The sequence below is a fragment of the Stakelama pacifica genome, assembly GCF_004361835.1.
Lineage (GTDB): Bacteria > Pseudomonadota > Alphaproteobacteria > Sphingomonadales > Sphingomonadaceae > Sphingomonas > Sphingomonas pacifica.
The window spans coordinates 57,672-104,722 of record NZ_SNWD01000014.1 but is presented as its reverse complement, the minus strand read 5'-3'; the positions used below and the strand labels follow the sequence as shown (position 1 = coordinate 104,722).

The window sequence follows — 47,051 nt, the reverse complement described above, 5'->3', positions numbered from 1 at the left end:
TCTCTCCGCCCGATTAACCCGGCAAACGCCTTGCACCATCACGCAGCACCGTCAACCAACCATAGCTGCACTGCAACAAAACGGGACGAATTGCGGGACTTAGCCTGAGGAATCGAACTTGTCGCGCTTACGCCGTCCCATCAGCAGATTGCGTTCGAACCGGGCGCGGCTCTGCGCATAATAGGATTGGAGAAAGGCGCGGTCGCGAACATTGTCCCAGCGGCCGAGCTTCCCCCGAATCGCATCCGCCACGGTCCGGATCGTTTCTTCTTCGTCGCTTCGCAGGACCGCCTCGAGCCGTTGCAGTTCATACTGGCCGTATACGCTGAGCTCCGCATCGCTGAACATCAGCAGGTCGGCGCGATCGCCGGTATGCGCGACAAGATCGATGCCGAGATCCTGTTTCGGACTTTCCACCACCCAGGTTCCGCCGATCAGATCGCCCGCCCGCAGCCGGTCGCGATTGAAGACGGGGAAGAAAAGGAACAGGCACGACCAGCCGAGGCCAAGCGCCACCGTCCATCGATCGACAAACCCTTCCGCCGCGCCGAAGCCGAGAAACATCAGCGGGAGAAACACCTCCAGTTCGCGCATCATATTGCGAGCGACCACCGCAGCGCCGGTCAGCCGGCCGCCATCGCGCGCCACGACGCGCAGGTTCGCCCGCCTTTTGCCCGGCGTGGCTGCGCGGCGTCCGCTTTCGAACCAGATGAAATAGAAATTGCGCAGCAGGAAAAAACCGAGCAGCCAGATGATCGCGATCACGCTGGGATAGCGGGTGCGGGCCACGAAAAATGCTGCGACCGCCAACAGGGTCAGAAGGGTCAGACAGGCAAGAATGATGACCATGTCGAGCGCGAACGCGCCCGCACGGGTGCCTGCGCTCGCCAGCTGCAGGTTCAGCGGCACCCCCTCAGGCGTGATGAGCCGACGTATCAGCTGCGGCTCGGTTTCGGTGCGCCGCTTCTGCTGCTTTCGCGCGCGTTTAGCCATGACGGCGCCCCGCAAGGCTGAAATAGCCGATCCAGAGCAACACCATCACTCCGGCGATGGCGAGGCGGGCATCGTCCTGGCGGATCAGCTGCCGCCCAAATCCTTCGAGCAGCCCCGCGATCAGCAGCATCAGGATGACCCCGATCATCACGACTGCCGCACGCCGTCCGGCCAACGCTGCGGCTGCCATCCGGGACTGTTCGCCCGGAAAGGCGACGGCGCGACCGATATGCAGCCCGGCGGCGGCGGCAAGGATGATCGCGCCGAATTCGGTCGTGCCATGGATCGACAGCCAGCCGAGCAGGCCGATCCCCAGCCCATGCGGCACATAGACCGCGAACAATGCGCCCGCCATCGCGCCGTTCTGCGCGACCAGTAACAGCGTCGGGATGCCGAGCGCAAAGCCAAGCGCGAATGCCAGAATCGCGATCTGCGAATTATGCGTGAACAGCGCGGTGGCGAAGATTTCGAGGCCGCCCTTTTGTGGTGCGTCATAGAGCGATTCGCGCAGCGCTTCCGTACTGGCCTGCATATCGCGGCCCGCCGCCAGTTCTTCCGAAATGATCGCGTGGAACCAGGACGGATCGTGGCTGACCAGCTGATAGCCGGCAAAAATCGATGCGATCAGCAGCAGGCTCGTCACCAGAATTTCAGGGAGCAGCGCGCGAACCGCCTGCGGCCAGCCGCTGCGAAAGAAATCCGCCATCTGGAGCGGCCAGGAATCGCGGCAGCCATAGAGGATGAAATAAGCGCGCGTCGAAAGGCTTTCGAGATACGCGATCATCGCTGCGTCGAGCGAGGTTTCGCGCGCGACCGACAGCGCCGACAAGGTCGCGCGATAGAGGCGCGGAAGCGCGATCAGCTCTTCCTCGCTCAGCTTTCTCGGCGATTTCTTCTCGACCCGGTCGAGCAGTTCCTCAAGCGTCGCCCAGTCGGTCGCGCGCTCTTCGCGGAAATGATGCGCGGTGAATAAGGGGGCGGGGGCGGTCATGCGCGCATCCTCAGCCGGAGATAGTGTTCGACCAGCGCGAGCGGCAGCGCATCGTGCCGCGCCTCGATCACGTCGATGCCGAGGCGGCGCAGCCGTTCGATCACGATCCGCCGTTCGCGCAGCAACACGCTCGCCACGTTCGATCGCACCACGTCATCGGCCTGTTCGGGCCGTGCCCGTTGCAGGTCGATCAGTTCATTATCCTCGAACAGCACAAACAGGACGCGGTGGCGCTTCAGCATCCGCCGCGCAGCGGCGACCATCAGCTCGGCGGCGGTGGGGTCAGTGAATTCGGTGAACAGGATGATCAGCGAGCGCTGATGCAGCCGCCCGTCGAGCGTGATGAGCGAGAGGGTGTAATTGCTCTCCTCCTGCGTATAGTCGATCGCGCTCGCCGCCTGTTGCAGCCGGGCAAAGCCCTTCGCGCCCGTAATCGTGCCGCTATCTGCCTGAGGCCGCGCGCCGAAAGAGAAGAGGCGCACCCGGTCGCCCGATCGCAATCCGACAAAGGCAGTAAGCAGCGCCGCCGATACCGCGCGGTCGATACGCGGCACGCCGTCCAGCGGGTCGGACATCGCGCGGCCCGCATCGACGGCGAGCACGATGCTGTTCGCCCGCTCGGTACGATATTCGCGGGCGAGCAGCGAGATATGGCGCGCTGATGCCTTCCAGTCGATCGTGCGCCGCTCCATACCCGGCTGAAAATCGGTCAGCGCCTGAAATTCGCTGCCGTCGCCGCTTTCGAGGCGCATGCGTTCGCCCATCTGGCTGCTGCGCAGATATTGGCGCATCCCCTGTTCGCGCACCGGGCCAAGGTCGGGTGCGATGATGACCGGCTGGTCGAGCCGACGGCTCTTCTGACGCCATGCCAGCCCCAGCGGCCCGTGGCGGCGAGCCCAGATCCGTCCGAGGTTCGCGCGCCCGCGCCGGGCAGCGACAAAGCCGCCATCGGGGGCGGGGGTGAGCGGGCCCTCGGCCTCGACCGCAAAGCGGGTCCGTGCCGAAGCGGGCGGCGTCGGATCGATCCGCTGTCCGATGGCGACCGTCCCCGGCACCTCCACCGCTAGCGTTTCTGTCCTGATGCCGGGTGTCAGCAGCGCGTCTGCGACGATCAGCACCACGATCAGCACGATCCACAAGAGGATCAGCGCCCATCCCGCTGGAAATATGACGCCCAGCGCCAGCGCGACCGGCGCTGCCGCCGCGACGCAATATACCGCGCGGGAAGTGGGATAGATCAACGCGGAGCCTCGATCGAATCGATCAGCCCGGCGATGATGTCGTCGGTACGCCGCCCGTCGATTTCGGCGGTGGGCGACAGGATGACGCGATGGCGCAGCAGCGGCAAAGCGAGCAGCTTCACATCGTCGGGAATGACGTAATCGCGTCCCTCCAGCGCGGCGGCGGCGCGCGCAGCGGCGGCCATCGCCGATGCGGCGCGCGGGCTGGCGCCGGTCGCCAGGTCGGGATGGTCGCGGGTCGCGCGGATCAGGTCGACGATATAGGCGATGATTTCCTCGACCAGTCTCACGTCGCTGACCGAGGCGATGGCGCGCGCGATCATATCGGCATCGGCGACCTGTTCGACGCCGCTGTCTTCGGCGCGCGGGGTGCCGCTGCGCGCGCCATATTGGGCGACGATGGCGCGCTCCGCCTCGATCGTGGGATAATCGATTGCGAGCTTGAACAGGAACCGGTCGAGCTGTGCCTCGGGGAGCGGATAGACGCCCTGCTGCTCGATCGGATTCTGCGTCGCGACCACGGTGAAGCGGTCGGACAGCGTCTCGGTGCGCCCGTCGATCGTCACGCGCCGTTCCTGCATCGCTTCGAGCAGCGCGGCCTGCGTCTTGGGCGGCGTCCGGTTGATCTCGTCAGCGAGCAGCAATTCGCAAAACACCGGTCCCTTGGTCAGCGCGAAGGTTGAGGTCTGGAAATTGAACAGGTTCGACCCGATGATATCGCCGGGCATCAGATCGGGGGTGAACTGGATTCGCCCGAAATCGAGGCCCAGCGTGCGCGCGAAACTCTGCGCCAGCAATGTCTTGGCGGTGCCCGGCGCGCCCTCGAGCAGGACATGGCCCGAGGAAAACAAAGCGACGGCGAGAAAGCGCACGATCGGCGCTTCTCCGATCACTGCCTTGGCGATTTGCGTCTGGATCGCTTCGCCCAGGTCGCGGACATGGTTCATTCGGTCATTTCCCTTCGCCAGTCATCGAGGTCGCGGGCCGCATCGAGCAGCGCCGCATCGTTGCGCGCGTCGCGGGCGCGCATTGCAAGGTCAGTGAATTTCGGGTCCGCATCGCCCGATCGCGCGTCGAGCCAGTCCGCGCGCTGATCGGCATTCAGCCCGGCGGGCGCATGCAATCGCCGCGCGGTCCAGTCGCGCACCCAATCGGCATAGGCATTGCCCGCCCGATGCGTCTTGCCTGCAAGCCGGGTGAGGGCAGCGATATTGTCGGCAAGCGCTCGCTTGCCCGGCACCACTGCACGCGCCTCACGCCGCACCGGTCCGAACCGCGCCGCACCCGCCACGATCGCCATCAGCGCGGCGGCAAGGATTGCGATCGTCACTGCAACAAAGGGCGGCAGGAACATCAGCTTGATGAGATTGCGCTCGCCGGGGCGATAATGCAGCGTAGTGTCGAATCCGACAAAGCCCGGGTCCGCCGGATTGAGCGCGCCGACCATGTCCAGCGCGGCGCGCGCGCCGTTTTCGGTCTTCAGCGCGCGATTGTTGAGGATATCCGGATCGGCGAGAATATAGACCTGTTGCTCGTCCGTCAGCCGTCCCAGGACGATCCCCTTGCCCGTCGTGGTGATGAGCGGTTCGATGCCCTCGCCATCGATCGTCTGTGTCAGACCGGGCACCGGCGCGGGGAGGTGGCGGACAAAGCCCGTGGGCGCGATCAACGCGGCAGGCGATTCGAAGCGGATCGAGAGCCCTTTCCGGCCTAGAAGCTTCTCGATCGGCATCGATCCGATCGGCCCGGTCCGCTTCACCCGATTGCGGGTAAAGGGCGTGCGGCTTACCTGCCATTTGGGCAGGACGATCAGGGTGGGGCGGGAACCGTTGGTACGCGCCGCCAGAATATGGTGAAGGTCCTGCGCGCTTCCCCCGACTTCCGGCGTCAGGATCAGCAGCGCCGTCGCGCCCTGATCCGCTGCGCTTTCCACCAGAAACGTCTCGCCGCGCGGCATCAGGTCGATCAGGCGGCGAAGCCCGTAAAACCCCTCGCCGCTGCGCGTTTCGACAGGGGGCGGGCGGTCGAAACTGTTCGACAGTTCATCGCGAAACCCGCTCATCAGCAAAAAGCCGATGCCGAGCAGCAGCCCGGCGCCGATCAGCACGAGCACCATGGCCCGCGTGAACGGGCTTTCGGAACGGGGGGACGATATCGCGCTCATACCGGTTTGAGCGCGAACTCCGCATAATCGCGCCGAGCTGCCTCCCAATCGGCGCGGGCGAGGGGACGGCGCGCGAATAGGCTGCGTTCCACCGCCGCCGCGATTCGTCCGAAGATCGCGCCTGCCTGTGCCGGAAGCGCCGAAAGCGCGGCGATGTCGCGGCTGGTAAGCGACGGTCGTAGCAATTCGCCCCGCCACCTGCCGATATCCTCGATCGATCGAAACAGGATCAGATGAACCGCTTCGTCATAGCGACCGTCTGCGGCAAGCGCGTCCGCCGCCTCGAGCAGTGAGCGCGCTGCATCCGCTTCGGGACGCCATTCGGGCTCGGCAGCGGCGGACGAACGGCGGTAGATCAGTCCGGCAATATATCGGCGCGCGGGCGGGAACAGCGCGCTGAACAGCATCGCCAGCAACACCAGTGCGATGATGACCAGCAGCGCCGTCCATAACGGCCCCAGCGCCTTTACCAGCGAACCGATCGTGTGGAGCAGGTCGAGCAGCCATTGCGGCGGCGGCGCCTGCTGTGGCGGGGGCGGAAGGTCGAACTGGATGCTTTTGTCGGTCAGCAACTGGCGATGCGCGTCGGCAACCGCGCTGTCGGTCGGAAAGCGGGCATATGCTGTATCGGCGGCCGTGCCGCTCGCCCCTGCCATAATCGTGCCCCCGTTTGCCCTTCCGCCCGGTCGCGCCGCAGATGATGCGATCCGGGGCGCGGTTGCATCGATTTGGCGCAAATCCGACCGCAGGAGCAACCATTTTCGGCACCTTTCGGCGCGCTTTTATCACGCCCGGTTTGAAATGCCTGCTATCACACGCATATTGAAATATGCGAGCGAATGAACGCTCGCGGGTAAGGAGAGGCGGTTGTCGCAGGATCGAACGATACAGGATGCGCCTCGGCGAGCGAGGGCGGGACGTCCGCCCGATCCCGCCAAGGATCTCGCCATCATGCAGGCGGCACGCGAGCTGTTCTTCGAGCGCGGTTTCGGCGGCACTACGATTGAGGAAGTCGCCGCGCAGGCCGGCGTGTCGAAAGTGACCGTTTATAAGCGCTTTTGCGACAAAGAGACGCTGTTCGAAAATTGCGTGCGAAAGGAAATCGGTCGGCTCGCCGAGGCGTTTGACGGCGGCAGCGTCCATCCGAGCGAGGGGTTGGAGTGTCGCCTGAACGATTTCGGCATGAAGCTGATGGGGTTTCTGACGCGGGCGAATTATGTCGCGCTTGACCGCGTTCTGTCACAGGAATTCGCCATGATGCCCGAACTGGGACGGCGTTTGTATCAGGCGGGACCGGCGCAATCGCGCGCGAAGCTCGCCGAGGTGCTGGCCGAAGCATGTGACGAAGGGATTTTAGCGTGCGAGGATCCTGTCCGGGCAGCGTCGGACCTGTTGTCGCTCTGGCGTGGTGCGATCGAGGTTGAATTGAAGTTCGCCATTCGCAGAAATATTGACGAGGCGACCGCTCGCGATCATGTCGAGCATGGAACGAGAACCTTTTTGCGCGCGTATCAACCGCGACAGGATTGAGGAGCGAATATGAAATCCCTTATCGCACTTGCCGCCACCGGCCTTTTGCTCACTGCTTGCAGCAGCGAACCTGCCGCGCCCGAAAATACGCAGCAGCAACAGACCATCGCTCCCGAAAACAATGTCGCGATGAAGGTCGCCGCGATGTCGGAACAGGAGCGTAATGTCGTGATGATCCGCGCCATCCGCGACGCCGGGTCCGACTGTCAGGGCGTGGTCAAATCCGAAGCCTATCCCGATGCCGGGCCGAATGTCTGGCGCGCACAGTGCCAGAGCGGCGAATGGCATATGGTCCAGATCCAGCCCGACGGCACCGCCAATGTGACGAGCCGCCGCGACTGATACCGAACTGCAATAATCCGGACTCACTACCGGAATCGTCATCGCGAGAAGCGCAGCGATGCGGCGATGTGCACGCCGCTGCGGCATTGCCGCGCCCCTGTTGGGGCTCGCAATTGTCGCTGCGCTTTTCGCAAACGCGGTTCTGGTTTGTAGGGTAGCAGACGGTATCGGCCCCGGCCTACGCCGGGGCGACGATTGTGGTGCGGTTTGGGTTAGCCTCGGGCAGACGCTTGCGGCCCCGGCCCGCTCGGGGGCGGCAATTGCGGAAATCGCTGTGCATATAAGCCGCTGACACCATGCCTCGCGCCGGCGGAGGCCGGGGCCGCAAGCGTGTGGCGCTATGGTTGCGCGGAGCGGTGGCGGCCGGTGCGGCTTGATGCGAGGCTGCGGGCAGCGTGGCGCTCTGGATTGCCTGACTTCGGTACAATCGGTCACGATCAGCGCAGATTGGTATAAGGTGCGTCGATCGGTACGCGACCGCTTGCCGGATCGCGCATCCCGGCGCTAGGGCGCTTGTATGCGCGACCCGGAATCCTCGCATGATTCGAGCCTTTCGGCACAAATCGTTGCGCGCCTTTCGGGGGCTATACGCAATCGGATGATCCCTGCAGCGCAAGATCGGACCATTGCGGTTCTTCCGCGCGGACGCCGCCAATGGGCGATCGGTTCCGCTATCGTGCTGATGATCGCCGGCATCCCGCTGACAACGGCAGTATTTGCCAATGTCGAGCGGCACGCGGCCGACCGAAACTATTCGGAGCTGACGAAGCGCGCACGCCCGCTGCTACGTTCCTTTGCGGCCGATGGAAAGGCGCGTGCGATGCTTGCGCGGGCAATGCATCGCCCCGGCCCCGCCGCGACGATCGACCGGCTGGCGGCGGTGCTTCCCGAGGAGGCGATGCTGGTGTCGGTGGTGCGTGGTGCCGATGGAGCGTTGACGCTCGTCCTTGCTACGAATGACCCTGATCGATTGCGGGGGGCATTGCGTCGCGATCCCGGTTTCGCGAAATTGCGTGATCGCGGTCAGCGACAGGGCGATGGCGTGATGCTGGTGACACTGGCGGAAACGCCGTGAAGACCGGATATCCGCTTGCTGCCGTCATGGCCGGGCTTGTTGCCGCGCTCTGTCTCGCGCCGATCGCTACCCATGCGCTTTCCCGCCGCGATCACGCGACGGCGCGACTGGCCGAGCTGCGCGACCGGGTAGCGCTTGCACAGGCGCCTCGCGCGCCGCTGGTGCGCGCGGAAAGTGCCTGGCGTGGGGCGGATGCCGGAGAGGCCGCAGCGAAGATCGAGGCGCGTATCCGCCGGTCGGCCGCCGGGCAGGGCGTGCTGGTCGAAACGAGCGAGGCGCAGCCTGCGCCAAACGGGCTTAGCCAGATCCATCTGTCGCTATCGGGGAGCGAACGCGCCGTGCTGACGCTGTCCGACGATCTTGTACGGCAAAGCCCGATGCTGCGTTTTTCCAGCTGGCGGGTGGAATCGATTGCACAGGGGCAGGTCCGGCTGGACGCGATCATGGTGGCGCCATGGCACGCCTGACCCGTTTCGAAGCCGGTGCGCTCGGCCTGTCGCTGCTGGCGGCGGTCATCTTGCCGCTCGCGATACTGTCGTTCGACTCGCCTGATCTCTCCGGCGCCGCGGCGGCAGGCGGCAAAGCGACGCCCCTGCGGCCGGATGCGGTGCCTGAACCGCTTGCGCTATATGCCCGCCCGCTCTTCGCGCCACCCCCCCTGGCCGTGGACGGCATTCCTCCCGCCGATGCTCCGGTGCTGATCGGGATTGCGGGCAGGATCGGCAGCGATGCGGTGGCGTTCGTGCGGGGCGCGAGCGGCGAGAGCCGCACCCTGCGGCCGGGCGAAGGGATGGATGGATGGCAACTGGTCTCGCTCTCCGCCGATGCCGCTTATTTCGCGCGCGGACGCGACCATGTGCGCGTCAGCGTTCCTTCGGCGCCGGGGGACGATGGGGCCGAAACCGGCTCTGATCCCGATCAGTAAATCCCGTCAATCTCGACCGTCAGGCGTGGCCCCGGCGGGTTGATCAGCAGGCTGCCTTTCTCGCCCAGCGCCTGTTCTTCCTTTCGCAACCGGGCATATTTGGCGTTGGCAAGCGCAGTCGCATCGTCACGGTCGCGCAGGATGGTGGGTTTCAGAAATACGAACAAAACCCGCTTTGTCTGCTGCTCGCTGCGCGATTTGAACAATTCGCCCACGACGGGAATATCGCCGAGCAGCGGCACGCGCTGCTCGCTATGCTGGCGATCGTCGGAAATCAGCCCGCCCAGCACGATCGTCTGGCTATTATCGGCAAGCACCGTGGTCGTGATCTGCCGCCGGTTGGTAATGATGTCCGAAGCTGTGGTGAGCTGGGTCGGCGAGATCGAGGACACTTCCTGGCTGACGTCGAGCCGCACCACTTCGCCCGCATTGATCCGCGGAATGACTTTCAGCGTGATGCCGACATCCTTGCGCTCGATCGTCGTATAGGGCGTGGCCGAGGCGCTGTTGGTCAGGATCGAGCCGGTGACGAAGGGGACGTTCTGACCCACCACGATCTGCGCCGCTTCATTGTCGAGCACCGTCACCTGCGGCGTCGAAAGCAGATTGGCGTTGGTCGAGGTGCCGAGCGCATTGACCAGCACCGAAAAATCGTCGCCGATCGCGACATTGGCGGTAAGCCCGGTGCTGAGCGCGCCTCCGGCAGTGACGCCCAGCGTTTTGAGGATATTGCCGAGCGAAAATCCGGCGGTGTCGAACGACGTCCCGCCGCCTTCGACATTGGTCAGCGCGCCCGCGGTCAGGCCGAGCTGAACGCCCAGCTTCTCCGCCTCGTCCCCGGTTATCTCAGCAATCGCCGCCTCGATATGCACCTGCGGCCGGCGGACATCGAGGTCGCGGATCAGCGGTTCGATCGAAGCGACAGCCTTGGGCGTGCCGCGCACCACCACTGCATTCAGTTCGGGCGCGGGCTGTACCGTCATATCGGGAGTCGAAAAGCCTTGCGGGGCGGGGGTATTGCCGCTCGCGCTGCTCGTTCGGGAGATGCTCGTCGAGCCTTGCGACAAGCTGCCGCTTCCCGACGAGCCGCTGGTCAGCGCCGCCATCGCGTCGGTCGTGCTGGAAAGCGAACCTGAATCGCTCATCGGGATAGCGGTGTTGAAGCGCGAACCCGACAGGCTGCGCGCGACCGGATTGGTCGCCGTTTCCTCGCCGCCCAGCACGCCGCGAAGCACTTCGGTAACCGATTCGGCATCGGCATAGTTCAGCCGGAACATGCGCGTGACCGGGGTGGCGCCGCCGGGCTTGTCCATGCTCGCCACCATGCGCCGGGCATCGGCGACGGCGGCGGGGGTGCCGCGCACGATGACGCTGTTGCTGCGTGCATCGCCCGCGACCTTCGCGCCGTTTTCATCCATTACGCCCTGAAGCGCGGTCGCGACCTGCAGCGCGTTGCCGTTTTCGAGCGGGATGACCGCGAAGCTCGACCCGCCGCCGCCGTCGAGCGAGCGGACCAGCGCTTCGATTCGACGGACATTGTCCGAATAATCGGTGACGACGATGGCATTGGGACTTTTGAGCGGCTCCACGCTGCCGAAGGTCGCGACCAGCGGGCGCGCAATCCGCGCCGCATCGTCCGAAGGCACGTTCGACAGCCGGATCATGCGGGTGACCAGTTCCTGCCCGCCCGCACCCTGACGCGGCACTCCGCCGTCGCGTACCGCCGCTGCCTGCGGGACGATCCGCCATGCGCGTCCCGACCGGACGGCGGCAAAGCCGTTGGCGCGCAGCACCGACTGGAACAATTCCCACACGCCCGAAGGTGACAGCGGTTCGGCGGAAGTGACCGTCACCATGCCCTTTACCGAGGGATCGAGGATCAGCGTGCGGCCGGTAAGGCGCGAAATCTGTTCGGCGACCTGCGCGATATCGACCCCGCGCATATTGACGACGATATCGGCGGGCGCGCTCTGCCCGATGGCTGTCGCGGGGATCATCCCGCACAAGGCGAGGGCGGCGGGAAATTGGCGGATGGATTTCAACACGATACAGCCTTTAACGGGTCGGAACGGTGACGGTAATCGTCCTGCCGTTCCGTAATATCTGGACCTGGGCATTGCCGCTTGCTGCAGCGGCGGCGAGCGCGGACTGGGCAGAGGCGGGGTCGGAAACGCTCTGCCCGTTGACGGAGGTGATGACGTCGCCGCTGTTGAGCCCCGGCGGCGCATTGTCGCCGATGCGATAGCCCTGCGAAGTCGGTTGCGCGTCGAAGCGGGACAGAAGGTCGGCGGGATCCGGCTGCGGCGCTGATGTGACCGGAGAGGCGGAGGCAGGCGCGCCGGTATCGGTCGCAGGTGCGCCGCCGGGATCGGGAAAAGCGAGATATTCCATCCGCCCGCCATTGTTCAGGATTACCCGATCGCGGCGGATCGCCGCAATCGTCGCGTTGCCCAATGTATCGCCGACCGCATAGTTTTTCGGCTCAGCATCGCCCAGCTTGATGAAGGCGGTGGACTGAGCGGTGGGGATCGTGAAGATCACGCCTTTCAGCTCGGCGGCGATGGTCGTCGGTTCGCTGGCTTCGGTAACAGTCGCTTTTCCGAAGGGAGAAAGTGCGATCGCCGGCCCCCCGTCGTTCGACGCGCGCACCGGCTTTCCGGCTGTCGGCACGGTGATCGCACCGGTTCCCGCATGTCCCGCGAGCCGCCAGGTCAGCCCTGCCAGCGCGAAGGCCACCGATATGATCATTGCCACGGCGACAAGATCGATTGCAGTTCGCGTCTGGCGCGGCGAAAGGCGGAGGGCAGCGATCATCGGGTCGCACCGATATCAAGAAAACCGTCGAGCGTCGCCAGCGGCGCCTTTCCCGCCAGCCCCACCGAAATTGCGACGCGCGCGATATCGGGGTCGGACGTCGGCACCTGCTCGGTCGAAACCTGCCATTGCCGGTTGAGCATCTCGACGCTGCTCCGCGTGGCTTCGGGGGCACCGGTCTGAAGCTCGGCAAGGCGGTTCTGCGCGATCAGCATCGCGGTGGTACGATTTTGTACCCCGAGCGTCGAATCGATATGGCTTTCGACCGCACCCATCAGGCCGACCGTGGCAATGGCGAGCACCGCCAGCGCGACGAGCGCCTCGATCAGCGAAAATCCTGCCTCCTGCCGGGTCATGCGGCGGGCACCGATGTGGTGGTCGTGGTCAGGCCGTCATAGCGCACCAGCCAGCGTTCGTCGCCAGCCAGAATCGTTGCGGAGATCGGCTCGCCCGATCCGTCGACACCCAGGATGATCGGCGGACGCTTGCTGAATTTCACCAGCATTCCGCCGGGCAGCCTGTGGAATGCCAACGCATCATCGGTGCGCGGCACCCATTTGCCGCCCTCCAGCGTGGCGAAGCCATAGCCATTGTCTCGCACGGTCAGCGCGGTCAGCCGATCGCCCAGCATCGCATCGTCGGCGGCTGCCTGAAGCCGGGTGGCAAGCGCATGCGCCTCCGCCTCTGCGCTGGGCGCGCGCGTGGCGGCGCCGATGCCCAGCGACACTGCGCCTGCCGCAATCCCGATAATCGCGAGCACGATCAGCATTTCGATCAGCGTCATGCCGCGCTCATCCCGCTGGTCGGGCCGGCTGATGATGTCCCCCCCGGACATCGTCTATTCGCGCTTGCCGTCGATGTCCGCGTCGATGCCCTCGCCGCCGGGCTTTCCGTCCTTGCCCAGCGAAACGATGGTGAACCCGCCCGGACCGCCGGTTTTATAGACGTACGGATTGCCCCAGGGGTCCTGCGGCATCTCACCCAGATAGCCGTCAGGTGCCCAGTTGCGCGGAACGGGCGGCGTCGTCGGCTTTTCCACCAGCGCCTTCAGCCCCTGCTGCTCGGTCGGGTAATCGCCATTGTCGAGCCGGTACATTTTCAGCGCCGATGAAATCGTCTTGATGTCGGTCTTCGCGACCGTCACCCGCGCCTCATCGGGGCGGCTGATCACATTGGTGACGATCAGCGCGCCGACGATCGCGATGATCGCCAGAACGACGATCATTTCGACGAGCGTCAGCCCGGTTTCGCCATGTGCAATCGGACGGCGCTTGCGACAATCGCCGCGTGCTGCCACGGTGTAACAATTCTGTTTTGAAACTATGCGCATTCCCGTCCCATGCGTCCTATCCGTGAAAGCAATGTTACAATCCCAGACCCAGCCGAGGGAAGGGTGCCGCGCGACCGCGGAATATGGGCGATTTCCGACACGGGTATCAGCATAGTCGATCCGGACGGTCCGGCAACGATTCTCGTTCCCGGCGAATCGGTGCGCTTGCTTGCCGTCGATCTGCCGCTGGCCAGCCGGGCGAAACGGCGCGAGGCATTGCCCTTCGCGATCGAGGATCGGATCGCCGATTCGCCAGACCGGGTCCATCTCGCGCTGGGCGTGGAAGTCGCCCCGAAATGCTATCTGGTGGGCGTCGTCGCGCATGACCGGATGGAAGCGTGGATAGCGATCGCCGAGGCTGCCGGGCTCGGCCATGCCGCAATGGTCCCCGACATGCTGGCGCTGCCGGTTCCGGAGAAGGAGCAATGGGCGGTTGAGGTCGCGGGCGCGCGTGCGCTGGTGCGCACCGGCGACGGTGCCGGTTTCGCACTTCCCGCAGCGATGCTCGAAGGGGCGTGGCGCCGGGCGGGTGAGCCGGCAGTGATCGGCTATGGGACGCCGCTGCCCGAAACCATGGGCGCGGCGCGAGCGCCCGGCGATATCGCGCGCGAGCTCGCCCGGCCGGCGCTGGACCTCAGGCAGGGCATCTATGCGCGACGTGGCGGCAGGTCCACGAGCGGGGCGGGGCGGCGGCTCGGCTGGATTCTCGGCATCGGCCTTGCAGCGCATGCGACGATCGCCGCCGCCGATACGATGATGCTTCGCACGATCGCTGACCGGCGCGAGGCGGAAGTGCGCACGCTGGCCGCGCAAATGGCACCGGGGGCTGCGCTGGACGGCGATCCGCGCGACAGCGTGCCCGGAATGCTCCCGGCACCCGCGGGCAATGATCGGTTTCTGCCGCTGCTCGACCGTATTTCGACCGCGCTCGGCCCGGTCGCGCCTGCGATCGCGATGCATTCGATTGCCTATCGCGCGAATGCCATGACGCTCGATATGGGAACGCTGGAACCCGATGCGGTGCCGCGAATCCGCGCCGCGCTGGCCGACGCCGCGATCGATGCGTCGGTCACCAACGCACCCGACGGGTCAATACGTGTGGAAGCGAAGCTGCCATGAGCCGCATACGAATCATCGAACGCAGCGGAATAGAAGCAGCGCTGGCGCGGCTGGACGGCTGGTGGAGCGCGCGCAGCGCGCGCGAGCGGGTGATGGTCGGGACGCTGGGCGTCCTGATGGCAGCGCTGATCCTGATTTTCGGCGTGGTAAAGCCGCTGCAATCGGCGCGCACCGAGGCGCGAAACGATATCCGCGCTTATGAAACGCTGCTCGCCCGGATGCGCGCTGCCGGAACGCTGGTCGTCAATGCACCGCAGCAGCCCGAAGGCACGCCGGACCAGATCGTCGCGCAGGCGGCGGCGGGCGCAGGGATCGCGGTGACCGTGACCGGGGCCGGCGAAGCCCCCATCGCAAAGGCAGAGGGCGTTCCTTATGACGGGCTGGTCCGCTGGCTTGCCGATGCGACGCGCGCCGGGCTGAGCGTCCGCGATGCGCGCATCGTGAAGGCGAATGCCCCGGGCCGGGTGGATGCGGTGGTGGAGTTCGCGCGATGACCGAGACGATCACCATCATCGATACGGCCGTGCCGGCGACATTGCCTTATGGCTTCGCCCGGCGAAACGGGGTGCTGCTTCGCCCCGCCGATACGCCCGGCATGAGCGAATGCCTGTTCCGCCCCGATGCGCCGCTCGATGCGCTGATCGAGGTGCAGCGGATCGCGCCCCACGCGCCGCAGCGCGAGGTCGAGCCGACCGCTTTCGACGAGGCGCTTGCCGCTGCCTATGCCGACCGGGCGGGCATGGCCGCCGATTTCGATATGGACGCAACCGATCTCGCCGCGCTCGCCGACAGCGCGGCGCAGGTCGACGATCTGCTCGACAGCCGCGACGATTCGCCGGTCATTCGCCTGATCAACGCGCTGCTGATGGAGGCGATCAAGGAGGGCGCGTCGGACGTGCATGTCGAGACGCAGGAAAAGCGGCTGATCGTGCGCTTCCGCGTCGACGGCGTGCTGCGCGACGTGCTGGAGCCGCAACGCGCGCTCGCCCCGCTGCTCGTCAGCCGGATCAAGGTGATGGCGAAGCTCGACATCGCCGAAAAGCGGATTCCGCAGGATGGCCGCGTGACGCTGCGCATCGGCGGGCACGATGTCGATGCGCGCGTTTCGACGATCCCCACGCAGCATGGCGAGCGGGTGGTGCTTCGCCTGCTCGAACGCGGCGGGATGACGCTCGATATGGCAGCGCTGGGCATGAGCGAGCGCGATCGCGAGACCTTTGCCCGGCTGCTCGACCGCCCGCATGGGATGCTGCTCGTCACCGGGCCGACGGGATCGGGCAAGACCACCACGCTCTACACCGCGCTCACCCGGCTGAACGACCGCAAGCGCAATGTCATGACGGTCGAGGACCCGATCGAATATGAACTTGCCGGGATCGCCCAGACTCAGGTCAATCCCAAGACCGATATGACGTTCGCGCGCGGGCTTCGCGCGATCCTGCGTCAGGACCCGGACGTCATCATGGTCGGCGAAATCCGCGATCAGGAAACCGCAGAGGTCGCGGTCCGCTCCTCGATGACCGGCCATTTCGTGCTTTCGACGCTGCATACCAACAGTGCGGTGGGTTCGATCACCCGCCTGATCGATATGGGCGTAGAGCGCTATCTGCTTGCCCCCATGGTGGTCGGGCTGGTCGCGCAGCGGCTGGTGCGCAAATTATGCCCCGAATGCCGCGTGGAGGATGTCGCGAGCGAAGCCGATTCGGTGCTGCTGGGACGCGCCCTTGCCGTGGGGGAACGGATCTGGCGTGCTGCCGGGTGCGATGCCTGCCACAGCGAGGGCTATCGCGGGCGTGCCGGCCTGTACGAGGTCGTCGCGGTCGATGATCGGTTACAGGGCATGATCCATGACGGCGCGTCCGAGGCCGATCTGGAGCGCGAGGCGCGGAAGGCTAATCCCAGCCTGCTCGCCGATGGCGTCGCCAAAGTGCGGGCAGGGCTGACCAGCGTCGACGAGGTTGCCCGCGTAACCCGGGACGAGGGCTGATGCGCGCGCCACCAGAGGGAACGAAAATGTGGCGCGCGCCGCTCAGACCCGGGAAATCAGCACTTCAGAAACGTCTTGGTAAAGATCACCGTACCATTGAACGATACAGTCAGTTTGACGCCGTGTGGAATGCCCCAGGTCGTGCACAGGCTGATACAGGCCTGAAGCGAGGCGCCGTCGGGAATCCACGACGGGACCGGCAGACAATATTTGCCGACCAGCGGGATATCGAGGCAAATCTGATGATTTTGAACCGAAACCGTGATGCAGCCGCCGCTGACCGAAAATTCGCCGCTGGCATGCATGTCGATTGCAGAAAGATCAGCGGCGGAACCCGGCGCCTGCAATTTGAACGTTTCGTTATGCCGTCTTGCAGCGTCAAGCGCGGCATCGATCTTATCCTGATCAAATTGTGCATAATCGGCCATGACATAGTCTCCTGTTGTCTTCCCACTGGATTGGGAAGTACGAAGACGTTGCCTAAAGTATTGTTTAAAGGTAGAAATTCCGCTCCATTATGGTTGACGCAAATATGTCATGCTGCATCACTGGCCGTTTATCGCGGCGCTTTGCTTCCGGATTGGTTCAGATTTTCTGACGGTGTTACCGGTTATCCGGAAGGGGGCAGCTAGATGCCTGCTTTTGCTTATAAAGCAGCCGACCGGAACGGGGCGAATCGCAAGGGCGTGATCGAGGCGGCGTCGCCCGCCGCCGCCCGGGCGATGCTGCGTGATCAGGCGCTGCTGCCGCTATCGGTGGTGCCTGCGACGGAGCGAGCGGCCGGGGGCGGGGCGATCCGGATGCCGCTCTTTCGCCGCGGGCGGATTTCGGCGCGGCAACTCGCGACCGTGACGCGGCAGATCGCCACGCTGGTCGGTTCGGAAATTCCCATCGAGGAATCGCTCCGCCTCGTCGCCACGCAGTCCGAAGTGCCTGCGGTCACTGCGCTGATTACCGAAGTACGCGGCGCGATTCTGGACGGGCGCAGCTTTGCCAGCGCGCTCGCCCAGCATCCCAAAGCCTTTCCCGAATTTTACCGCGCATCGGTCGCGGCGGGCGAGCAATCGGGGCGATTGCCCTTCGTGCTCAACCATCTCGCCAATTTCGTCGAGACGCGGCAGGGAAACAGCCAGAAGCTGACGCTGGCGCTGCTCTATCCCGGCCTGCTTGCCGTAGTGTCGTTCGGCATGATGGTGCTGCTGATGGTCTATGTCGTGCCCGATATCGTGAAGGTGTTCGTCAGCCGTGGGGCCGACCTGCCGTTCCTGACCAAGGCACTGATCGCGATCAGCGCGTTCATCCGCGATTTCGGGCTCTACGCAGCGCTGGCGGGGCTGGCGGCGTTTCTGATCTTCAATCGCTGGGCGGCGCGACCTGGCAATCGCCTGCGCATCCATCGCGGGTTCAGCCAGTCGCGGCTGACCCGCCGTTTTTCAAAGCAGTTCAACGCAGCGCGCTTTGCAGGCAGTCTTGCCACGCTCGTCGAAAGTTCGGTGCCGCTGGTCGAGGCGCTGCACGCAGCGGCAGCGGTCACGCCGAACCTCTATGTCCGCAACAAGGCGCTGCACGTCGCCGCACGCGTGCGCGAGGGGCTGACGCTGCGCGCGGCGATGCAGGAGGCGGGAGTATTCCCCTCGATGCTGGTTGCGATCGTTGCTGCGGGCGAGACGTCGGGGCGGCTCGGCCCCGCGCTGGGTCGCGCGTCGAACGAGCTGGAGCGCGAGCTCGATGCGCTGGTCGCGGCGCTGGTCGCGCTCGCCGAGCCGCTGGTGCTGCTGGTGATGGGCGGGCTGGTGCTGATGATGGTGCTGGCGATCCTGCTGCCGATCATCAACCTTAACAATCTGGTGGCGGCGTGAGCGGCAAAGCCCCCTATCGCTCCGATGAGAGTACGGCCCTTCGACAGGCTCGGGGCAAGCGGAGGGACACGAATGCTCGGGGCGAGCGCGAGTATATGTCCGCTACCATAAACCCACCGTTGGCGCTGAGCCTGTCGAAGCGCCGTCCTTCCTGCCGCCGGTTACAGGCCGGCTTCGATCGTGCTCCCACCCGGCACCCCGGCAAAGGGAAGCGCCGCGGCACCGGCCTGCGTCATGGTGATCGAAAGCGCGCCATCCTCCTTCAGCGTCGCGCGAACCAGCTCGCGCCGGCGCTGCGCCATCGGGGTCAGGCGAATGCGCGTTTCCTGACCCAGGGGTTCTGCGGTCAGAACCAGCGGCGCGACCGGAGTGGCGATGCCGTTGGCGCCAACGCAGCTTCCGGTATCGGTCGCGAGCTGTCCCTCCATCTCCGAATCGCCGCCGCCGATCGCGATACGCGGCATTTCGACATGCATCTGCATGGCGCAGTCGAAGGGGAGCGGCTGGATCGCCTTGATCAGGCTGGCATCGGCAGACCCGCTGACATGGTCAAGCACGGTGCGGCCCGGCCGGAACAGCGCCCGCCCGCCGATATCGGTATCGGCGCCGTTCGCATGCCAGTCGATCGCGAAGCCGAGGCTGGTGAGCGAACGGAGCGGCGCGAACTGCCAGCTGAGCACGCTGCCCCCGGCAAGCCCCGCTTCGCCGTTCCAGATCGTGCCCGAAATTCCGGTCCGCCAGTCGCGATTGCGGATCAGCACGCTTGCGGGCATGGTCGCGACCATCGCGATCAGATAGGCAAGCACGCCGACACTCACAAAGACGATCACCCGGCGGCGTGCCGCTTGCCGGTCGTAATCGGGAAGCAGAGATGAATCGACGCCGGTTTCTGACCCAAATCCGCTCCGGTCTGGTGCTGTCCGCGACGGCATGGGCCGCATCCCCCCTGATTGCGGAAGCTCGCGACAAGGACGAGCGACCGGTGGCATTGCTGGTTCCGCTCACGGGACCGCGAGCGGGGCTGGGCCTTACCATGCAACGCGCTGCCATGCTTGCGCAAAATGATATCGCGCCGATGGTTCTCGACACCGGCGGTACGCCGCGCGGGGCCGCATCGGCGGCGCAGGAAGCGGTGAAGCGCAAAGCGGCGCTGATCCTCGGCCCCTTATTGTCGGGCGATGTCGCTGCGGTCGCCCGCGTCGCGGGCGACGTGCCGGTGATTTCCTTCACCAACGATCCGGAGGCCCGCGCCTCGGGTGCCTATGTCTTCGGCATTACGCCGGGGCAGGTGACCTCGGCGATCCTGACCTATGCCCGCTCGCGCGGCGTGCGGTCGGTTGCGGTGATCTCGGACGGTTCGCCCTGGGCGAAGGCGTCGGCTGCCGCCGCGCTTGCCATGCAGGGCCAGTTGGCCATGGAGGCACGCGTGCTGGAGGTGGTGCCGGGCGGGCCGCTCCCCATGGCGGGCGATGCGCCGGACGGTGTGCTGGTGCCGGGCACGAGCGACACCGCGCTCGCTGTCGCGCGCAACCTGAAAGATACCGGCATTCAACTGCTCGGCACGCTGGAGGCGCTCGACCATCGGCCGCAGGCGATGGAGGTGCTCGACGGCGCATGGATCGCCAGCCTCGACCCCGATGCGTTCGGCAGCTTCGCGCGAAGCTATCAGGCGCGCAACGGCGGCGATCCCGGTGCGATCGCTGCGCTTGCTTACGATGCCGCCGGGTTCGCCAGCCAGTTGCGCGCCGACGATATGCTGAGCCGGGCGGGCGTGCTTCGCGACGAAGGCTATGCCGGCGCGACGGGGCGGGTGCGTTTCCGCACCGACGGATCGGTCTCGCGCGAATTCGCGATCCTGCTCGCCGGGCCGGGCGGCTATCGCAAGGTGGCGGCCAGCCGGGGGGCATGACCATGGCGTCGCGCCGCTCAGAACAGGGTTTCACCCTGATCGAGGTGATGGTCAGCCTTGGCCTGTTCGCGCTGATCGCGGCGGCGGGGCTGGGCCTGGTCGACGGCGTGATGGGTGTGCAGGGAAAGACTGAGGCGCGGCTCGACCGCACCGCCGCGGTTCAGCGTGCGATGTTCGTCGTCGCCAGCGATTTCGATCAGGTGACGACCGGCCCGGTGACCGGCGGCGGCGATATCATATCGCTGACCCGCATCGCGCCGGGGCTGGGCGGCCCGCCGGTGCCGGTGCAATATGCGATACGTGGCGGCACGCTGATCCGCATTGCGGGAGGCCAGCCGCAGCTTGCGCTGTCCGGGGTGTCTTCGGGGAATTGGACGTTCCTGAAACAGGGCGTCTGGCTGGCACGCTGGCCGGTCGATCCCGAAAAGCCCGATGCGCGACCCGATGCCGTGGCGCTGACACTTTCGACCGGCGATGGCGTGTTGCGACGCGTGGTGGCTTTGCCGGCCGGCATATCGCAACCCGAAACGGCTGAGGCACCCGAATGAGCCGGGCAGTGCGCGACGAAGAAACGGGAATGATTCTCGTCAATGTGCTGCTGTTCGTCGCGATTGCATCGGGGCTGGTGCTGTTGATGATCAATCGCGAGGAACTGGCGCTCGATCAGTCGCTGCGCTCGACCGACGCAGCGCGCGCGCTTGCCGTTGCGCGCGGCGGCGAGACATCGGCGATTGTCGCGCTCCGCCGCGATCTGGTGACGTCGCCGACCATCGACCATCAGGGGGAGGATTGGGCGAAGCTTCAGGAGCGCGGCGCGAAGATTGACGGCGGCAGTTTCGACCTCGCCATTGCCGATGCGCAGGGCCGGTTCAACATCAACAATGTCCGTGAATTCGACGCCTCCGACCTGATGCTGTTCCGCAAGATCGCCCTTGCTGCCGGGTTTACCGAAGATCAGGCGATGGCCGCTGCCGGACTGGTTCGCGAATATGGGCCGGTATCGGACCTGCGCCCGCTGCGCCTCGCCGGGATCGATCCGAAGGTGCTCGACCGGCTTGACACCATGGTCACCGCGCTGCCGGGCAAGCGCACGATCAATCTGAACAGCGCCTCCCCCGAACTGCTCGGCCTGTTGTTCGGTGATCAGGAGACGCTGGACCGGCTGCTCGCGACCAGGCGGCAGCGCGGCTATCTTACCCGGGCTGATTTCACCGATGCGGGCCTCTCGCTGCAGCCCGGGACGAGCTTCAATTCGGATATATTCTGGGTGCATAGCGGCGTCACGCTGGGTGAAACGCGGCAGGAGGAGGCTGCCCTGATCGTGCGCGGCATCGACAGTCAGGGCGTGCCGCACGCTGCAGCGGTCGAACGCTGGCGCAACTCAGCGATTCCGCCGGAAGCCCCCGCCTTCGCGCCGACTTCGCGATAGATCGCCAAAGCCGGTTCAGCTTTTGCGGCAGACGCCGTAGAAGGGCGGGCATGAGCGAAAACATGACCTATGGCCGCTATCTCGCGCTCGACGCGATACTGGGCGCGCAGCATCCGATTTCGGACAAGCACGATGAATTGCTGTTCGTCATCATCCATCAGACCAAAGAGCTCTGGCTGAAACAGACGATCGCTGAGATCGGTCTCGCCAAACGGCTGATCGGCGACGATCAGCTGGTCGAGGCGTATAAGGCATTGTCGCGCGTATCGCGGATACAGGCAGTGATGACCTTGTCCTGGGACGTGCTCGCGACGATGACGCCCAGCGACTATACCAGCTTTCGCGATGTGCTCGGCACCAGTTCGGGATTTCAGTCAGACCAGTTCCGCACCGTGGAGGTGATGCTGGGCGTGCGCGACGGCCCGCGCTATGGCGAGATGACCGAGGCAGCAGCGGCGCAGCCCAGCCTGTGGGACGATGCCAATGCCGCGCTCGCCCGCGCCGGGTTCGAGGTGCCGCAAAGCGCGCTGAACCGTGACTGGCAGGCGCCGTATGAAGCCGATCCGGCCGTTACCGCCGCGTGGCTTCAGGTCTATCGCGATACCGATCGCCACTGGAGCCTGTACCAGCTCGCCGAAAAGCTGATGGATATCGACGATGCGCTTGCGACCTGGCGGCACAAACATGTGATGACGGTGTCGCGGATCATCGGCGGCAAACGGGGTACGGGCGGCACTGCGGGCGTGCCTTATCTTGAATCCACCTTGTCGAAGCGCGCCTTTCCCGAACTCTGGCAGTTGCGGACCATGTTGTGACCCAAAGCTATAAGCATCTTTTCGCCCGGTCGCTTGCCGCCGCCCCGGAGCGGCTGCATTTCGCGGCGCACAGCCATCACTTGTGGCCCGATGCGAGCTATGTCGGGCAGCTTGCTGCATGGCAGGATGCCGCGCGGCTCGCCGATCGCAAATGGGGGCGGGTGATGGATGAAATCTGGCCGCTGGCGCAACGCTATGTCGCCGAAGAGATCGGCGCGCCCGATCCGTCGACGGTGGTTTTCGCGGGCAATACGCATGATTTTCTGATCCGCATCGCCTCGGCAATCGGACATCGTCCGCTGCGCATCCTCACCAGCCAGGGCGAGTTTCACAGCTTCCGCCGTCAGGCCGATCGCTGGGAAGAAGCGGGCGAGGCGGTGATCGAGCGGCTGCCGGTCGGCGCGGGCCTTGCAGACCGGCTGGTCGAGGCAGCGGGCAAGGCCCATTACGACCTGATCTTCGTCAGCCAGACCATGTTCGGTACCGGCAAGGTGATTAATGGGCTGGACCGGGTGGCGGCGCTTTCCCGGCCCGAAGGACCATGGGTGATGATCGACGGCTATCACGGCTTCATGGCAGTCGAGACCGATATTTCGGCCTATGCGGATCGCGCATTCTATCTGTCGGGCGGGTATAAATATGCGATGTCGGGGGAGGGCGTCGGCCTGATGCACGCACCGCACGGCTTTGCGGAGCGGCCCGTGCTGACCGGCTGGTATGCCGAGTTCGAGGATCTTGCCGCGCCGCCGGGACATATCGGCTATGCACCCGATGCGCGCCGCTTTCTCGGCTCCACCTTCGATCCCTCCGGCCTGTATCGGTTCGTTGCGGTGCGCGAGATGCTGCGCGATGAAGGGCTGACAACCGCATCGATCAGCGCGCATGTCGACAGCCTGAAAGCAGAATTGCTCGACAGGATCGATGGAACGCCGCTCGCCGGGGCGGAACTGCTGCACGCAGCGGGGCCGGGGCAGGCGCGATTCCTGGCCTTTCGTTCGGCGTCCGCGCAATCCTGGCAAAAGGCGCTGCTGGAACAGGAGGTGATTACCGATGCGCGCGGCGATGTGCTGCGCATCGGGTTCGGCCTGTATCACGATGCACGGGACGTGGCGAAATTACATGCCGCGCTGACAGCGATTTGATGCCTCATTCACCTTTTATCATTGAAATTCGGGCATGGTCCCTTTCGCATCGGGACGCTTGGCGTCGGACAGGTAGGGAAGGGCATGCACCAGAAGCATATTGCGTTGATTTCGCCGAATCCGCCGAAGTTGAGCCTTTTGGGTGATGAACTGCACGCGCTCGAGCGATCAGGGCAGTTCAGCAATGGCGGACCGCAGGTGACGGCGTTTGAGCGCGACGCGCTGAAGCAGCTGTTTCAGGGCGAGGGCGACTGCCATGCTGTCGCCAATGCGACGCTCGGCCTGATGCTTGCCATTCGCGAGGCGGTCGGACGTGACTGGCGCGGCGAACGCTATGCGATGATGCCTGCCTTCACCTTTGCGGCGACGGCGCACGCCGCGCAATGGGCAGGGCTGACCCCGCTCTTCGTCGACAGCGATCCCGATGACTGGGCGGCGTGCGCTGCGGCGGAGCAGGCGGCGCTGGAGCGCTATGGCGACCGGATCGCCGCTGTCATTCCCTATGCGACGTTCGGCACCTGTATCGATCTCGATCGCTATCGTGTCATGGCCGATCGCCATGGTATCGCAGTGGTGATCGATGCCGCAGCATCGCTGGGTGCGATCGATGAGCGCGGGCGCGGGTTCGGCGCCGGCTATCCCTTCACCACCGTATTTTCGATGCACGCCACCAAACCCTTTGCCACTGCCGAGGGCGGGCTGGTTTATTCGGCCGATACACGGCGTATCGCCGCAATTCGCGAAATGGGAAATTTCGGTTTCGGTGCGCCGCGCCTGGCCACCCGCCCCGGCATCAACGCGAAATTGCCTGAAGTGCTCGGCCTGCTCGCCCGCGCCAAGCTGTCGCAGATCAATGCCGCCGCCGATCATCGCACCCGATTGCTGAGCGCCTATTCCGAAGCACTTCGCGGATTTTCGGTTCAGCGCCTGTCGGGCAGGCGTCCGCTGGCGCAGTTTCAGTCGCTACTGCTGCCGCGCAACCTTGCGCCGCAGCGCGATCGCGTCATCGCGCTTCTGGGCGAAGCGGGGATCGGAGCGGGCAGCTATTTCACGCCGCATCTCGGCAAACACCCGCATTTTGCCGCGACTGCGCTCTGTGAAGCGGTGCCGGTGGCGGAGGATATCGCGACCCGGGTGCTCAGCCTGCCTTTGCATGACGCAATGGAAGTTTCGGACGTGCCGCGCATCGCCGACGCCATGTTCGATGCGCTTGCCCGCGTCGAAAGCAGAGCCGGGCGTCCGGGCGCGGGAACGGGTCCGGATCGGACCGGGACGGCGATCATCGGCGGCGGTCCGGGCGGCATGGCGGTGATGATCGCCGCTGCGCGCGAAGGGCGGATCGAGCAACTGGCCGAGCGCGGCCTCACGATTATCGACCGGTCCGCCACGCTGGGTGACGGGCGGCTCGGTGAGTATGCGATCACTTCGGACAGCACGGCCGAGACCTTTCTCACGGCCATTGCCGAAAGCCCCTATCCCGAGATTGCGGCGCTTGCCGACGCGCCGGGGTCGCGGATCATTCAGGGTTATAAGGGCGCGCTGGGCGTGCCGCTGGCGCTCACGCCGCCCTTTCTCCGCGAACTTGCCGAGCGCATTACCGGCATCGCCGAACGCGCGGGCGCGCGCATCCTGCGCGGGGTTGATGCGGAACATGCCCGGCGTCTGGGTGGCGGCGGATGGTCAGTGGCGCTTCGCCTGCCCGATGGCGAACGTCGCGAACTGGTTGCGGACAATCTGCTGATCGCGACTGGTGGACGCCAATGTATCGATACCAGCCGCGCGGAAAAAATCGTCGGCCAGACGCTGGGTGCGCTCGCCGGCGAACGGCTGATATTGAGCGGTGATGTGATCCGGACCGGCGGCATGGCGGCACTCGCCCGGCGCCTCGCAGACGTGCGCGCGCCGCGCATCGCGGTAGTGGGCGGATCGACCAGCGCGCTCAGCACCGTCGCGTTGCTGCTCAAGGCGCAGCCGGCGCTCCCGCTGGGTGCTGATGCGATCCGCCTTATTCACCGGCGGCCTTTGCGTCCCTTCTTCCCCTCTGTGGAGGCAGCGCATGCCGAAGGCTTCACTGACTTCACCGACGCAGACATCTGTCCGATCAGCGGCTTTGTGTATCGCCTCGCCGGGTTTCGGCTCGAAGCGCGCGAATTGCTGCTGCGGATGCTGGCGGTTGGCGGGCGCGTTCCCGATCCGCGCGTTGCGATGATCGATGCGGTGCGCGACGAAGCGGCGGCCCGCACCGCCATTAGTGACGCTGATATCGTCATTGCCGCGCTTGGGTATCGGCCCAACGGGATGGTCCTGCAGGAGGCCGACGGCACAAGGATCGCGCTTGCCGCCGATGCGCCGGGGCGGCCCCGGCTGGTCAATCAGCGCTGTCAGGTGATCGACGCGTCGGGCAATCCGTTGCCCGACGCCTACGGCATCGGACTTGCCGCCGGTTTCGTTCCCGAAGGGCGGCTGGGCGGCGAGCCGAGCTTTCAGGGGAAGGCCAACGGGCTGTGGCTCTGGCAGAACGACGTCGGATCGATGATCATCGATTCGCTGCTGGAAAAGCGCGCCCGGGCAGCGGCATGAGCGGGAGCGCGCCGACCGTCAGCGTGATTATTCCGACCTATAATTCCGCCGCGCTGATCGCCGAAACGCTCGATAGTCTGGTCGCGCAGACCTTTTCGGATTTCGAGGTGATCGTGGTCGACGATTGTTCGCCCGACCATACCGCCGCCGTGGTTCGCGCTTATGGTGATCCGCGAATTCGCTTCGTCCGCGCACCGGTCAATCGGGGGTGCGTCCATGCGCGCAACCTTGGTTTTTCGCTTGCCCGAGGGCGCTATGTTGCCGGGCTGGACCATGACGATCTGTGCATGCCCGAACGCTTTGCGCGGCAGGTCGCGTTTCTCGATGCCCATCCCGAGGTGATGCTGGTCGGGACGGGATCGCAGCTCTACGAAAACGGCACGGTTCGCCCGCATCATCGTCCGATGGGAATGACGAGCGACCTGATCGACTGGATGATGCTGACGCGCAATCCGCTCGTCTGGTCTTCGACCATGTTTCGTGCCGATGCGGTACGGCGGCTCGACCGGTTCGAACGGACCGAGCGGCATTATGTCGAGGATTTCGACCTGTATCATCGCTTGCGGCGCTTCGGGCGCATTGCGGAGCTCGCCGAGCCGCTGACACTGTACCGGATCATTCCGGGCAGCATGTCACAGCGCGGCGAGGAGCGGATGCTCCGCGCAGCGGTGCGGCTGCTTTCGGAGGAACATGCCAGGCTTCTCGGCATGGTCGACAAGCGCGATACCGAGCTGATCGTGCGCCATGTCATGGCGCGCCATCCGGTCCGCGATGCTGAATCGCTGTACCGGATGTTCGGGCTGGTCGAACGGTTGCAAGCGGCGTTTATCGCGAAGCGCGATCTGTCCGGCGACATGCTGGAAGCGGTGCGCTCGGATACCGCGCAACTATGGTGGCGGGCGTGCCGTGCGGCAATCCGCTCGGGCGCGGTCCAGCTTCATGAAATGTGGGCGATTCGCGCTCCGGCGGGGAACGGTCCTTCGCACGACCTGATCGTATCGGCGATGATCGGCCGGATGCGCGCGCGAAGACGTCCGACCGATCGAACCAATGCCGATGGTTAAAAGGGGGGCGGACGGCGGCGGTGCGAAATGTCGCGCTACGCCGCCGTCCGGCCCGGATCAGAAATCGATCCGGGCGCTGAGGCGGATGTCACGACCGGCAAGCGGGGCATAATCCTTCAGGAAGGACGCGTGCCGCCGGGCGTTCACGTTGAAGATATTGTTCGCCGACAATGCGAAGCTGAGCGGGCGCGCGTTCCCCCAGGGCCGATAATTGACCTCCGCATTGACCAGTGTGAAACCATCCGTGGGCGTTTCGAAGGAGGTCACGCGCTTCTGATCGAACGAATGTTCAACTTCACCGCGAACGTCGAATTTCTCGGTATTCACACCCAGACCACCCATCAGTCGCAGCGGCGGGATGCGCGGTGCGGCCCCGACATTGTCGATCTTCGCATGGACATAATCGGCAAGGCCGTCGGCAACGATCCGCGCTTCGCCGATTTTGGCGAGCGTCGCCGAACCCTGCACTTCGAACCCGTAATAGCGGGCATCGGCCTGACGGAACTGATAGACGGGCAGACCATCCTCGATCACGCCGGTCTGATCTTCATAAATGAAGTTCGAGAACCAGGTGTGATAGGCCGAGGCCTCGAACGTGTAACCGGGGCCGCTGCCGTGCAGGATCGCTTCTGCGCCCCAGCTCTTTTCCAGGCCGAAATTGGCATTGCCGACCTCGAACGCCTCGGTTCCGGCATGGGGGCCGTTGGCGAAGAGTTCTTCGGCTGCAGGCGCGCGTTCGGTGCGCGACAGGTTCACGCCCAAACGCCAGTTTTGCGTAAAGCCGTAGGATGCGCCGAGCGATGCTGAAAAGGCATCGAACGAGCGCCGGCCGTTGAAGAACTGATCCTGTTCCGGCATGGGCTTGCCCTCCAGCGCGGTATTTTCATACCGGGCGCCGGCGACGAATTTCAGTGCGCCGTAATCGAGCTGTTGCAGCGTGAAGATGCCGACCTGTTCGGTGCTGTTCTTGGGCAGGAAAGCCTCTTCGCCGACGACGTTGAAGTCGCGGATAAAGAACTGCCCGCCGGTCACACCGCTCCACGCACCATGTTTGGTCTGGGTAAGGTCTAAGCGACCCTCCATCCCCTTATTGTAAAAGGCGGTGCCGATCTCGCCATCTTCTTCCAGTTCGAAATGGCGATAATTGGCATAGCCGTAGCGCAGCGCGATCTTGTCGAGCACATTGCCGCCCGCATTGATCTCCACCCGCGCATCGACCCGGTTTTGCAGCAGGTCGAGACGCGGCCCTTCCTGTTCCTGCCCGGGCTCAGTCGCGAAACGGATGGGAATGCCGTACAGGCTGTCATAATGGCTGTAGGACAGACCGAAGCTGCCGCCGTCGCCGATATAAGCGATCCCTGCGCCGGCGGTCCAGGTCTTGGACTGAGAATTGGGGAGCTTGCCCTTCACATTGGCATTGGCGGCGAAATCGATCGGCTCTTCTGCATCGGGGTCTTGCGGCAATTGCGCCGAAGCCAGCGCCTGACGCCGCAATTCAGGGGTCAGCGCATAGCCGCCGATCTTCAGATCGTCGGTCTTCAGATAGCTGCCGTCTGCATGGATGACCCAGTTGCTGCCGATCGGAACGTCGATCGAGCCGGCGCCCGAGCGTTCGTTCGCCGCCGAACCATAGGTCGCCAGCGCACCGATATGCACCGGCTCATCCGGAACCGAGCGGGGAATGCGCTTGTCGATGACATTCACCACGCCGCCGATCGCCGAGGAACCGTAGAGCAACGATTGCGGGCCGCGCAGCACTTCGATGCGTTCGGCGAGCAGCGGATTGACCACTACCGCATGATCGACCGAGGTATTCGAAACGTCGATCGAACCGATGCCATCGGTCAGAATACGAACGCGCTCGCCCTGAAGGCCGCGCAGGACAGGGCGCGAGGCGCTGGGACCGAACGAGGTGGCCGACACGCCGGGGGTTTCGGCCAGCGTCTCGCCGATCGAGGGGCGCAACGCCTGGGTAAGCTTTTCGCCCTGCAGCACTGCAACGCCCGACAGCATGTCCTGCCGCGCGACCGGCAGAACGCCGGTTACGATGATATCGGTGCTCGGCGTGGCGTGGAAACGGTCCTGTCCGCTATCTGACGGCGTGCTCTGCGCAAAGGCTGCGGCAGGAGCCAGCAGCGCGGCGATCGCCGCACCGGCGCGAAGACGGGAAAATGACATGGATACCCCTTTGGTTACTGATTTGGGGCAGCGCTTATCGAGATTTCGGAGATGTGACAACATCTCATTTGCAGTTTCACATTGCGCGGCCCGGCCCGGTGCATCTAGGCAGAGTGCAGGGCTGCCGGCTTTGACGGATTGGGGAGGCGAGGGGGCATGCAGATATTGGTTACCGGCGCTGCGGGCTTTATCGGGGCGCATGTCTGTCGCCGCCTGATCGCGCGGGGGGATGAGGTTCTGGGGATCGACAATCTCAACGATTATTACCCGGTCTCGCTGAAGCACGATCGTCTGGCATGGATCGAAGCCGGAGACGGCGGCGGTCGCTTCACCTTCGCGCGATGCGACTTTGCCGACGAAGCGGCGCTCGATACGGCGGTGGCGGGCAGCGGTTTCGAACGGATCGTCCATCTGGGTGCGCAGGCGGGGGTGCGCTATTCGATCGAAAACCCGCGTGCTTATGCGCGGTCCAATCTGGTCGGCCATCTGAACCTGCTTGAACTTGCGCGCACGCACAAGGTCGCGCACCTGGTCTATGCATCGTCCTCGTCCGTTTATGGCGCCAACCGCGAAGCCCCGTTCCGGGTGGAGGACCGGGTGGACCGGCCGGTATCACTCTATGCGGCGACCAAAAGGGCGGACGAGCTGATGAGCGAAACCTATGCGCATCTCTATCGCCTTCCGCAGACCGGACTGCGTTTCTTCACCGTATATGGGCCATGGGGGCGCCCCGACATGGCGCCATGGCTGTTCACCGCAGCCATTCTGGAAGGTCGTCCGATCCGGATATTCAACGGCGGCGACATGCTGCGCGATTTTACCTATATCGACGATATCGTTTCAGGCGTCGTGGCGGCGCTCGATAATCCGCCGCCCGATGACGGCGCGAAAAAGCCGGGCGGGAGCGTGTCGCCGCACCGCCTCTACAATATCGGAAACAGCATGCCCGAAAAGCTGGAATATCTGATCAGCACCATCGAAGCGGCGGCGGGGCGCGAGGCGATCCGCGACTATCAGCCGATGCAACCCGGCGATGTGCCGATGACGAGCGCTGACATCAGCGCGATCCGGAGCGATCTCGGCTTTGAGCCGACTACCCCCATCTCGGTCGGTATTCCGCGCTTCGTCGAATGGTTTCGCGACTATCGCGCGAGCGGCAACGAAAAATAATTCGCGCGCCCGGTCGGAGAGCCTCGCGACTGACGAATCCCCGCAAACCGGTGATTTAGATCGTTCGAATATCAATCGCGCACGACATACCCGCTTGTCGAAGCAGGCGCAGCGAAGGAACCTGCGCCCCGTTCGCTCTTTATTGCACCATCATGCCGACAGCGGGACGGGCTTCGTCCCGCGCTACAGGAGGTGCAAGCGAAAATGCGGCGTCTGGGCGAAGGTTTCTGGAATCTCCGCGGTGATTTCCGGATTGCCGGGCTGATCAACATCGGTACGCAGATGTCGCTCGTCCGCCGGCCGGGCGGTCGCTTTCTGCTCATCGACAGTTGCGAGCTTCGTGAGGAGGACCGGCAGCCGTTGCATGCGCTGACCGATGGCGGGAAAGCGATTGAGGCGGTTATCAACGTCCATCCGTTTCATACGCTGCACTGCCGCTCCATCCGCGCGGTTGCGCCGCATGCCAGGCTGATCGGAACGCAGCGCCATCATGACAAACTGCCCGATCTTCCCTGGGATCCGCTTCGTACCGAAGATGCGGCATTGCAGGCGGAATTTGCCGATACGCTGGAATTTTCCATCCCCGATGGGGTGGATTTTATCAGCGACGACGAAAGCGTCCATGTCTCCTCGGTGCTCACGCGGCATCGCGAGAGCGGCGTGGTGCATGTCGATGATACGCTCAATTCGTTCGAAGCGCCGGGGCTGTTGAAGCCGCTGGTGTCGGGCAGGCTGCGCTTCCATCCGATGCTTGCCAAGGCGTTGAAACCAGAACCCGGCGCGGCCGATGCCTATGCCGAATGGGCGCGCGATCTGGCCGGGCGCTGGTCGGGCACCCCTGCTGTCTGCACGGCGCATTCCGCCATCCGCGACCTCGATGAAGGCGGGTGGCGGTCCGAAATTCTGAACGCATTGTCGCGCGTTGAGAAGACGCTCGAAAAGCATCGCGCGGCGCACGGCTGACGTGCCGCACCGCACCCCGAATATTTGCAGAAAGATGAGAGAGAATATGGCTGATACACAGTTCGAAACGGTCAATCCGCTGACCGAGGAAACCGTCCAGACCTATACCTATATTTCCGATGACGAGGCCGCAGACATCGTTCGCAAAAGCCATGAGGCGCATCTCGAATGGCGGCTGCGCAGCCTTGAGGATCGCGCGAAGGTCATCAATGCGATTGCCGGTGAGCTTCGCAATACGAAGGAGGAACTGGCAGAGCTGATGACCCGCGAAGTCGGCAAGCTGCTGCGCGATGCGAAGGGCGAGGTCGAGCTTTGCGCCGCGATCTGCGAATATACTGCCGAAAATGGGCCGAAAGTGCTTGCCGATCAGGAGCGTCAGGTGCCGAAGGGCAAGGGCGTGGTCACCCATTCGCCGATGGGCGTGATCTATGGCATTCAGCCATGGAATTTCCCTGCCTATCAGGCGATCCGCTATTCGATCGCCAGCCTGATGGCGGGTAACGGCGTGCTGCTGAAACATGCCGAGCCGTGCACCGGTAGCGGGCTGCTGCTGCGCGTTATCTATGAAAAGGCAGGGCTTCCCCAGGGATTGTTCGGCGTGCTGGTGATCGATCACGATCAGTCGGACAAGATTATCGAAAACGATCTGGTGCGCGGCGTCACGCTGACCGGCAGCGACAAAGCGGGCAAGATCGTCGGCCAGAAAGCGGCGTCGGTGGTCAAGAAGACGGTGCTCGAACTGGGGTCCAACGATGCGTATCTGGTGCTTGACGATGCCGATCTGGATGTCGCGGTCGATACCTGTGTGAAGGGGCGGCTGTACAATAACGGTCAGACCTGTGTGAACGCCAAGCGGTTCATCGTCACGAAGAAAAATTATGACGCTTTTGTCGAGCGTTATGCCGAAAAATTCGGTGCGATTCGGATGGGCGATCCGCGCGAAGGCGAAACGCAACTCGGGCCGATGGTCACCAAAAGGCAGCGCGATCAGCTGCATCAGCAGGTGGAGCAAAGCGTCGAGAAGGGCGCGCGCGTGCTGGTCGGTGGTGAGATTCCAGACCGCAAGGGCTGGTTCTATCCCGCTACGGTGCTGGTGGATGTCGCGCCGGGGCAGCCTGCGTATGACGATGAGCTGTTCGGGCCGGTGGCGTCGATCATCCGGGCCGAGGATGATGAAGATGCGATGCGCATCGCCAATTCCAGCCGCTATGGCCTTGGCGGCGGCATTTTCTCGAAAAATACCGAGCGTGCACGGGAGCTTGCGGGCAAATATTTCGATACCGGCATGGTGTTCATCAACACCTTCAACGTCGCGACCCCCGATATGCCGTTCGGCGGTGTGAAGGGATCGGGCTATGGCCGGGAGCATGGCGAAGAAGGGCTGAAGGAGTTCGTCAATATCAAGGCGATCACCATCGCATGAGCGCGGAAAAACCCGTGCTTTCCTGCGACGTTGCGGTGGTCGGGGCCGGCACTGCCGGCCTCGCCGCCGAGCGCTCGGCGCGCAAGAACGGCGCGAAAACGCTGCTGATCGACCCCGAATTTATCGGGACGCTTTGCGCCAATTATGGCTGCATGCCCTCCAAACTGGTGATTGCGGCGGCGAAGGCGCGGCATGAGGTGGCGCGGGCAGGGCTGTTCGGGATCGATGCGGGCGAAGTTCGCGTCGACGGCCCGGCGGTCATGAACCGGGTTCGCGAAGAGCGCGATCGCTTCGCCCGGCTGACGCGGGAATCGATCGAGGACATCCCAAAAGGCATCCGCATCCGCGCAAAAGCGCGCTTTTCGGGGTCGAATACGCTCGCGCTGGATGACGGGCGTACGGTCGAGGCGAAGGCGATCGTCATTGCGACCGGATCGGCGCCCGCAATGCCGACACCATTCGACAAGCTGGGTGCGTGTGCACTTACGAACCGCACGATTTTCGAGCTGGAGGACCTGCCGAAGAGCATGGCGGTGGTCGGGTCGGGACCGATCGGACTGGAGCTTGCGCAAGCTTTTGCGCGGCTTGGGACGAAAGTGACGCTGTTCGACCAGTCGCAGCGGATGGGCAAGGTCCGCTGTCCGAAGGTGCATGCCGCACTTTGCGCCGTGATCGAGGCCGATGTTGACGTGCATCTGGGTGTCGAAGTTGACGCTTCACCCTGCGAAGTTGGCGCCCGTGTCGCGTGGAGCGGCAATGGCAGCGGCGAAATCGAGGTGGAGAAGGTGCTCGTTGCGGTCGGCAGACCGCCGGTGCTGGACGGCCTCGATCTCGAAAAGGCGGGGCTGGAATGCGATGAGCATGGCGTGCCGCTGCACGACCGCGAAACCATGCGATGCGGCGGGTCTTCGGTGTTTCTGGCGGGCGATGTCGCCGCCGATGTGCCGCTGCTGCACGAGGCATCGCATGACGGGGCGATTGCCGGGCGCAATGCCTCCGCTCTGCCCGCGACGATCAGCACCGAGCGCTACGTCAACTTCGCGATCACTTTTACCGAACCCCCGCTGGTCAGCATCGGCAGCGCGGAAGAAGATGGCGCGGTGACCGGCAATGCGAGCTTCGACGATCAGGGCCGGGCGCGGGTCGAAGGACGCAACGAGGGCGAGCTGACGCTCTATGCCGCAGCGCCCGACGGGCGGCTGATCGGGGCGGACCTGATTGCTCCTGCGGGCGAGCATCTCGGCCATATCCTGGCCTGGGCGATCCAGCAGGGGCAGACCGCGACGCAGTTGCTCGAAATGCCCTTTTACCACCCGACGATCGAAGAGGGGCTGAAATCGGCGCTGCGCACGATCTGCGCCTCGACCCCTATCGAACTTCCCGCCGATCAGGATACGGGCACCCCGTCCGGCGGCTGAATTACAGGAAATATCATGACCGAATACAGCAACTTGTTCGAACCGCTGACCATCGGCACGCTGACCTGTCCCAACAGGGTATGGATGGCACCGCTGACCCGCAACCGCTCGCAAAGCGACGGCACCCCGCGCGCCATGGCAGCGAAATATTATCGCCAGCGCGCCTCGGCAGGGCTCATCATCTCCGAAGCGACGCAGATTTCGGCGATGGGCAAGGGCTATATCGATACGCCCGGCATTTATGACGACGCCCATGTCGAAGGATGGAAGCCGATTACCGAAGCGGTCCATGCGGCGGGCGGGCGGATTTTCTGCCAGCTATGGCATGTCGGACGGATCAGCCATGTATCGCTACTGCCCGATAATCGTCAGCCGGTATCGGCAAGCGCGATTGCAGCCGATGCGCAGACCTTTACCGCGAACGGCTTCGAACCGACATCGGAGCCGGTGGCGCTCGATAAGGACGGGATCGCGCAGACGCTGGACGATTATGAGAATGCCGCCCGCAGTGCAAAGGCTGCCGGCTTTGACGGGGTCGAGGTGCATGGCGCCAACGGCTATCTGCTCGACCAGTTTTTGCAGGACGGGACGAACAAGCGCGAGGATGACTATGGCGGGTCGGTCGACAACCGGCTGCGGCTGCTGAGCGAGGCGATCGATCGCGCATGTTCGGTGTTTCCTGCCGATCGGGTGGGCGTCCGCCTGTCGCCGCTGGGTCAGGCGAACGATATCAGCGATAGCGACCGCGAAGCGACGTTCAGCGCGGCGTATCGCGCGCTGTCGGACAAGAATCTCGCTTATCTGCATGTCGTCGAGCAATTTTACGGGCAGGACCAGTCGGACGAAGAACGCGACCTGCTGATGCGGCTGCGCCCGCTGTTCGCCGGTGCCTATATCGGCAACGGCTCTTATGATGCCGCAAAAGCGAGCAAGATGATCGCGAACGGCCATACCGATGCAGTGAGTTTCGGCCGCCCGTTCATCGCAAATCCCGACCTTCCCGAACGCTATCGCATCGGCGCGCCGCTGAACGCGCAGGATCAGAGCAGCTTTTATGGCGGCGGCGAAGTAGGATATACCGACTATCCGTTTCTTGACCCGTCGCATTGATCGGTGAGGGGGGGAGCCGCCGTTTGATGCAGTAAGCGTGGGGCGGCGTACTCCTGTATTCCCGCGCAGGTGGGAATCCAGAACGGTGGGCGGTGCGTTTGCGGCTCTGGACCCCCGCGTTCGCGGGGGTACGGGTCGGGGTCGAGGTGCGTGTCCTTCGTATTCCCGCGCAGGTGGGAATCCAGAACGGTGGGTGGTGCGGTTGCGGCTCTGGACCCTCGCGTTCGCGGGGGTAGGGGTCGGGGTCGGGGTGCGGTGTCCTTCGTATTCCCGCGCAGGTGGAAATCCAGAGCGTCGGGCGGCGCGTTTGCGGCTCTGGACCTCCGCGTTCGGGCGGGTACCGGCTTGGGTCGGGATGCGGTGTCTTTCGTATTCCTGCGCAGGCGAGAATATAGAGCGTCGGGCGGCGCGTTTGCGGCTCTGGACCCCCGCGTTCGCGGAATACGAGACGAAGCGAATTTCTTGCCGATGCGGCAGAGGGCGATAGGCTGATGCGATGAGACCTTTTCGTCCGCTCAGAATCACCATCGTCGCGGGCATATGCCTGATGGTCGGGATTGTCATCGGCTGGTCCGTGCCGCGCCATTCCGGGATCGCTCCTTCGGGGGCTGACCCTGCGAGCCGAAACGATCACCCGGACTCGCGAACATCCGCGAGACAGGTTTATTCGCCCGATATTCGCCGCGACCCCTATGTTCGTCGGCAACAGCGAAAAATCGCCGATATGCTCGAACAGCAATGCGAAGGTACTAACCAGAATTGCGAACTGGCCGAGGGCGCTCGAAAAGCACTTTCGAACGAGTGAGGCATGGACGCCCGCTGCGCGGGTATCGGGCGCGGCATTTATACCAAACTGCATGGATGGCAATCCATCCCCCCGCCGTCATGCCAGCGTAAGCTGGCATCTGCTGCAGGTGCTGCCGTTCTCCCCAAGCCCCCCCGGAGACCACAGCTTTCGCTGGGGTGACGATTGCTGGCGAGGATCGCAATACGCGGATCGGTCCACATCAACGCAGCTTGGTTTTAGCCGCCATTCCCGCAAAGGCTGGAACCCAGCGGGCAGGCGGGGTGGGCGGCGCCTCGAACCCGGAATTGTTCAGGGTACGGGTGCAATCCATCGTTAGCGTCATTTTGGCCAGCGCAGCCATTTGTGCACCGCAATAGATTTTCTCTTGCAACTGAATATATGCAATATTAGTTAGCACGCTAATGAATACGCGACGCATCCAGATGGAGTCGGAATATGTCCGGCGTTTGCTCCCCGCCGGCCGGAATTCCCGGCGGGCGGCGGATCGTGCGTTGACGGCGTGCGGGCTGTCGGCGGCGGGGGCGTGGCCGGTATTGTATATCCGCCGGATGGGCGAGGGGATTCGCCAGTCCGCGCTGGCCGAGATGCTGGAGGTGGAGAATGCTTCGCTCGTCCGGCAGCTCAACCTGCTTGCCGAGGCGAAGCTGGTCGATCGTCGTCCGGACCCGACCGACGGACGCGCGAACCTGCTATATCTGACACGCGAAGGGCATGAAATGGCCGACCGGGTCGAAGTGATCATCGGTGAGGTTCGCGAGCGCGCGCTGGCGCAGGTCAGCGACGATCAGCTTCGCATCGCGCTCGAGGTGCTCGATCTGGTCGGCGATGCGCTCGACGACGGGGAAGGGGCGCAGGGATGAAATTGCGGCTCGACACCGACGGCGCGATGTTCACGCTGAAATGCTTTTTGAGCGCGATGCTGGCGGCGTATATTTCGCTGAGCATCGGCCTGCCGCGTCCCTATTGGGGGATGATCACCGCCTATATCGTCAGCCAGCCGCAATCGGGTGCCGTCCGGTCAAAGGCGGTGTTTCGCGTTATCGGCACCGCGCTGGGCGGGGTGGCGACGGTGATATTGGTGCCCAATCTGGCCAATGCGCCCGAATTGCTGTCGCTCGCGCTCGCGCTCTGGGTCGGCTTTTGCGTCTATGTTTCGCTGCTCGACCGGACACCGCGTTCCTATGTGCTGCTGCTCGCCGGGTATACGGCGGCGATCATCGGTTTTCCGAGCGTAAGCGAGCCGGGCAATATCTTCATGATCGCGGCGCTGCGCGTGCAGGAAATCACGATCGGGATTTTGAGTGCGGCGCTGATCCATGGCGTGTTGCTGCCCAAATCGGTGACGTCGGGATTGCTGGCGCGGGTCGAGAGCTTCGTCGCCGATGCCGAGCGCTGGTCGGCGCGTGCGCTGGAGGGCGAGGCGAGCGAGGCGCTCGACAAGGAGCGGCGGCGGCTTGCCTCCGACATCACCGATCTGCACCTGATGTCGACGCATCTGCCGTTCGATACCGCGCGCCTGTTGCCGCGCGTGCGGACGGTGCGCGCGCTTCAGGACCGGTTGTCGATGCTGCTCCCGGTGGCGAGCGCGGTTGAGGACCGGCTGCATCTGTTGCTGCGCGACCATGCATTGCCGGAGCCGGATGCCGCGCTGCTCGCCGATGTGCGGGCGTGGCTGAGCAGCGGTGCGGCCCCGGAAGCGGCGGAGCCGTTATGCGCGCGGGCAGCGGCGCTGGAGCCGGTGGGCAGCGAAGCGCCGGGCGAACTGCTGCGCCTCAGCATGCTGGCGCGGCTGGCCGAGATGATCCGGCTGCATCGGCAGGTGCGGCTGCTGCGCGATCAGCTTCGCTCGCCCGACCGGCGCGCGGTGAACCCCGATGTCGAGCCGCTGCTGTCGGACAGGGCGCGGCGACCGCTGCACCGCGATCATGGCGCGGCCTTTCGTTCAGGCGTGGCGGCGGCGGGAGGCATTTTGCTGTGCTGCACGATCTGGATCGGAACCGCCTGGCCAGAAGGCAGCGTCGCGGCGATGATGGTGGCGGTGTTTTGCAGCCTGTTTGCCGGGCTGGACGATCCGACGCCAGCGATCCGTGGCTTTTTCCTGTACACGCTGATGTCGCTGCCGCTTTCGGCATTCTATATGTTCTGGGTGTTGCCGCATGTCAGCGGATTTGCGGTGCTTGCCATAGCGCTGGCCCCGCCGCTGCTGCTGTTCGGCAGGTTGATCGCCAATCCGTCGACGCTGCTGGCAGGGCTTGCCATGGCGCTGGGCCTGTTGGGATCGATCGGGCTGGGCGAGCGCTATTCGGCGGATTTCGCATCGTTCCTCAACGGTAGTCTGGCGCAGCTTTGCGGGGTTGCCATCGCGTTTTTCGCAACGCGGCTGCTGCGCACAGTGGGTGCGGACTGGAGCGCGAAACGGCTGATCCGCGCAGGCTGGGCCGATGTGGTCGCGATGGTCGATCGGCGGGCGGACAATGTCGGGGCGTGGACCGGGCGGATGCTCGACCGGCTGGGGCTGCTGACCCCGCGGCTGGGCGCGCTGGCCAATAGCGATCCGCAGGCGGTGCGCGATATGCTGGTCGACCTGCGCGTCGGGCTGGCTTCGGCTGAGCTGTCGTCACTGAGCCACGGAATCGCGGCGGAGCGGGCGGTGAAGCTTCGCGATGCGCTGGAGGTCGTGCGCGGTCATTATCTGGCGCTGTTGGATGAGCAGGTGATCGGCGAAGACCATGAGGGGCTGGCGCGCATCGATGCCGCTATCGCCGCTTCGGGAAGCATTGCGGAGCCGGCGGCGCGGCGCGCATGCCTGATCGCGCTGACCGGTATCCGCCGCAATCTGTATCCGGCTGCGCCGCCGCCGCAGAACTGGGAGGCATAAGGTGCGCGGAGAGGTGTTTATCGGCGGGGTCTATATCCCCTCGCTCCTGTTGCTCGCCATCCTTGCGTTTCTGGCGTTCCTGCCGGTGCGCGCGGTGCTGGAGCGGATCGGATTCTATCGCTGGATGGGCTCGCGCCCCTTGAGCGATCTCGCGCTGTTCGTGCTGTTGCTCGGGCTGCTTGTCTTTCTCACTCTGCCCGGATCGGCCGGGCATCACGGATTATTGTCATGAACCGCCTTGGTCCAATGCTTGCCCGCTGGGGCGCCACGCTGTTGCTGATCGCTGCTGCCGTCCTGATCGGGCTGTGGCTGTGGCAGCATTATGAGCGCGAACCCTGGACGCGCGACGGGCGGGTGCGCGCTGATGTGGTGCGCATCACGCCGGATGTGGCCGGGCTGGTCACCGAGGTCGCGGTACATGACAATCAACAGGTCAAGCCGGGCGACCTGCTGTTCGTAGTCGATCGCCCGCGCTACGAACTGCAACTGGCAAAGGCGAATGCGGCGATTGCCAGTGCGCGCACCACGCTGGCGCAGGCGCGGCGTGAGGCTGCGCGCGACGTTGCGCTGGACGACCTGGTGGCGAAGGAAACGCATGAGCAGAATCTCGCGCGCGTGGCCGTAGCCGAGGCGTCGCTTCGTCAGGCGATGGTGCAGCGCGATGCGGCGCAGCTCGACCTGAAACGTACTTCGGTCCGCGCGTCGGTGAACGGGACGGTCACCAACCTCAACCTGCATAGGGGCGATTATGTCGCATCGGGTCAGCAGGCGCTGGCGCTGATCGATAGCGCTTCGCTTCGCGTCGAGGGCTATTTCGAGGAAACCAAGCTGCCCGAAATCCATATCGGCGATCCGGTAGAGGTGCAGCTGATGGGCGACGACCATATTCTGCGCGGGCGGGTCGAGAGCATCGCGGCGGGCATTTCGGATGCCGATCGCGCGACGGGCGAAGGGAATCTGCCGGCGGTCAACCCTACCTTTAGCTGGGTGCGGCTGGCGCAGCGCATTCCGGTGCGAGTGCGGCTGACTGAGGTGCCCAAGGGCGTGCGGCTGATTTCAGGGCGCACCGCGACGGTGACGGTGCTGCCGAAAGGGGCGCAGTGATGCGCGCGAAATCCCTGTCGCTGGTCGCCGCGCTGCTTGCTTCTGCCTGCACCACTGCGGGTCCGGATTTCCACGTCCCGCCGCGCGCGACCGTCAATGATCCCCAGGCATCGGCGCCGTTCGTGTCGGCCGACGATCCGGCCTTTGCACAGGCGCCGGTGCCCGACGACTGGTGGCGGCTCTATGACGATCCGAAGCTGAACGCGCTGGTCACAGAGGCGCTCAGCGAGAATGCCGACCTGCGCGTTGCACAGGCAAATCTGGAGCAGGCAGGCGCGCTGGTCCGCGTCGCGGAAGCCGGACGCGATGTGTCGACGACCATCAGCGGGGGAACCAGTCTTGGCCGCCCTTCCTCGACGGGAATATCGCTGCCCGGCACGGTCAATTACGATATCGGAGCGAGCGCATCCTATCCGCTCGATCTGTCGGGGCGGCTGGCGCGCGGGATCGAGGCGGCAAGGGCCGATGCCGAAGCGGCGGTGGCGGCGCGCGATTATGCGCGGGTCGCGGTCGCGGCAGGAACGACGCGCGCCTATCTGGCGGTGTGCAGCGCCAATGCACGACTGTCCGCGCTGGATGCCATCCTGAAATTGCAGCGCGAAACGCTGAATGCTACCCAGCGCTTGCAGCGGGGCGGGCGGGGGACCGCGTTCGACGTGACGCGCGCGCAGGGACAGGTGGATTCAACGCTGGCGCAGCGCCCCGCGATCCTTGCCTCGCGTCAGGGGGCGTTGTTCTCGCTCGCCGCGCTGCTGGGGCGTCCGGCGCGCGAATATCCGAAGGCGGTGGAGGCGTGCACGGTCGCACCGCAGCCGGACCGACCGATCCCTGTCGGTGACGGTGCTTCGCTGCTGCGCCGCCGCCCCGATATCCGTCAGGCGGAGCGGCAGGCGGCGGCGGCCAGCGCGCGGATCGGGGTCGAAGTGGCGCAGCTTTACCCGCAGATCAGCCTTGGCGCGTCCGCCGGCTTTACCGGGCCGGTTTCGGGAATCGGATCGGGAGATGCGTTCCGGCTGAACCTTGGCCCGCTGATCAGCTGGTCCTTCCCCAACCGCCCTGTGGTGCGGGCGCGAATCGACGCGGCAGAGGCGAACGAGCGCGCCGCGCTGGCGCAATTTGATTCCACGGTGATCGATGCACTGCGCGAGACGGAAACGAATCTGAACCGTTATGCGCGCCAGCGGGACCGGCTGGCCGATCTGATCCGCGCCCGCGACACCTCCGCACGAGCCGCTGCGCAGGCAGGCAAGCTATATCGCTTCGGACGGGCGGATTTCCTGCAACTGCTTGATGCACAACGAAGTCTTGCCGAGGCGGAGGCAACATTGGCATCCGCGCGAGCCGAAATGATCGACGATCAGGTCGATGTCTTTCTGTCGCTCGGCGGAGGGTGGAGCGAAAAATAACGTATTCCTGCGGGTTACGGTAAAATACTAGATGCGAGCGAAACGAACCAGGTAACAATCCTTGTCCTATAATGACGTATGGCCCCGGTGCATTTGCCCCCGAACATGCACCAAAATGGATGAGGTGAAATTATGGAGTGGTTCACTGCAAAGGCTCCGATCAGGAAAAAGATGCAGATCGTTGCCGCCACCATGACCGCGCTGGTTGCTGCGGCGGTGATCGTTGCGGCGTTTCTGCCGCTGTATATCGGACTTCCGCTCGGCGCGGTGCTGATCGCTGGTACCTGGATACAGGGCATGCGTTTTCGCGAAGCAGTCAGCGGCTCCTATGTGACGACCGTGGTGCGGATGGAAGCACTGGCGGCAGGCGATCTCGACAGCCCGATCCAGTTCACCGAGTATGAGGATTGCGTCGGTCGCATGACCAAGGCGATGTTCACGTTCCGCGACACCGCCGTTCAGCAAAAGGCGAGCGCAGCGGAACAGGCCGCAGTGGTGCGTGAATTCACCGCACAGCTCGAAAAGCTGGCTAAGGGCGATCTGACCGCCGAAGTGAAGGCCGATTTCGCGGGCGAATATGCCGTGCTGAAAGAGAATTTCAACGGCGCGCTGCAGAATCTGCGCGAGCTGCTCCAGTCGGTGAAGAACACCGTCAGCGCGATCCGCAACGGTTCGAGCGAAATCGCGCAGGCGTCCGAAGATCTTGCCCGCCGGACCGAGGCCAATGCCTCCGGCCTGCAGCAGACCTCCGCCGCGGTCAACGAACTGAACGAGCGGTTGCAGGGCGTGTCGCGCGATGCGAACAGCACGGTCGAACGCGCCGACGGTGCGATCACTTCGGTGACGCAGGGCCGTGGCCGGGCGGGCGAAGCGGTGCAGGCGATGGAACGCGTGTCCGGCAGCGCCAAGGGCATCGACGATGTGATCGAAGGCCTCGACAAAATTGCGTTCCAGACCCGCGTTCTCGCCATGAACGCCGCTGTCGAAGCGGGCCGCGCCGGTGAGGCGGGACGTGGCTTCGCAGTGGTTGCCGATCTGGTCTCCGCACTCGCCATGCGCGCCGAGGAAGAGGCGGGCCGCGCACGCGAACAGCTGACCGCGACGCAGGACGAGATCGTCGCTGCCGTGGATATGGTGCAGAAGGTTGACGAAGCGCTTGAGAATATCTCGACCAATGTGAACGAGGTGCACACGCTGCTCGGCCGGATGGCGCAGGACAATCAGGCGCAGTCGGGCGCGATCCGCGAGATCACCTCGGCAGTCAGCTCGATGGACAATTCGACGCAGCAAAATGCCGCGATGGTCGAAGAGACGTCGGCTGCCGCCCGCAATCTGGCGACCGAAGTGTCGCGCCTCGACGAGGATGCCCAGCGGTTCAAGGTCGATGATGCTGCCGCTGCGCCCCGGCCCGCACCGCGCGCAGTGTCGGCCCCGGTCCGGCCGGTGATGACGCCCAAATTGCCGATCGCGGCAATGGCGAAGACAGCCCCGGCCATGCAATCGGCCGGCATGGACGACTGGGACTCGTTCTGACGTTCGGAACGCGCCGTGGCGGGCGTCGCTCCCCGCCCGGCACGGCCCGTTCCAGCCCCGCCGCCCCGGCGCCGGTATCCCGGCGACCGGGGCGGTCCTTTTTCGGCCCCCCGCGCCATCGGCTTTTCGGCGCGCGCACAGCACGATATAGGCACGCATCATTGATGCATGACCGAATCCGCTCCTCCCAATGGCCTTGAAGCCGCGCTGATCGCGCATCGCGAAACGCTGCTGCGTTTTCTGCGGGCGCGCGGCGCGGGCGAGGCGGCGGAGGATGTGCTGCACGAATTATGGCTGAAGATACGCAGCGCGCGCACCGGGCCGATCGCCGCGCCGCTTTCTTATCTGTATCGTGCTGCAGATACGCTGATGATCGACCGTTTTCGCGCCGAGCGTCAGGCAGTGAAGCGCGATCGCGACTGGAGCGAACAGATGGCAGGCGCAGCGCCGGGCGTTTCGGAAGCGCCGTCGGGTGAGCGGATCATGATGGGACGCGACCATGCGCGGCTGGTCGCGCAGCGGATCGATTCCTGCGGTGCGCGTGCGGCAAGCGCCTTTCGCCGCCACCGCATCGACGGAGTGGCGCAGCGCGAGGTCGCGCGCGAACTGGGCGTCAGCCTGTCGACGGTCGAAAGCGATTTGCGGCTGGTCTATCGCGCGCTTGCCGAATTGCGGGAGGAAATCCTTGCGGTTTGAAACGCATGTCTCCGTCCTTACGCCAGGAGGTGTCGCCAATGACACAGGATGAAGTGATCCGTGCCGCAGCGGCCGACTGGGCGGTGCGCATCGGCAGTGCAGGGTTCGACGACTGGGAAGGCTTTACCGCCTGGCTGGAGGAGAGCCCCGATCACGCGCTCGCGTATGACCGGGTCGCGGCCGGTGTCGCGGATGCGGTGGATATTCTGCCGCCTGTAGCAGCGGCGGACGAACCGGCGGAGGCGCAGCCGCGCGGGCGGCCGCGCCGCTGGATGCTGGGCGCGCTGGCGGCGGCGGTCGCGGCGGGGGGAGTCGGCATGTGGCAATGGGCCGATCCGGGCGGCTATACGGTGATGACGAAGCCGGGCGAGACGCGCACGATCGCGCTTGCCGATGGGGGGAGTGTGGTGCTTGCCGGCGACAGCCGGATCGAACTCTATCGCGATGCCCCGCGCCGGGCGGCAGTGGAACAGGGCAGCGCCTATTTCACCATCCGCCATGACGCGGACGATCCGTTCCGGGTGCGCGTCGGCGAAAACCGGCTGGTCGATATCGGCACCCGGTTCGAGGTGCAGCGCGAAGGCGATGCAATGCAGGTCGCGGTCGCCGAAGGGGCGGTGGCGTTCAACCCGCGCGGGCAGAATGTCCGGCTGAATCCCGGCGACATGCTGAGCAGCGAGGGCGGGCAGCGCTTTTCGGTAACGCGGGTGCCGGTGGCCGAGATCGGCGAATGGCGCGACGGGCGGCTGAGCTTTCAGGACCGGCCGCTGCCCGAGATCGCGGCGCGGCTTTCGGCGATGACCGGGGTGGCGTTCCGCGTCGCACCGGGCGCGGCGCAGCGCCGCCTGTCGGGCAGCGTGGAAATCGATTCGGTGCGCGACGATCCGGCGGTGCTGGGCGATCTGTTCGGGATTGCCGTGGCGCGCAGCGGGGACGACTGGGTGATCGGCTGACCGCGAGATGCGTTTCGTTCCCGCCCTGATGCTGAGCATAGCGATTGCCGCGCCGGTCGATGCGGCGGAAGTCGAGGTGCGCGTACCCGCCGGGCGGGCGGGGGAGGCGGCGGCGGCGCTTGCCCGGCAGATGGCGGTGAGCATCGTGATCGCCGATCCGGCGCTTGCCGCGCGGCGGGTGCCCGAAATCCGGGGAGCGATGTCGCCCGAGCGCGCGGTGGCGAAGCTCGCCCGCGCGATGGAAGCGCGTGCGATCCCGGCGGGGCGGGCGGGGTGGCGGCTGGTCGCAGCGCCGCCGCCTGGCCCACGCGCGCGCGCGAAGGCAGCGGTAAAGCCTCACCCGCCGACCTCGACCCCGCAGTCGGTCGCGCCTGAAGTCGCGCCGGACATCGTCGTGCGGTCGAGCAAGCGCGACACGAAACTGGCCGATTATGCCGGGCAGGTCGCGCTGCTCGACGGCGCTGCGCTGACGCTGGGCGGGGTCGGCGGCAGCGACAGGATCGTCGAGCGGGTCGCATCGGTCACCTCGACCCATCTGGGCAGCGGACGCAACAAGCTGTTCATCCGGGGCATTGCCGATTCGAGCTTTACCGGCCCGACCCAGTCGACGGTCGGCATGTATCTGGGCGATTTGCGGCTGAACTATAATGCACCCGACCCCGATCTGCGCCTGTCCGACATGGCGTCGGTCGAAGTGCTGGAGGGGCCACAGGGGACGCTCTACGGGGCAGGGTCGATCGGCGGGATCATCCGGCTGGTGCCCAATATGCCCGACCTGTCGCAGGCGAGCGGGTCGGGGATGCTGGGCGGCAGCCTGACTCAGCACGGCGATCCGGGGGCGGATATCAGCCTGATGGCGAATGTGCCGGTCAGGCGCGATGTCGCGGGGCTGCGGCTGGTGGTCGATGCGGCGCGGCAGGGCGGCTATATCGACAAGCCGCTGCTTGGCCGCGACAATGTGAATCGTACCGATATTGCTGGCGGGCGAGCGATCTTTCGCGTCGATGCGGGCAATGGCTGGACCATCGACCTGATCGGTGCGGGGCAGCGTACGCGCGGCGCCGACAGCCAATATGCCGACCGGTCGGGGCCGCCGCTGACCCGGTCGAGCCGGGTGACCGAGGGCTTCGACGCCGATTATGCGCAGGGGCAGGTCGTGGTGTCGGGGGAGCTGGGCGCGGTTCGCTTCCGCTCGTCGACCGGCGTGGTGGGGCAGGAACTGCACGAACGCTATGACGCCACCCCGCCAGAGGGCGAGCCGCGCCTGTTCGAACAGGGCAATCACAGCTTCATGGCGGCGAACGAAACGCGGCTCTGGCAGCCGCTGGGGAAGCGCTTCGGCTGGCTTTTCGGAGCGAGCTATACGCATAACCGGACGCGGCTGACCCGCTCGCTGGGATCGGTCGCGCTGCGCAGCGCAGCGACGGGCGTGGAGAATATCGTCGATGAGGTGACGCTATATGGCGAGGCGAGCCTGAAGGTTCGTCCCGGCCTGATCGCGACTGCGGGCGGGCGCTGGACGCGGTCGGAACTGGGCGGGTCGGGTGAGGATGTCATGCCGCTGCTGATGCCCGATCTGTCGGGCGAAATGGCGATGGCGCGCGCGGCGATCGTGCGCGACCGGGCGGAGACGATCTTCCTGCCCTCCGCATCGGTGCTGGTTCAGCCGCTGCCCGGCACCGAACTGTATCTTCGCTATCAGGAGGGGTTCCGGCCCGGCGGGCTGGCGGTCGAGGGCGATTTCGTGCGGCGATACCGCAACGACCGGGTGTCGACGCTGGAATTCGGCGGGCGGCACGGGCGGCCGGGCGAGGGGCCGTTCGACGTGTCGGCCAGCGTCTCCTTCACCGACTGGCGCGACATTCAGGCGGATTATATCGACCTGATCGGGCTGCCGACCACCGCGAATATCGGCAACGGGCATATCTGGACCGCGACGCTGTCGGGCGGGGTGACGGTGGCGAAGGGGCTGCATCTGGAAGGGGCGGTCGTCTATAATTACAGCCGGGTGGATCAGCCGAGCCTGAGCTTCGGCCTGGCGCTGGTGCGGCTGGATGAGGTGCCCAATATCGCCTCTGCCGGCGGGCGGCTGGGGTTCGATT

General features: G+C 65.0%; 44 protein-coding genes (1 of these 44 only partly in view). 30 read left to right on the top strand and 14 right to left on the bottom strand.

Annotated features, from left to right (window positions below; translation table 11 throughout):
• Positions 1-99 precede the first annotated feature (99 nt).
• Genes EV664_RS16315 through EV664_RS16290 form a run of 6 tightly spaced genes read right to left on the bottom strand, consistent with a single transcriptional unit; the run spans position 100 to position 6,045 of the window.
• Entirely contained in the window at positions 100-993 is an 894-nt protein-coding gene (locus EV664_RS16315) for an RDD family protein (protein WP_133496777.1), read from the bottom strand.
• Positions 986-1,984 carry a stage II sporulation protein M gene (locus tag EV664_RS16310; protein ID WP_133496776.1) on the bottom strand — a complete coding sequence of 333 codons (999 nt, stop codon included), beginning with the start codon at positions 1,982-1,984 and terminating at the stop codon, positions 986-988. The genes EV664_RS16315 and EV664_RS16310 overlap by 8 nt, the downstream gene beginning before the upstream one ends.
• Positions 1,981-3,225 (bottom strand): DUF58 domain-containing protein, encoded by a 1,245-nt coding sequence (locus tag EV664_RS16305; RefSeq protein ID WP_133496775.1) that lies wholly within the window; start codon positions 3,223-3,225, stop codon positions 1,981-1,983. Before EV664_RS16305 ends, EV664_RS16310 begins: the two co-directional genes overlap by 4 nt.
• Entirely contained in the window at positions 3,222-4,172 is a 951-nt protein-coding gene (locus EV664_RS16300; protein ID WP_133496774.1) for an AAA family ATPase, read from the bottom strand. Before EV664_RS16300 ends, EV664_RS16305 begins: the two co-directional genes overlap by 4 nt.
• Complete coding sequence (locus EV664_RS16295) at positions 4,169-5,389, bottom strand: hypothetical protein (protein WP_133496773.1); 1,221 nt, start codon at positions 5,387-5,389, stop codon at positions 4,169-4,171. The genes EV664_RS16300 and EV664_RS16295 overlap by 4 nt, the downstream gene beginning before the upstream one ends.
• Positions 5,386-6,045 (bottom strand): hypothetical protein, encoded by a 660-nt coding sequence (locus EV664_RS16290; RefSeq protein ID WP_229668303.1) that lies wholly within the window; start codon positions 6,043-6,045, stop codon positions 5,386-5,388. The genes EV664_RS16295 and EV664_RS16290 overlap by 4 nt, the downstream gene beginning before the upstream one ends.
• 295 nt (positions 6,046-6,340) lie before the next feature.
• On the opposite strand from EV664_RS16290, the gene EV664_RS16285 reads away from it, so the two are divergent.
• The 5 genes from EV664_RS16285 (at position 6,341) to EV664_RS16265 (ending at position 9,261) form a co-directional block, all read left to right on the top strand.
• Positions 6,341-6,919, top strand: coding sequence for a TetR/AcrR family transcriptional regulator (locus EV664_RS16285; protein ID WP_133496772.1), 579 nt, complete (start codon positions 6,341-6,343; stop codon positions 6,917-6,919).
• A gap of 9 nt (positions 6,920-6,928) precedes the next feature.
• Positions 6,929-7,261, top strand: a complete 333-nt coding sequence (locus EV664_RS16280; RefSeq protein ID WP_133496771.1) for a putative periplasmic lipoprotein — start codon at positions 6,929-6,931, stop codon at positions 7,259-7,261.
• A 598-nt stretch (positions 7,262-7,859) separates the two neighbouring features.
• Positions 7,860-8,336, top strand: a complete 477-nt coding sequence (locus EV664_RS16275) for a hypothetical protein (RefSeq protein ID WP_162848887.1) — start codon at positions 7,860-7,862, stop codon at positions 8,334-8,336.
• On the top strand, positions 8,333-8,803 hold the full coding sequence (locus EV664_RS16270) for a hypothetical protein (RefSeq protein ID WP_133496769.1): 471 nt from the start codon (positions 8,333-8,335) through the stop codon (positions 8,801-8,803). The genes EV664_RS16275 and EV664_RS16270 overlap by 4 nt, the downstream gene beginning before the upstream one ends.
• Positions 8,791-9,261 carry a hypothetical protein gene (locus tag EV664_RS16265; RefSeq protein ID WP_133496768.1) on the top strand — a complete coding sequence of 157 codons (471 nt, stop codon included), beginning with the start codon at positions 8,791-8,793 and terminating at the stop codon, positions 9,259-9,261. The genes EV664_RS16270 and EV664_RS16265 overlap by 13 nt, the downstream gene beginning before the upstream one ends.
• Here EV664_RS16265 and gspD read toward each other — a convergent pair.
• From gspD to gspG, 5 genes are read right to left on the bottom strand one after another with little or no spacing between them, the layout of a single operon-like run.
• Positions 9,255-11,306 carry a type II secretion system secretin GspD gene (gspD, locus tag EV664_RS16260; protein WP_229668304.1) on the bottom strand — a complete coding sequence of 684 codons (2,052 nt, stop codon included), beginning with the start codon at positions 11,304-11,306 and terminating at the stop codon, positions 9,255-9,257. The genes EV664_RS16265 and gspD overlap by 7 nt on opposite strands.
• A gap of 10 nt (positions 11,307-11,316) precedes the next feature.
• Complete coding sequence (locus EV664_RS16255) at positions 11,317-12,075, bottom strand: type II secretion system protein N (RefSeq protein WP_229668305.1); 759 nt, start codon at positions 12,073-12,075, stop codon at positions 11,317-11,319.
• Positions 12,072-12,431: a type II secretion system minor pseudopilin GspI gene (gspI, locus tag EV664_RS16250; RefSeq protein ID WP_133496767.1), complete on the bottom strand. Its 360-nt coding sequence runs from the start codon at positions 12,429-12,431 to the stop codon at positions 12,072-12,074. Before gspI ends, EV664_RS16255 begins: the two co-directional genes overlap by 4 nt.
• Positions 12,428-12,910 carry a prepilin-type N-terminal cleavage/methylation domain-containing protein gene (locus EV664_RS16245; RefSeq protein ID WP_229668306.1) on the bottom strand — a complete coding sequence of 161 codons (483 nt, stop codon included), beginning with the start codon at positions 12,908-12,910 and terminating at the stop codon, positions 12,428-12,430. Before EV664_RS16245 ends, gspI begins: the two co-directional genes overlap by 4 nt.
• A gap of 3 nt (positions 12,911-12,913) precedes the next feature.
• Complete coding sequence (gene gspG / locus EV664_RS16240; protein ID WP_133496766.1) at positions 12,914-13,405, bottom strand: type II secretion system major pseudopilin GspG; 492 nt, start codon at positions 13,403-13,405, stop codon at positions 12,914-12,916.
• Positions 13,406-13,468: 63 nt separating this feature from the next.
• On the opposite strand from gspG, the gene gspL reads away from it, so the two are divergent.
• Genes gspL through EV664_RS16225 form a run of 3 tightly spaced genes read left to right on the top strand, consistent with a single transcriptional unit; the run spans position 13,469 to position 16,511 of the window.
• Entirely contained in the window at positions 13,469-14,524 is a 1,056-nt protein-coding gene (gspL, locus tag EV664_RS16235) for a type II secretion system protein GspL (RefSeq protein WP_162848886.1), read from the top strand.
• A complete protein-coding gene (gene gspM / locus EV664_RS16230) occupies positions 14,521-15,018 on the top strand; it encodes a type II secretion system protein GspM (protein ID WP_133496764.1) in 498 nt (165 codons plus the stop codon). Before gspL ends, gspM begins: the two co-directional genes overlap by 4 nt.
• On the top strand, positions 15,015-16,511 hold the full coding sequence (locus EV664_RS16225; RefSeq protein ID WP_133496763.1) for a GspE/PulE family protein: 1,497 nt from the start codon (positions 15,015-15,017) through the stop codon (positions 16,509-16,511). The genes gspM and EV664_RS16225 overlap by 4 nt, the downstream gene beginning before the upstream one ends.
• A gap of 56 nt (positions 16,512-16,567) precedes the next feature.
• On the opposite strand, the gene EV664_RS16220 is transcribed toward EV664_RS16225, so the two are convergent.
• Positions 16,568-16,939 (bottom strand): hypothetical protein, encoded by a 372-nt coding sequence (locus EV664_RS16220; protein ID WP_133496762.1) that lies wholly within the window; start codon positions 16,937-16,939, stop codon positions 16,568-16,570.
• Between the two features lie 204 nt (positions 16,940-17,143).
• On the opposite strand from EV664_RS16220, the gene EV664_RS16215 reads away from it, so the two are divergent.
• A complete protein-coding gene (locus EV664_RS16215; RefSeq protein WP_133496761.1) occupies positions 17,144-18,370 on the top strand; it encodes a type II secretion system F family protein in 1,227 nt (408 codons plus the stop codon).
• Between the two features lie 161 nt (positions 18,371-18,531).
• Here the strand turns inward: EV664_RS16215 and EV664_RS16210 are convergent, their stop codons facing one another.
• Positions 18,532-19,200 (bottom strand): type II secretion system protein N, encoded by a 669-nt coding sequence (locus EV664_RS16210; protein ID WP_229668307.1) that lies wholly within the window; start codon positions 19,198-19,200, stop codon positions 18,532-18,534.
• A 41-nt stretch (positions 19,201-19,241) separates the two neighbouring features.
• Here EV664_RS16210 and EV664_RS16205 point away from each other — a divergent pair, with 41 nt between their 5' ends.
• The 7 genes from EV664_RS16205 (at position 19,242) to EV664_RS16175 (ending at position 27,309) form a co-directional block, all read left to right on the top strand.
• Positions 19,242-20,279 (top strand): ABC transporter substrate-binding protein, encoded by a 1,038-nt coding sequence (locus tag EV664_RS16205; RefSeq protein ID WP_133496760.1) that lies wholly within the window; start codon positions 19,242-19,244, stop codon positions 20,277-20,279.
• Positions 20,276-20,827, top strand: a complete 552-nt coding sequence (locus tag EV664_RS16200) for a prepilin-type N-terminal cleavage/methylation domain-containing protein (protein ID WP_133496759.1) — start codon at positions 20,276-20,278, stop codon at positions 20,825-20,827. The genes EV664_RS16205 and EV664_RS16200 overlap by 4 nt, the downstream gene beginning before the upstream one ends.
• On the top strand, positions 20,824-21,708 hold the full coding sequence (locus EV664_RS16195; RefSeq protein ID WP_133496758.1) for a type II secretion system minor pseudopilin: 885 nt from the start codon (positions 20,824-20,826) through the stop codon (positions 21,706-21,708). Before EV664_RS16200 ends, EV664_RS16195 begins: the two co-directional genes overlap by 4 nt.
• A 50-nt stretch (positions 21,709-21,758) precedes the next feature.
• Positions 21,759-22,523: a tryptophan 2,3-dioxygenase gene (locus EV664_RS16190; protein ID WP_133496757.1), complete on the top strand. Its 765-nt coding sequence runs from the start codon at positions 21,759-21,761 to the stop codon at positions 22,521-22,523.
• Positions 22,520-23,665 carry an aminotransferase class V-fold PLP-dependent enzyme gene (locus EV664_RS16185; RefSeq protein WP_133496756.1) on the top strand — a complete coding sequence of 382 codons (1,146 nt, stop codon included), beginning with the start codon at positions 22,520-22,522 and terminating at the stop codon, positions 23,663-23,665. The genes EV664_RS16190 and EV664_RS16185 overlap by 4 nt, the downstream gene beginning before the upstream one ends.
• 84 nt (positions 23,666-23,749) lie before the next feature.
• Entirely contained in the window at positions 23,750-26,245 is a 2,496-nt protein-coding gene (locus tag EV664_RS16180; RefSeq protein WP_133496755.1) for a DegT/DnrJ/EryC1/StrS family aminotransferase, read from the top strand.
• On the top strand, positions 26,242-27,309 hold the full coding sequence (locus EV664_RS16175; protein WP_133496754.1) for a glycosyltransferase family 2 protein: 1,068 nt from the start codon (positions 26,242-26,244) through the stop codon (positions 27,307-27,309). The genes EV664_RS16180 and EV664_RS16175 overlap by 4 nt, the downstream gene beginning before the upstream one ends.
• A gap of 57 nt (positions 27,310-27,366) precedes the next feature.
• Here the strand turns inward: EV664_RS16175 and EV664_RS16170 are convergent, their stop codons facing one another.
• Positions 27,367-29,487, bottom strand: a complete 2,121-nt coding sequence (locus EV664_RS16170) for a TonB-dependent receptor (RefSeq protein ID WP_133496753.1) — start codon at positions 29,485-29,487, stop codon at positions 27,367-27,369.
• A 156-nt stretch (positions 29,488-29,643) separates the two neighbouring features.
• Between EV664_RS16170 and EV664_RS16165 the strand changes: the two genes are divergently transcribed.
• The 14 genes from EV664_RS16165 to EV664_RS16100 form a co-directional block, all read left to right on the top strand.
• Entirely contained in the window at positions 29,644-30,657 is a 1,014-nt protein-coding gene (locus EV664_RS16165) for an NAD-dependent epimerase/dehydratase family protein (protein WP_133496752.1), read from the top strand.
• Between the two features lie 204 nt (positions 30,658-30,861).
• Entirely contained in the window at positions 30,862-31,620 is a 759-nt protein-coding gene (locus tag EV664_RS16160; protein WP_133496751.1) for a hypothetical protein, read from the top strand.
• Between the two features lie 46 nt (positions 31,621-31,666).
• Complete coding sequence (locus tag EV664_RS16155; protein WP_133496750.1) at positions 31,667-33,043, top strand: NAD-dependent succinate-semialdehyde dehydrogenase; 1,377 nt, start codon at positions 31,667-31,669, stop codon at positions 33,041-33,043.
• Complete coding sequence (locus EV664_RS16150) at positions 33,040-34,461, top strand: dihydrolipoyl dehydrogenase (protein ID WP_133496749.1); 1,422 nt, start codon at positions 33,040-33,042, stop codon at positions 34,459-34,461. The genes EV664_RS16155 and EV664_RS16150 overlap by 4 nt, the downstream gene beginning before the upstream one ends.
• 15 nt (positions 34,462-34,476) lie before the next feature.
• The gene (locus EV664_RS16145; protein ID WP_133496748.1) at positions 34,477-35,571 is read left to right on the top strand and encodes an alkene reductase; all 1,095 of its coding nucleotides are present in this window, start codon (positions 34,477-34,479) and stop codon (positions 35,569-35,571) included.
• Between the two features lie 1,209 nt (positions 35,572-36,780).
• Positions 36,781-37,239: a MarR family winged helix-turn-helix transcriptional regulator gene (locus EV664_RS16140; RefSeq protein WP_133496747.1), complete on the top strand. Its 459-nt coding sequence runs from the start codon at positions 36,781-36,783 to the stop codon at positions 37,237-37,239.
• Positions 37,236-39,257 carry an FUSC family protein gene (locus tag EV664_RS16135; RefSeq protein ID WP_133496746.1) on the top strand — a complete coding sequence of 674 codons (2,022 nt, stop codon included), beginning with the start codon at positions 37,236-37,238 and terminating at the stop codon, positions 39,255-39,257. Before EV664_RS16140 ends, EV664_RS16135 begins: the two co-directional genes overlap by 4 nt.
• A 1-nt stretch (position 39,258) precedes the next feature.
• A complete protein-coding gene (locus EV664_RS16130) occupies positions 39,259-39,489 on the top strand; it encodes a DUF1656 domain-containing protein (RefSeq protein ID WP_133496745.1) in 231 nt (76 codons plus the stop codon).
• Complete coding sequence (locus tag EV664_RS16125; protein ID WP_133496744.1) at positions 39,486-40,361, top strand: efflux RND transporter periplasmic adaptor subunit; 876 nt, start codon at positions 39,486-39,488, stop codon at positions 40,359-40,361. Before EV664_RS16130 ends, EV664_RS16125 begins: the two co-directional genes overlap by 4 nt.
• Positions 40,361-41,767 (top strand): efflux transporter outer membrane subunit, encoded by a 1,407-nt coding sequence (locus EV664_RS16120; protein WP_133496743.1) that lies wholly within the window; start codon positions 40,361-40,363, stop codon positions 41,765-41,767. Before EV664_RS16125 ends, EV664_RS16120 begins: the two co-directional genes overlap by 1 nt.
• Before the next feature lie 132 nt (positions 41,768-41,899).
• Positions 41,900-43,300 (top strand): methyl-accepting chemotaxis protein, encoded by a 1,401-nt coding sequence (locus EV664_RS16115; RefSeq protein WP_133496742.1) that lies wholly within the window; start codon positions 41,900-41,902, stop codon positions 43,298-43,300.
• A 168-nt stretch (positions 43,301-43,468) separates the two neighbouring features.
• Positions 43,469-43,996 carry a sigma-70 family RNA polymerase sigma factor gene (locus EV664_RS16110; RefSeq protein WP_133496741.1) on the top strand — a complete coding sequence of 176 codons (528 nt, stop codon included), beginning with the start codon at positions 43,469-43,471 and terminating at the stop codon, positions 43,994-43,996.
• A 38-nt stretch (positions 43,997-44,034) separates the two neighbouring features.
• The gene (locus EV664_RS16105; RefSeq protein ID WP_162848885.1) at positions 44,035-44,949 is read left to right on the top strand and encodes a FecR family protein; all 915 of its coding nucleotides are present in this window, start codon (positions 44,035-44,037) and stop codon (positions 44,947-44,949) included.
• A gap of 7 nt (positions 44,950-44,956) precedes the next feature.
• Positions 44,957-47,051, top strand: the 5' portion of a protein-coding gene (locus EV664_RS16100) for a TonB-dependent receptor (protein ID WP_133496739.1). Its footprint extends 296 nt past the window's final position; only the first 2,095 of its 2,391 coding nucleotides appear in the window; it begins with the start codon at positions 44,957-44,959; its stop codon lies off the right edge, out of view.

Bases quoted from the DNA above. Each gene is read 5' to 3' on its own strand.
- gspG (WP_133496766.1), bottom strand. From the start codon at position 13,405: ATGCGCATAGTTTCAAAACAGAATTGTTACACCGTGGCAGCACGCGGC.
- EV664_RS16150 (WP_133496749.1), top strand. From the start codon at position 33,040: ATGAGCGCGGAAAAACCCGTGCTTTCCTGCGACGTTGCGGTGGTCGGG.
- EV664_RS16155 (WP_133496750.1), top strand. From the start codon at position 31,667: ATGGCTGATACACAGTTCGAAACGGTCAATCCGCTGACCGAGGAAACC.
- EV664_RS16170 (WP_133496753.1), bottom strand. From the start codon at position 29,487: ATGTCATTTTCCCGTCTTCGCGCCGGTGCGGCGATCGCCGCGCTGCTG.
- EV664_RS16195 (WP_133496758.1), top strand. From the start codon at position 20,824: ATGAGCCGGGCAGTGCGCGACGAAGAAACGGGAATGATTCTCGTCAAT.
- EV664_RS16285 (WP_133496772.1), top strand. From the start codon at position 6,341: ATGCAGGCGGCACGCGAGCTGTTCTTCGAGCGCGGTTTCGGCGGCACT.
- EV664_RS16205 (WP_133496760.1), top strand. From the start codon at position 19,242: ATGAATCGACGCCGGTTTCTGACCCAAATCCGCTCCGGTCTGGTGCTG.
- EV664_RS16115 (WP_133496742.1), top strand. From the start codon at position 41,900: ATGGAGTGGTTCACTGCAAAGGCTCCGATCAGGAAAAAGATGCAGATC.
- EV664_RS16215 (WP_133496761.1), top strand. From the start codon at position 17,144: ATGCCTGCTTTTGCTTATAAAGCAGCCGACCGGAACGGGGCGAATCGC.
- EV664_RS16135 (WP_133496746.1), top strand. From the start codon at position 37,236: ATGAAATTGCGGCTCGACACCGACGGCGCGATGTTCACGCTGAAATGC.
- EV664_RS16275 (WP_162848887.1), top strand. From the start codon at position 7,860: ATGATCCCTGCAGCGCAAGATCGGACCATTGCGGTTCTTCCGCGCGGA.
- EV664_RS16220 (WP_133496762.1), bottom strand. From the start codon at position 16,939: ATGGCCGATTATGCACAATTTGATCAGGATAAGATCGATGCCGCGCTT.
- EV664_RS16225 (WP_133496763.1), top strand. From the start codon at position 15,015: ATGACCGAGACGATCACCATCATCGATACGGCCGTGCCGGCGACATTG.
- EV664_RS16265 (WP_133496768.1), top strand. From the start codon at position 8,791: ATGGCACGCCTGACCCGTTTCGAAGCCGGTGCGCTCGGCCTGTCGCTG.
- gspM (WP_133496764.1), top strand. From the start codon at position 14,521: ATGAGCCGCATACGAATCATCGAACGCAGCGGAATAGAAGCAGCGCTG.
- EV664_RS16140 (WP_133496747.1), top strand. From the start codon at position 36,781: ATGAATACGCGACGCATCCAGATGGAGTCGGAATATGTCCGGCGTTTG.
- EV664_RS16110 (WP_133496741.1), top strand. From the start codon at position 43,469: ATGACCGAATCCGCTCCTCCCAATGGCCTTGAAGCCGCGCTGATCGCG.
- EV664_RS16180 (WP_133496755.1), top strand. From the start codon at position 23,750: ATGCACCAGAAGCATATTGCGTTGATTTCGCCGAATCCGCCGAAGTTG.
- EV664_RS16255 (WP_229668305.1), bottom strand. From the start codon at position 12,075: ATGATCGCTGCCCTCCGCCTTTCGCCGCGCCAGACGCGAACTGCAATC.
- EV664_RS16310 (WP_133496776.1), bottom strand. From the start codon at position 1,984: ATGACCGCCCCCGCCCCCTTATTCACCGCGCATCATTTCCGCGAAGAG.
- EV664_RS16145 (WP_133496748.1), top strand. From the start codon at position 34,477: ATGACCGAATACAGCAACTTGTTCGAACCGCTGACCATCGGCACGCTG.
- EV664_RS16315 (WP_133496777.1), bottom strand. From the start codon at position 993: ATGGCTAAACGCGCGCGAAAGCAGCAGAAGCGGCGCACCGAAACCGAG.
- EV664_RS16165 (WP_133496752.1), top strand. From the start codon at position 29,644: ATGCAGATATTGGTTACCGGCGCTGCGGGCTTTATCGGGGCGCATGTC.
- EV664_RS16120 (WP_133496743.1), top strand. From the start codon at position 40,361: ATGCGCGCGAAATCCCTGTCGCTGGTCGCCGCGCTGCTTGCTTCTGCC.
- EV664_RS16295 (WP_133496773.1), bottom strand. From the start codon at position 5,389: ATGAGCGCGATATCGTCCCCCCGTTCCGAAAGCCCGTTCACGCGGGCC.
- EV664_RS16160 (WP_133496751.1), top strand. From the start codon at position 30,862: ATGCGGCGTCTGGGCGAAGGTTTCTGGAATCTCCGCGGTGATTTCCGG.
- EV664_RS16290 (WP_229668303.1), bottom strand. From the start codon at position 6,045: ATGGCAGGGGCGAGCGGCACGGCCGCCGATACAGCATATGCCCGCTTT.
- EV664_RS16280 (WP_133496771.1), top strand. From the start codon at position 6,929: ATGAAATCCCTTATCGCACTTGCCGCCACCGGCCTTTTGCTCACTGCT.
- EV664_RS16190 (WP_133496757.1), top strand. From the start codon at position 21,759: ATGAGCGAAAACATGACCTATGGCCGCTATCTCGCGCTCGACGCGATA.
- EV664_RS16245 (WP_229668306.1), bottom strand. From the start codon at position 12,910: ATGTCCGGGGGGGACATCATCAGCCGGCCCGACCAGCGGGATGAGCGC.
- EV664_RS16200 (WP_133496759.1), top strand. From the start codon at position 20,276: ATGACCATGGCGTCGCGCCGCTCAGAACAGGGTTTCACCCTGATCGAG.
- EV664_RS16105 (WP_162848885.1), top strand. From the start codon at position 44,035: ATGACACAGGATGAAGTGATCCGTGCCGCAGCGGCCGACTGGGCGGTG.
- EV664_RS16300 (WP_133496774.1), bottom strand. From the start codon at position 4,172: ATGAACCATGTCCGCGACCTGGGCGAAGCGATCCAGACGCAAATCGCC.
- EV664_RS16175 (WP_133496754.1), top strand. From the start codon at position 26,242: ATGAGCGGGAGCGCGCCGACCGTCAGCGTGATTATTCCGACCTATAAT.
- gspI (WP_133496767.1), bottom strand. From the start codon at position 12,431: ATGACCCGGCAGGAGGCAGGATTTTCGCTGATCGAGGCGCTCGTCGCG.
- EV664_RS16125 (WP_133496744.1), top strand. From the start codon at position 39,486: ATGAACCGCCTTGGTCCAATGCTTGCCCGCTGGGGCGCCACGCTGTTG.